The 53286-nt window shown below is 36.9% G+C and carries 37 protein-coding genes; 25 read left to right on the top strand and 12 right to left on the bottom strand.

The genetic code is table 11. From position 1 onward, the window contains the following. Positions 1-800: 800 nt before the first annotated feature. The 7 genes from BC781_RS24910 (at position 801) to BC781_RS24880 (ending at position 9097) form a co-directional block, all read left to right on the top strand. Complete coding sequence (locus BC781_RS24910) at positions 801-2987, top strand: lamin tail domain-containing protein (RefSeq protein WP_158281584.1); 2187 nt, start codon at positions 801-803, stop codon at positions 2985-2987. A gap of 155 nt (positions 2988-3142) precedes the next feature. After that, a complete protein-coding gene (locus BC781_RS24905; RefSeq protein WP_109623187.1) occupies positions 3143-3388 on the top strand; it encodes a type B 50S ribosomal protein L31 in 246 nt (81 codons plus the stop codon). A 223-nt stretch (positions 3389-3611) separates the two neighbouring features. Further along, a complete protein-coding gene (locus BC781_RS24900) occupies positions 3612-4805 on the top strand; it encodes a putative sugar nucleotidyl transferase (RefSeq protein ID WP_109623185.1) in 1194 nt (397 codons plus the stop codon). Between the two features lie 185 nt (positions 4806-4990). Next, positions 4991-5575 carry a hypothetical protein gene (locus BC781_RS24895; RefSeq protein ID WP_109623183.1) on the top strand — a complete coding sequence of 195 codons (585 nt, stop codon included), beginning with the start codon at positions 4991-4993 and terminating at the stop codon, positions 5573-5575. 247 nt (positions 5576-5822) lie between these two features. Beyond that, positions 5823-7325: a DUF4836 family protein gene (locus BC781_RS24890; RefSeq protein WP_158281583.1), complete on the top strand. Its 1503-nt coding sequence runs from the start codon at positions 5823-5825 to the stop codon at positions 7323-7325. A 78-nt stretch (positions 7326-7403) separates the two neighbouring features. Further along, a complete protein-coding gene (locus tag BC781_RS24885; RefSeq protein WP_109623179.1) occupies positions 7404-8054 on the top strand; it encodes an ATP-binding cassette domain-containing protein in 651 nt (216 codons plus the stop codon). Between the two features lie 263 nt (positions 8055-8317). Continuing rightward, on the top strand, positions 8318-9097 hold the full coding sequence (locus BC781_RS24880) for a phosphosulfolactate synthase (RefSeq protein WP_109623177.1): 780 nt from the start codon (positions 8318-8320) through the stop codon (positions 9095-9097). A 131-nt stretch (positions 9098-9228) separates the two neighbouring features. Here BC781_RS24880 and kdsA read toward each other — a convergent pair whose 3' ends face one another. After that, complete coding sequence (gene kdsA, locus BC781_RS24875) at positions 9229-10017, bottom strand: 3-deoxy-8-phosphooctulonate synthase (protein WP_109623175.1); 789 nt, start codon at positions 10015-10017, stop codon at positions 9229-9231. 37 nt (positions 10018-10054) lie between these two features. Then, positions 10055-11851 carry an ABC transporter ATP-binding protein gene (locus BC781_RS24870; protein ID WP_109623174.1) on the bottom strand — a complete coding sequence of 599 codons (1797 nt, stop codon included), beginning with the start codon at positions 11849-11851 and terminating at the stop codon, positions 10055-10057. Positions 11852-12130: 279 nt separating this feature from the next. Between BC781_RS24870 and BC781_RS24865 the strand changes: the two genes are divergently transcribed. From BC781_RS24865 to BC781_RS24835, 7 genes are all read left to right on the top strand, one after another. Beyond that, entirely contained in the window at positions 12131-13681 is a 1551-nt protein-coding gene (locus tag BC781_RS24865; RefSeq protein WP_109623173.1) for a sensor histidine kinase, read from the top strand. A 70-nt stretch (positions 13682-13751) separates the two neighbouring features. Continuing rightward, positions 13752-14201 carry a response regulator gene (locus BC781_RS24860; RefSeq protein ID WP_109623193.1) on the top strand — a complete coding sequence of 150 codons (450 nt, stop codon included), beginning with the start codon at positions 13752-13754 and terminating at the stop codon, positions 14199-14201. Between the two features lie 207 nt (positions 14202-14408). After that, complete coding sequence (locus BC781_RS24855) at positions 14409-16067, top strand: sensor histidine kinase (RefSeq protein WP_109623191.1); 1659 nt, start codon at positions 14409-14411, stop codon at positions 16065-16067. Positions 16068-16069: 2 nt separating this feature from the next. Beyond that, positions 16070-17119, top strand: coding sequence for a response regulator (locus tag BC781_RS24850; RefSeq protein WP_109623172.1), 1050 nt, complete (start codon positions 16070-16072; stop codon positions 17117-17119). Between the two features lie 317 nt (positions 17120-17436). After that, positions 17437-19611, top strand: coding sequence for a DNA helicase RecQ (recQ, locus tag BC781_RS24845; protein WP_109623171.1), 2175 nt, complete (start codon positions 17437-17439; stop codon positions 19609-19611). Positions 19612-19778: 167 nt separating this feature from the next. After that, positions 19779-21053: a phosphoribosylamine--glycine ligase gene (purD, locus tag BC781_RS24840; protein WP_109623169.1), complete on the top strand. Its 1275-nt coding sequence runs from the start codon at positions 19779-19781 to the stop codon at positions 21051-21053. 99 nt (positions 21054-21152) lie between these two features. Then, positions 21153-22292, top strand: a complete 1140-nt coding sequence (locus BC781_RS24835) for a 5-(carboxyamino)imidazole ribonucleotide synthase (protein ID WP_109623167.1) — start codon at positions 21153-21155, stop codon at positions 22290-22292. A gap of 67 nt (positions 22293-22359) precedes the next feature. Here the strand turns inward: BC781_RS24835 and BC781_RS24830 are convergent, their stop codons facing one another. Together BC781_RS24830 and BC781_RS24825 are read right to left on the bottom strand one after the other, a co-directional pair. Then, positions 22360-22959 (bottom strand): hypothetical protein, encoded by a 600-nt coding sequence (locus BC781_RS24830; RefSeq protein WP_109623165.1) that lies wholly within the window; start codon positions 22957-22959, stop codon positions 22360-22362. A gap of 140 nt (positions 22960-23099) precedes the next feature. Further along, a complete protein-coding gene (locus BC781_RS24825) occupies positions 23100-23483 on the bottom strand; it encodes a group III truncated hemoglobin (RefSeq protein ID WP_109623163.1) in 384 nt (127 codons plus the stop codon). Between the two features lie 135 nt (positions 23484-23618). Between BC781_RS24825 and BC781_RS24820 the strand changes: the two genes are divergently transcribed. The 4 genes from BC781_RS24820 to BC781_RS24805 all read left to right on the top strand — a co-directional run bounded on the left by BC781_RS24820 (position 23619) and on the right by BC781_RS24805 (position 26968). Beyond that, a complete protein-coding gene (locus BC781_RS24820) occupies positions 23619-24578 on the top strand; it encodes a hypothetical protein (protein WP_109623161.1) in 960 nt (319 codons plus the stop codon). 5 nt (positions 24579-24583) lie between these two features. Beyond that, a complete protein-coding gene (locus BC781_RS24815; protein WP_109623159.1) occupies positions 24584-25762 on the top strand; it encodes an SPFH domain-containing protein in 1179 nt (392 codons plus the stop codon). A gap of 251 nt (positions 25763-26013) precedes the next feature. Next, positions 26014-26391: a hypothetical protein gene (locus BC781_RS24810; RefSeq protein WP_109623157.1), complete on the top strand. Its 378-nt coding sequence runs from the start codon at positions 26014-26016 to the stop codon at positions 26389-26391. A gap of 4 nt (positions 26392-26395) precedes the next feature. Next, positions 26396-26968: a hypothetical protein gene (locus BC781_RS24805; protein ID WP_109623155.1), complete on the top strand. Its 573-nt coding sequence runs from the start codon at positions 26396-26398 to the stop codon at positions 26966-26968. Between the two features lie 12 nt (positions 26969-26980). On the opposite strand, the gene BC781_RS24800 is transcribed toward BC781_RS24805, so the two are convergent. From BC781_RS24800 to BC781_RS24790, 3 genes are all read right to left on the bottom strand, one after another. Next, the gene (locus BC781_RS24800; protein ID WP_109623153.1) at positions 26981-27772 is read right to left on the bottom strand and encodes a TerC family protein; all 792 of its coding nucleotides are present in this window, start codon (positions 27770-27772) and stop codon (positions 26981-26983) included. A gap of 183 nt (positions 27773-27955) precedes the next feature. Then, positions 27956-28945 (bottom strand): hypothetical protein, encoded by a 990-nt coding sequence (locus BC781_RS24795; protein WP_109623150.1) that lies wholly within the window; start codon positions 28943-28945, stop codon positions 27956-27958. A gap of 132 nt (positions 28946-29077) precedes the next feature. Beyond that, positions 29078-29578: a DUF4251 domain-containing protein gene (locus BC781_RS24790; RefSeq protein WP_158281582.1), complete on the bottom strand. Its 501-nt coding sequence runs from the start codon at positions 29576-29578 to the stop codon at positions 29078-29080. 188 nt (positions 29579-29766) lie between these two features. Here BC781_RS24790 and BC781_RS24785 point away from each other — a divergent pair, with 188 nt between their 5' ends. From BC781_RS24785 to BC781_RS24765, 5 genes are all read left to right on the top strand, one after another. Next, positions 29767-30333 carry an NfeD family protein gene (locus BC781_RS24785; RefSeq protein WP_109623146.1) on the top strand — a complete coding sequence of 189 codons (567 nt, stop codon included), beginning with the start codon at positions 29767-29769 and terminating at the stop codon, positions 30331-30333. A gap of 31 nt (positions 30334-30364) precedes the next feature. Further along, positions 30365-31981, top strand: coding sequence for a flotillin family protein (locus tag BC781_RS24780; RefSeq protein WP_109623144.1), 1617 nt, complete (start codon positions 30365-30367; stop codon positions 31979-31981). A 294-nt stretch (positions 31982-32275) separates the two neighbouring features. Next, entirely contained in the window at positions 32276-38518 is a 6243-nt protein-coding gene (locus BC781_RS25695) for a chitobiase/beta-hexosaminidase C-terminal domain-containing protein (protein WP_158281581.1), read from the top strand. Positions 38519-38742: 224 nt separating this feature from the next. Then, a complete protein-coding gene (locus BC781_RS24770) occupies positions 38743-40632 on the top strand; it encodes a helix-turn-helix domain-containing protein (RefSeq protein ID WP_109623141.1) in 1890 nt (629 codons plus the stop codon). A gap of 196 nt (positions 40633-40828) precedes the next feature. Then, a complete protein-coding gene (locus tag BC781_RS24765) occupies positions 40829-42496 on the top strand; it encodes a CHRD domain-containing protein (protein ID WP_109623139.1) in 1668 nt (555 codons plus the stop codon). An 84-nt stretch (positions 42497-42580) separates the two neighbouring features. On the opposite strand, the gene BC781_RS24760 is transcribed toward BC781_RS24765, so the two are convergent. The 3 genes from BC781_RS24760 to BC781_RS24750 form a co-directional block, all read right to left on the bottom strand. Beyond that, positions 42581-44152 (bottom strand): hypothetical protein, encoded by a 1572-nt coding sequence (locus BC781_RS24760; protein ID WP_146201780.1) that lies wholly within the window; start codon positions 44150-44152, stop codon positions 42581-42583. A gap of 13 nt (positions 44153-44165) precedes the next feature. Further along, on the bottom strand, positions 44166-44837 hold the full coding sequence (locus BC781_RS24755; RefSeq protein ID WP_109623135.1) for a hypothetical protein: 672 nt from the start codon (positions 44835-44837) through the stop codon (positions 44166-44168). Between the two features lie 252 nt (positions 44838-45089). Beyond that, positions 45090-46556, bottom strand: coding sequence for an aminotransferase-like domain-containing protein (locus BC781_RS24750; RefSeq protein ID WP_109623133.1), 1467 nt, complete (start codon positions 46554-46556; stop codon positions 45090-45092). Between the two features lie 106 nt (positions 46557-46662). Between BC781_RS24750 and BC781_RS24745 the strand changes: the two genes are divergently transcribed. After that, the gene (locus tag BC781_RS24745; protein WP_109623131.1) at positions 46663-47313 is read left to right on the top strand and encodes a pyridoxamine 5'-phosphate oxidase family protein; all 651 of its coding nucleotides are present in this window, start codon (positions 46663-46665) and stop codon (positions 47311-47313) included. A gap of 267 nt (positions 47314-47580) precedes the next feature. Continuing rightward, positions 47581-50163: a CHRD domain-containing protein gene (locus tag BC781_RS24740; RefSeq protein ID WP_109623129.1), complete on the top strand. Its 2583-nt coding sequence runs from the start codon at positions 47581-47583 to the stop codon at positions 50161-50163. Positions 50164-50255: 92 nt separating this feature from the next. Here the strand turns inward: BC781_RS24740 and BC781_RS24735 are convergent, their stop codons facing one another. Both BC781_RS24735 and BC781_RS24730 read right to left on the bottom strand, forming a co-directional pair. Further along, positions 50256-52106, bottom strand: a complete 1851-nt coding sequence (locus tag BC781_RS24735; RefSeq protein WP_109623127.1) for an AMP-dependent synthetase/ligase — start codon at positions 52104-52106, stop codon at positions 50256-50258. Between the two features lie 310 nt (positions 52107-52416). Next, a complete protein-coding gene (locus BC781_RS24730; protein WP_109623125.1) occupies positions 52417-53004 on the bottom strand; it encodes a porin family protein in 588 nt (195 codons plus the stop codon). Between the last annotated feature and the right edge of the window lie 282 nt (positions 53005-53286).

Below are 53286 nucleotides of genomic sequence, written 5' to 3'. Positions count from 1 at the left end.
ACTTACCTGATTACTACATAACTATTCTTTCAAAGAACTTTTGAGACTTTCTATCAGAATTTTAAAGCATTTAAAACTCTCAATCTCAATGTAAAAACTGACTTCTTCAGCCTCTATTTATTTCGTTTTCTGAGTCGTTTTCCTCAGAAGACGGATGCAAAGGTAAGAACTTTTTCTTTTCAACTCCAAAACTTTTTTCAAGTTTTTTTTTTGGAGTGTTTTGAGAAGCATTTCTTCAAAACCTTTACGCATGACATTGTTTTACGTCTTTTCAGTGAACGTTTTCACTGAAGACGGCTGCAAAGATAAGAGATTTAATTTGATCTTTCCAAATCTAATTTTGTTAAGCGATTTAAATAAAGTGAACTGACTTCATTTTCAGTATTTAAAGACTTAAGCTTTCTCTTATTTCTTTAGCAAACTTGTGTTTGAACCTTGTTTTCCAAGCGTGCTTCTCGTTTGAAGCGGGTGCAAAAGTGAGGGTTTTATTTGGACTGTGCAAATATTTATTGAAATAATTCAATAAATTAGTTGTAAGTAACTGATGATCTGTATTCTTATTTTCAGCACATTTAAAACATTACGACAAACTCTTCACTAAAACACTCTTCTGATAGTACTTTATTAAAGATTCATATCACTTTACAAACAGAACCTCTATATATAAGGAGGTAATATTAGATATTCAGTATTATACAGTATATATATTTCTATCTAAACAGAAGATAGTTATCCACATGAAGTTTTTAATCTATTATATACACCTCTGCTTTTTATACTCATATCTCTTAAAACCATTCTTGACATCAATCAATGTTGATAATTATTGGTATCAAAAACCTTCTTCACAAAAGTTATCCACAATGCAACCCTATAATTTTTCAAAAATCACACAACAAAAAGACCTACTCCTATTCCCAGGTCTTATAAATGTTATCAACATATATACGAATACACTTATCCACAAAATCATTCAAAATTATCAACATGATTATATTAATGTTGAAGAAATTCAAAATAGTTATCAACATGTGTACAAGAGTAAAGCTATTCAAAAAGATAATTTCTTATTGTCAACACCTTATATACTGTTGATAACTTTAAAAAATAGTATTGAATTAAGTTCTGATAAAAGAATCAACAATACGATTTCATATTTATACACATTTTATCAACAACTTATCAACAGTTATTTTGAAACTGTTGGTAAAGAAAAAACTATAGACTTTCACAACGAGCTTATCAACAATGTTGATAAGTTCGTTATGAATAACTCTAAGAGTTTATCTACACAAATCCATGTTGATAACTTATCTAGTTTTACTCATAAAACAGAAGAGTTATCAACATTAAAAGGAAAATCAACTCACTTTTTAAAAAATGAATACCCAAAATTGTTGATAACTGAGTTGATGATCGATCCGAAACCTAGTATTGGATTGGCAGAATGTGAATACATTGAGATATATAACTCGACAAATAAAAAAGTAAATCTTGAAGGGTACTCTTTAATAGTGAGAGACACAGAAATTGACTTACCTTATTATATAGTAGAGCCTCATCAATATATTTTGTTAGTTCCCCAAAATAAATCTGAGTTATACTCAGAGCCGCATCATATTAGGATTGAGAAATGGAAAAACCTTCTAAATACTAGTGGGGAAATTGTACTTGAAGAAAATAACAGTAATAAAGTACAGTACATTCATTATACACAAGAACATTATCGAGATACTCAGAAAAAGAATGGCGGTTGGAGTCTAGAGATGATAGACCCAAATGCTGTTTGTAAGGAAATGGATAATTGGAAAGCATCAAAAGCGATAAAAGGTGGTACTCCAGCTCAAAAAAATTCTGTGAACGATAGTATAATCGATACTGAAGCTCCTCTACTCATAGATTTCTTTCTAGAAGAGAATAACTCCATTGTTTTAGAATTCAATGAAAAAATAGATAGAAGCTTATCTCACCCTATTTTTAATAGTTATCCAAAAATATCAGGTTACCAATTCGTCTATAATAATTCAACTGATAATAAAATTGAGGTTAAAATATCAGACACTTTACAGTTTGGTGTTGAGTATAATTTTCAAATCGATGGGATTAGGGATTGCTTTGGGAATAGTCAGCTACAAAAGTTTGAAATAATCTTTGAGGAAGAGATAAATGAACTATCATTATTTATATCCGAGATTCTTTTTAACCCCAAAAGCAATCAAAGCGAATTTTTGGAAGTCTATAATACATCTGACAAACCCATTAATTTAAAAAATTGGATGTTTCGGAATCAGAATGAACAGATAAAAGTGATTACATACGAGAATTTAATCATCGCTCCTAATTCATTTTTACTTTTCGCTACTGATATTTTATCTCTTAAAAATGAATACCCTACTATATCAAATAAAAACTGGTTAGAAGTAAGTATACCAAGTCTTTCAAATAACGGAGGCTTTATCCAACTTCTCACACCACATGGACACATCCACGATCAAATGAGTTTTGACGAAAGTATGCACTCTATACTTATTACGGATACAAAAGGAGTTTCTTTAGAAAAAATAAATATTACAGCGTCTAGCAAAGATGCTAATAATTGGAGTTCGGCTTCCTCAAATGTCAATTATGCAACACCTGGTTATCAAAATTCCCAAAATGCAAAAGCTAATGAACTCGAATGTCTACAAATCACACCTTCTGTTTTCTCTCCGAATGGTAATGGCTACAAAGACCACTTATATATAAGTATAAACTGCGAAAAGAATCAATCCATCACTCTGCAAATTTTCAATGCACAAGGACAATTGATTAAAACCTTAGGCAATAACTTATGGACCCCCTCTAATTTAGAATTAAGTTGGGACGGTCATAATGAGAATGGAAATCTGGTAAAAATGGGACGTTATCTACTTCTTGTTACCTTATTAAATGAAAACGGTCAGATCAATACTTTACAGCATAATATCGTAGTTAGTCAAGGGCTCTAAAAGCTTCATCTTAAGATAGAATTCAGTTTCAATACGTTAATAAATCTCTAATCTGCTAATTTTGATTTATTTATGCCTCTAAAGTGTTTGATTAATAAAGAAGAATAGTTATTTTTGCACTCCGATTTGAATTCACGAAAAAATTTAATTTAGCGATGAAACAAGGAATCCATCCAGAATATAGAGAAGTAGTTTTTTACGACTTAACTTCTGAAGAAAAATTTTTGACTCGTTCAACTGTAGATACTAAAGGTGAAACTATCGAGTTTGAAGGTGCGACTTACCCAGTATTCAAAGTCGAGATCTCTTCAGCTTCTCACCCATTCTACACTGGTAAGAACTTGCACGTATCAAGAGCTGGTCGTGTTGAAAGATTCAACAAAAAATACGGAAGAAAATAATAAGTTTTGTTACTTATTATGCCCTAAAAAACCACATTTCGAAAGAATTGTGGTTTTTTTTATTTCCCATTTAGAATACGTTACTTCGTACAGTAAACTAAATTTTATGGCAGATAAACTACCATCTGTCTTAAGAAATATAACTTCTTTAGTTTCCCCTATTTGTTAACTTCTGAAGCGTCCATACAATTATAAGTCACACTATTATTTTTTACTTACGATAATGAATATCTTAATCTGGGATAATCCCGAACACAGAGAGGACTTGATGCCTTTCACTTTCATTAGACCAATAGGCGAAATTCGTATTGGTATATTAAAAGTTTCTGACAAATGGAGAAAAGCATTTCCAGAAAACACTATTTCATATTTAGCCCACGACTATCTACAAGTTAAGTACAAACCCGAATTTGGTACAGATAATTTATACATCAATGGAATTGTTTGTCCTAATCCAGAATTAAATGAAGCGATTAGCCAACTTCAACATGAGCAAACTCTCGTTTTTGAAGATGTAATTATTGCTACTCGAAGCTCAAAGGTCTATAAGACACCAGAAGAAGTAGAAATTAAAGAGAAAGTTGAGTTTTCCCCTAAAGAAGCACCTACACTTCTCCGTCACAAATGGGATATCTTTTTACAAAATGGAAAAGAGATTGAGGCAGACTTCCCAATTGTAACTGCAGGTAGACAAACTCAACATATCCGTGACCCACATACAGTTATTTATGGACAAGGAAATATCTTCATTGAAGAAGGCGCTCAAATCAAAGCCTCAATTATCAATGCAGAAGACGGACCAGTATATATAGGTAAGAATGCTCTTATTAGAGAAGGTTGTATTTTGCATGGACCAATAGCCATTTGTGAAGGTGTACAAATTAATATGGGGGCAAAAATTAGAGAAGATTGTACTTTTGGTCCTTATTGCAAAATTGGAGGTGAAATTGGAAACTCGGTCTTCTTCGGTTATAGTAACAAGGTACATGAAGGCTATGTAGGAAATACTGTAGTAGGTAAATGGTGCAACTTCGGAGCTGACTCAAATACCTCAAACCTGAAGAATAACTATGGCAATGTGAAAGTATGGAACTATAAATCTGATAGCCTAGAGTTAAGTGATCAGTTATTCTGTGGTACGATGATGGGTGATTATGCTCGTTGTGGAATCAATACCATGCTCAATACAGGAACTGTGGTAGGTGTTTGTGCCAATATTTTTGGTGCTGGCTTCCCTCCAAAGCACGTCCCTCCTTTTGCTTGGGGTGGCTTCGAGAACTCTGAAGTAGCAGAATTAGACAAAATGTATCAGGTAGCAGAACGTGTAAAAAGCAGACGTAATTCTAGTTTTACAGATGCTGATAAAGAGATATTTACTCATGTTTTTGAGTTAAGTAAAAAATACCATCAAGCATAATCAACTAAAATTTTCCTAAAACCTTTTGTATTGCAAAAGGTTTTAGGATTATACATATGCATCTTTGAAGCATAGCTCACTAAGAAACGAACTATCAGACATAAATTTTAAAAGCTCAATAGAGTTATGTAATTTTTTAGGTGTGTCTGTTCCAAACTATATAACTAACAATAATAGGATTAACAATGATTGCCATTGATATTGTAATGCTTTTACCAGAAGAATTGGCTGACAAAGCCATTCAAGTGAACCAATCCCTCCCAAATATCAAAGGACAATACCGACTAAACAAAAAAAGCTGTTTTCCACATATTACGATCGGGATGGGGGTTATTGAGGAAGAAAATCTTACGGCTCTAAAAAGTGAACTTTCACTGCTAAATTTCCCAAAGGAATATACTTTCCAATTGGCAAATAGCTATCAGTTAGGAAATGCTATCGGTTGGAATATCGAAAAATCTAATTGGATGGATACACTGCACATTCAAGTAATGGATATTCTTCAAAAATTTACTGTAAAACCTGAAGTCAAAATATACTCGGACTGCCTTTACCCAACACCTTATATTCACTTCAAATACGAAACGATAAACTATTTGAAAAACTTCGCTCGATTGTATGCATTCGATAATTTTCAACCTCACATTACAATCGGACTAGGGAACACCCCACCAAAAACTCATACCAAAAAAGCCTTTATCAGTGACGGTCTTGCATTATTTCATCTAGGAAACTTAAATACTTGTGTCAAAATGATTGCAAAACTCTAAGCTTCTGCACATATTTATAGCTTTTTCAGGGAATCAGTGAAAGGATTCAAAAATAGAACGTACTTCTTTTCGTTATTTCTTTAATACGATTGAATATGATAAGGTTAGCTGTTCTATTTCTTTTCGAACTCTTTTCCATACAACGCGGCTAAGTAAACCAGTAAATATGACTCCGAGGATGATATATAGGCTTTTTAGTATTTTTTGCATTACACTGATCACTTTTTCCTGTAGTCCTGACCAAGGATTGCTAAAGGTTATTCCTAAAGATGCACTTTTTGTAGTATCAATGAATACCCCTTCTCTAATTCAGAAAAGTGAAATATATGACAGCGATCAGTATCAAATAGCAAACTTTTTTGTTCAAGAGTTTGGACAACACCCTCTCGGAAATACCCTAGAATCTCCCCAAGATATAGGCATCAATGTTTTTGAAAATTTGTATGCTTACGGAATCAAGAATACAATTACAGGTACTCCTTTTCTTTGCTTTACCGCAGAACTTGACAAAACAGCTTTCTTGGAAGAAAAAGTCGCTACCTTTTTACAACATAGTTACTCAGAAAAAGTAAATGATTGGGATGTTATCTATAATGGTCAGTGGGGAATTGCTTGGAACGATGCTCAAGTACTAGTTGTCAGAAGTGAACACCCAACTATTTCTATTGACATAAAACATACGCTAGAACAACTAACTTCGCTTGAAGACACTGAAAGTCATTACAACTCAGAAGACTTTATTACAAAACTAAATGAAAAAGCTGACCTAGGCATTTGGCTCAATATCAATCAAGCAAAAAGTCTTCCGCTACTTTCAGAATACTCATACCTTATTCCAAAGTTGAGACAAGATGATAATAATATTCACTTTAACGTCAACTTCGAAAAAGATCAGATCAACACCGACATCGCTATTCTTCTATCTGAAGAGGATAAGGAAGCGGTATTAGGAAGCTACTTCAAAAAGACTAGTAATACAAAAGCTCTACAAAATGTACCTGAAGATGCTTTATTTGTAGTAAATACTGCTGTAGAACCTAAACCATATTACAATCACCTTAAAGAATCTGTTTCTCAAGTTGATTCTGTAAAAGCTGCTCAGATTGATTTCTTCGAACGTTTTTGGTTAGGTTATAAAGCAAAAGTTTCAACCGATGAATTTTTGGAAGCTTTGGGTGGTGAATTGACTATTGCAGTAACGGGAGAACAAAAGTTGATAGGCAGACACAACAAGATTTCTTATCAACCAAAGTTCCTAGCAGAAACGTCGATGAATGACTTGAAGCTATTCAACAATTTCCTGAAAAAGATTCCTTATTTGAGAAGATCAAAATCTGGAAATTACTACGAATGGAATTTCTTGAGCTGGAACTTCTACCTCGGTATGCATAAAGGAATTGCATCTTTCTCTAACGATAGAGAAGCAATGAATACAGTGGATAATGAAGGATTGGAAAAAAGTATCTTAGATGGTGCTTATGGTTCATACTTTAGCAGTTCTCCTTTCACGATTTATCTTGACCTGAACGTGAATAATTACCCTGCTTCATTAAAAGATAACCTTACTAAAAACTTCAGTAATTACATTCCAAACTATGAAGCACACACAAGTGTGTTTGATAAGATGATTATGTATAAAGATGGAGAAGATCAAAAAGTAAAAGTTAGTCTACATTCTGAAGGAGAAAATAGCCTTCACTTCCTTCTGAAACATTTAGATAAAGTTTACAGTGAACAACTTATCCTGTAATTGAAAATATAATTTCATTAATAAAAGCAAGTGTAGTTCATTTACGCTTGCTTTTATTTTTTCTAATCGGCTGAAAATATGAAGCTAGCTTTTAAAATTAAAAACCTTATTCCATCCCCTTTAGCTGAGCAAAACCTTTCGAATTCTGAAATTTGGGATACTGAAGAACTACAAATAGATAGCTCTAAACGTTACTTGGTCAGTGCACATTCTGGAAAAGGAAAAACAACTTTTCTTTCTATTCTCAACGGTACTCGCACAGATTACTCTGGCGAAGCCATTCTCAATGAAAAGCTTCTATCTGATTTTACACCAAAAGATTGGGCACAACTTAGAAGGGAACATATTTCTTTTGTTTCACAAACATTGTCCCTATTTCCAAACCTAACTGCCCTTGAAAATATTCAACTCAAAAATCAATTGACGCATTTCTTAGAGGAATCTCAGATTGTAGAAATGGCGAAACAATTAGAAGTGGAACACTTACTTTATAAAAACACAGAGACACTTTCACTCGGACAAAAACAACGCATAGCCATCATCAGAAGTTTGTGCCAACCTTTCCAACTTTTACTCTTAGATGAACCCTTCAGTAATTTGGACAATGTGAATATTGAAAAAGCCAGTCAACTAATTTCAACTCATTGTGAAATGCAGAATGCGGGCTTCATTCTTGCTTCACTTGGTGAAGAGTATTTTTTCAAATATGACGAAAAATTGAATTTGTAAATATTTTTCATCGTTTCTACTTGAGATACAATCTTTTCCAAAAAAAAGTAAAATATCTTTAAGTTTACTTTTGAAATTTTACCTTTGCGTGGCACAATTGACTCATAATGTTAACAAATCAAGCTGAAGTGTTACTTTTTTTAGATCTATCCTTTGTGATTGTTCTATTCAAGTACCACTTTGTATATTTGTTGGTCATTTGTCTGACAAAACCTCATACAAACTTAGACACTAGTAAGTGCAGATAACCAAATTTTGGTAAAATGAACTATCACTTAAATAATCTTCCTGAAAGAGCGGTAAAACCTAGAGAAAAAGGGTTTACGATGTGTATGGATAAAGGCTTATCGTTAAGAGAAGTTGAAGACCTTATTGAAACATCGGGCGAATATATCGATATCGTTAAATTAGGATGGGCAACTTCTTTCGTGTACCCTAAACTAGAGGAAAAACTTCGTATTTATAAAGAAGCAGGTATTCCTGTTTACTTTGGCGGTACACTATTCGAAGCATTTGTTATTCGTAACCAGTTTGACGATTACAGAAAAGTTCTTGACCGTTTTGGCTTAGAGCATGCAGAAGTTTCTGACGGTTCTATTGAAATGAACCACGATGTAAAATGTGAATATATCGCTAAACTTTCTGAACAAGTTACAGTACTCTCAGAAGTTGGATCAAAAGACGCTGAGAAAATCATCCCTCCTTATAAGTGGATTGAACTTATGAGAAAAGAGTTGGATGCTGGAGCTTGGAAAGTAATTGGTGAAGCTAGAGAAGGCGGTAATGTTGGCTTATTCAGATCTTCGGGAGAAGTTCGTTCAGGTCTTGTAGAAGAGATCTTAACTGAAATTCCTTCTGAGAAAATTATCTGGGAAGCACCACAAAAAGCTCAACAAGTTTGGTTTATCAAATTGATCGGACCAAACGTAAACTTAGGAAATATTGCTCCTAATGAGATGATTCCATTGGAAACTATCCGTTTGGGATTGAGAGGCGATACTTTCCACCACTTCTTGAACAAAGAAAGAGAAAGCATCTTCTAGAAATAGACGATATCGATATGAAAAAGCTGTCTTATACGCCACAAGACAGCTTTTTTTTATACAAAAAAAACACCCTGCCCAAAAAGACAAGGTGTTCGGATTATATCTTTAATTGAAGTACAATTGAATGATTAAACGAAATGCTTCTGTAATCTATTCAATACACCTTCAAATTCATCCAATTTAATCATGTTTGGTCCATCAGACTTTGCCACTGCTGGGTTTTCGTGAGTTTCGAAGAAGAATCCTCTTACCCCTACTGCAGCTGCTGCATTGGCAAAGAACGGTGCATATTCGCTATTACCACCACTTTTACCTCCTGCTCCACCTGGTTTCTGACATGAGTGAGTTACATCCATCACTACAGGGTAACCATGCTCTTGCATATCAATTACATTTCTGAAATCAACAACCAAATCATTGTTACCATAAGAGTTTCCTCTTTCTGTAAGCATTACTTGTTTGTTTCCAGTTGTCTCAACCTTCTTTGCAGGGTGAATCATGTCTTTACCCGAAAGAAACTGTGCTTTCTTGATATTTACGATTTTCCCTGTTTCTCCAGCTCTAAGCAATAAGTCTGTTTGACGACACAAGAATGCTGGAATCTGAAGAATATCTACTACTTCTCCTACAGGAGCAGCCTGATTAGGCTCATGAATATCCGTAGTAAGTGGTAGATCAAAAGTTGTTTTTACTTTCTCCAAGATACGAAGACCTTCTTCTAGTCCTGGGCCTCGGAAAGAGTCTACAGAAGTACGGTTTGCTTTGTCGAAAGAAGCCTTGAAGATATACGTAATACCCAAACGCTCCATCAGCTCTTTCAAATACTCTGCTTGACGCATGATGAGGTCTTCACCCTCAATTACACAAGGACCAGAAATGATAAATGGTGCTTGTTGAAGTTTTTCGTATAATGTCATTGTATCTCCTGTTTGCTAGATTGCTCTAGAATGTGTTTTATTTTTCTACTTGTAGGCTGAGTAAATGTTGATACATTCCGTCTTGTTCAGCCAATTGAGAGTGTGTACCGCTTTCTGAAACCTGACCTTCGTCAAGTACATAAATGCGATCCACTTTTCTAATCGTTGATAAACGATGTGCAATTATAATGGTTGTCCTTCCTTGCATTAAATGCTCCAAAGCATCTTGTACCATCTTTTCAGAAGCCGAATCTAGTGAACTTGTCGCTTCATCCAAAATTAAAATCTTAGGATCTCTCAATATTGCTCTAGCAATAGCTACTCGCTGGCGCTGACCACCTGACAACTGTACCCCTCTTTCTCCCACTAAAGTATTCAAGCCTTCAGGGAATTTCTCGATGAAGTCTAGTGCATTTGCTTTCTTGGCTGCCATTCTGATTTCCTCTTCAGTAGCGTTTGGATTACCGTAAGCAATATTCTCACGAATAGTACCACCAAACAAGATTACCTCTTGAGGAACCATACCAATCTGAGAACGGTAAGTGTGTAAGTCAAACTGACCGATTGACTTTCCATCAATTTTAATATCTCCGTTCGATACATCATAGAACCTAAGCAAGGTCTGAATGATTGTAGATTTTCCTGCCCCACTATGACCAACCAAAGCAACTTTTTCACCTGCTTTGATATTCAAGTCAATTCCTTTCAACACCTCAATATCAGGTCGTGTAGGATAAGCAAACTTTACATTTTCATAAGAGACTTCTCCTTGTAAAGATTCATTTTTGATACCCTCTTTTCTTGGCTCTTCCGTTTGGTTTAAGATTTCCTCAATACGATCTGTAGCACCTACAGCTTTCTGAAGGTTACTATAGATTTCTCCTAAACCTCCAATTGATCCCCCAATGAAAACAGCATAAATCGCAAAAGATACCAAGCCATCTACACCAATTTCACCTTGAGCAACCAAATTACTCGCAAACCAAAGCATCACGACAATACTTCCCATCAATACAAAAATGATGAAGGAAATAAAAACACCTCTGTAAGTAGCTGTACGTAGAGAGATCGCTACAACATCGTCAAGTCTTTTCTTATATCTTGTCAACTCCAAGAATTCATTAGCAAAAGCTTTTACGGTAGAAATAGCTTGTAAAGTTTCTTCTACCACTACATTTGTTTTTGCTACTGTATCTTGAGTTTCTTTTGATAGCTTACGGATAAATTTTCCGAAGAAAACAGCTGAAAGGATTACGATTGGTAAAGTCCCGATCATGAAGAATGTTAGCTTCATGTTTATCACCAATAGGAATGCTATTCCTACCACCAATGTTAAAGTCTGACGAATCAACTCAGCCAATGTCGTTGAAAATGCTTCCTGAATAGAAGACACATCTGCTGTAATACGACTGAACAGTTCTCCCGACCTTCTTTTATCATAAAAAGTAATTGGTAAGAACATGAATTTCTCATAAAGCGTCGCGCGCATATCTGCAATAGCCCTTTCATTGGCTTGTGCGAAAAGATATACTCTAAAAAACGAGAAGATACTCTGCGCACCTAATATTGCAAACAAGATGATTGCAATTCCCCAAAGACTTGTCTCCGACTCATTTTGTTGAATCTTTACTGCCTCTCCTATCAGTTCTCCAATAAAATATGGAAATGCCATCAAGATTGTACTTGAGAAGAATAGACAAATAAGTCCTGGGATGAAGTAATGTTTGTAAGGTAAGATGAAACGGAAGATTCCCCACAAAGCGCGAAAGCCTTCTTTGCCTATTGCAGGTTCCTTTTCTCCTTTCTTTTTCGATAAGTTTCTAAAAAATGCCATATTTTTTTCTCACTGTTAAGCCTAGCCCACTATCAAGAATGAACCAACTCAGATGCGCTTTGTTTGTGACAACTGTTTTCTAATTTCGAGGACTTACCTCATAAGAATCACAAAAGTAAAAAAGATCGATAAGAATTCCCCATTCTTATATAATATCACTCGATCAAAACAATGATTGACAGCATTTATTTCTGTTAATAATGGATAATTTTTAGTTTTATTAGTTTTAAGGTAGAGCGTTATGAGCTACTTTTGTTATAGCGTTGAAGTGGTAATCTTATGGACAAGAATTCTGAGTATAATAAATCTTTCGAAATTTTTGAAAAAAATGGTAATGCCTTGATCAGAGCGATCTTTGAGTCTTCAGCAGAAGGTATCTTGATCGTGAACAAGGATGGGCAAATTATCATGGCCAATTCTCAAAGTGAAAAGATGTTTGGTTATACTCCTGGAGAACTACCTGGTAGATCTGTAGATGATCTTGTTCCATCCGTATTGAGAAAGCATCATTCTGGTCATCGTAAACGCTTTCATCAAACCCCTACTCAACGTCCGATGGGTTCTGGTAGAGATTTCCCTGCCCAAAGGAAAGATGGCTCGTTCTTTTCCGTAGAAATCAGTCTAAATCACGCCAATCTTGAAGGTGAAATGTTTGTGATGGCTTTCATCACGGATATCACCGAAAGAAAGAAGTTTGAGTATCAGGTACTAAAGAATAAAGAATTGCTTTGGTACTTCGTAAAACATACTCCAGCGGCGGTAGCCATGCTTGATCATAAGCTCCGCTACCTAGTCGTTAGTTCTAGGTGGGTGGAAGATTATGAATTGTCTTCAGACATTATTGGCCATTATCACAGTGAATACTTCCCCGACTTTGAAGAAAAGTGGGAACCGCATTTTAAGAAATGTTTGGAGGGAGAAATTGTGACTGGTGATGAAGATGAAATCCGTTATGCAGGAGACAAACGTACTTGGATTCGATGGGAAGCACACCCGTGGAGAGAAGACAACGGACACATAGGCGGACTGATCATGTTTTCAGAAAATATCACTGAACGAAAACGTTCGCAAGACGCATTACGTAAAAGTGAAACAAAGCTGAAACAATATACGCGTGAGTTAGAACGAAGCAACAGAGAGTTGCAAGATTTTGCTTATATTAGTTCACACGATTTACAAGAGCCTCTAAGAAAAATTAGAGCATTTGGAGATCGTATTAGTCAGAAAGAAAAAGAGAACCTTTCACCAAGAGGACAAGACTACTTGGACAGAATGCAAAACTCGGCTGAGCGTATGCAAAAGCTCATCAATGACTTGTTGGCATTCTCAAGAGTTTCCTCAAGGGCAAAACCTTTCAAGAGATTAAACTTGAGTACTATCTTGAATGATGTACTTAGTGACCTTGAAATTCTGATTGAGAAAACGAACGCTATCATTGAAGTTTCTGACCTTCCGTATTGGGAAGGAGATGACACACAACTTCGTCAACTGTTCCAAAACTTGATAAGTAACGCCATCAAGTTCAGAAAAGCAGACCTTGACCCTAAGATTATCATCTCTCATCAGCTAATCAGAGAAGGGGGTATGGAAAGGCTTGAGATTTCCGTAGAAGACAACGGAATTGGCTTTGACGAAAAACACAACGAGAAAATCTTCCAGATTTTTCAAAGGCTGGAAGGTCGAAAATATGAAGGCTCAGGTATCGGATTGGCCATTTGTAAACGCATTGCGCAACGACATGGCGGCGATATTAAAGCTTGTAGTGAATTAGGTAAAGGATCAAGATTTGTTATTACGCTAGAACAAATCAGTTCAGATAATAAAGACTAGATTAGTTTTCATTTTTTTTCCTGAAAATCATATAGTCAAGTTATCTTTTTAAATGGAAGACATGGAGTTAATGACATCTAATAATCAATCGATGGTAATTTTGTACGCAGATGATGATCCAGAGGATCGCATGCTGATACAAGAAGCTTTTGAGGAAATTGGTACTGATAAAATTGACTTGCACTTTGTTGAGGATGGTGAAGATCTTATGCACTATTTAAACCACGAAGGTCAGTTCTCCGACACAGAACAATTTCCTGTGCCAGATCTAATCTTATTGGATTTGAATATGCCTAAGAAAGATGGTCGTGAAGCCTTAAAAGAAATTAAGGATTCTGACGCTCTTCGTCACATCCCTGTAGTCGTGCTTACTACATCCAATGCAGAAGAAGATATTCAATCTTCATATAGCTTAGGTGTTAGTTCATTTATCACAAAACCTGTCAGTTTTGGTGCACTAGTAGAAACCGTTAAAACACTCGGAAAATACTGGTTCGAAATCGTACAACTACCTCAATAATCTCCAAAAAATCATAACAAAACGTGACTTTTCACCAAGATCATCTTGTTATGATGATATTCATCAACTTTATCGAGCTGAAAGTTCAGTAACTAGGGATTCGTTTTGAATAACAGAATTCAAGGTCATTTTTGAATCCTGTCTTCTCAATAAACGGACACTAACTTACTACATCATAACATCTTAGCTCATAATTTCATGTCTTTCATGCTTCAAGACGAAAACATAGAAGAAATCCGAATATTGCTCATCGATGATGATGAAGATGACTACATCATAACGAGCGATCTCATAGATGAGATAGGATCCAATCATAAATATCACCTTGACTGGATTTCATCTTATGAAGAAGGGATTGAAACTATTTATAAAGAAATCCACGATGTCTATATCGTAGACTATCGATTGGGTATTCATAGCGGTTTGGATCTTATCCATGATATCCGCCAGAACATGCTACGCCCATTCATTCTGCTTACAGGTCAAGGAGACCGTTCGCTAGATGAAAAGGCCATGCAAATGGGTGCTGTAGATTACCTTGTAAAAGGAACAATAGATGCAGACACACTAGAACGTTCTATCCGCCACAGTATACAACACGTAAACAACCTTCGTAAAATTCAACGTCTCAACGAAGCCTTAGAAAGCCGAGTTGAAGAAAGAACGCAACAGCTCAATACCGCAGTAGCCAACCTACAAATGGCCAACCAAGATTTACAACGAGAAATCAAGGAGCGAAAAAGAGCAGAACAAGCCGTTCGAAAAAGTCAGAAAATCTATAAGAAAATTGCTCAGAACTTCCCTGGTGGTCTTATAGCTGTACTCAACCGTCAGTATCATTACGATTTTATTGATGGAAAAGGACTAGAAGAATTGAACGTTGAAAAGGAAAGTGTACTGAACAAAAAGTTCTTAGCAAATGCTATTCGTAATAACTATTCGGGTGCAGAACTCAATATTTATTATGAAATACTAAATCGCGTTTTTGTAAAACAAGAAGAAGCGATTTTTGACCTAGAGCTTAATGGTCATATGTATGCTGCCAATGTGGTACCTTTACCTTCTAGCGATGATCAAGAACCAGAACAGGTTCTTATGGTTGCTAAGAATATCACAGAACAGCGTAGAGCCGAAAACGAAATTCGTAAAGCGCTCAAAAAAGAGAAAGAACTCAATGAGCTAAAAACACGATTCGTGTCTATGGCTTCTCATGAGTTTAGAACTCCTTTGAGTACGATTATGTCTTCTGTTTCCCTCATCTCTCGTTACACAACCGAAGAGCAAGACGAGAAAAGACAGAAACACATCCAACGTATCAAAACAAGTGTAAACAACCTTACACAAATCTTGAACGACTTCTTATCGATCAGTAAGCTTGAAGAAGAAGGAGGAAACCGTGCAAACTTCAAATACATCAATTTGATGGAGCTTGTACATGAGGTTAAGGAAGAAATGAGTGCTGTCAAAAAATCGGGGCAACGTATCCTTTATACCCATGAAGGAGATGAAACCTCAATTTATTCTGACAAACAGCACCTCAAGAATATATTAATCAATTTAGTTTCAAATGCCATCAAGTACTCTTCTACCGACAAAGAGATTAAGATAGAAACAAAGTGTACAGATGAGCATACATACATTAAAGTTACCGACCAAGGAATAGGTATTCCTGAAGCTGACCAACAGTACCTTTTCAAGCGCTTTTTCAGAGCTGAAAATGCCATGAATATTCAAGGAACAGGACTGGGACTAAATATTGTCAAAAAATATCTAGATATTCTCAAAGGGCATATTACTTTTGATAGTAAGCAAGACGTCGGAACAACTTTCACGATCACATTGCCAAAAAAATACAAATCTGAATAAATATGAAAAAAATCTTACTGATCGAGGATAATCCCGAGATGAGAGAAAACACCGCTGAGATCTTAGAATTATCCGGATATGATGTGTTGACAGCGGAAAACGGTAAGATAGGAGTAGAACTCGCTAAAAACCAGAAGCCAGACCTTATCATCTGTGATGTAATGATGCCTGAGCTTGATGGATACGGTGTGCTATTCGTATTAAGTAAAGATCCAGAAACTGCTAGTATTCCATTTATTTTCCTTACGGCTAAAGCTGAAAAGAGTGATTTCAGAAAAGGTATGAGTCATGGTGCTGACGATTATCTTACGAAGCCATTTGACGATGTTGAATTACTTGATGCTATCGAGAGCCGATTGAAGAAAAGTGATATCCTTCGTCAGAAATTCGAGAAATCGGAAGAAGGTCTAGAAAGCTTCTTAGATGAAGCTCAAGGTGTAGAAGACCTAGATAAACTTTCTACCAACCGTAAGAAAAGAGGATATAAGAAGAAAAGCGTTCTTTTCTATGAAGGTGATTTCCCAAATGCCTTGTTACACATCAACAAGGGTAAGGTGAAGACCTACAAGACGAATGAGGACGGAAAAGAATATATTACTGGACTTCACGGACCAGGAGAATTCTTAGGATATATCGCTTTATTGAAAGACGTTCCTTACACAGAAACTGCCATGGTTCTAGAGGAGTGTGAAGTTAGCCTTATCCCTAAAGAAGACTTCTTTGCTTTGGTACATAGCAACAGAGATGTTTCTAACAAATTCATCAAAATGCTATCTAATGAGATCATCTCAAATGAAGAAAAATTACTTCGTTTGGCATACGGTTCTGTAAGACAGCGTGTGGCAGAAGTATTACTTCAACTTGAAGAAAGATATACAGCTCAAGGTTCTAAAATGGTCATTACTCGTGATGATTTAGCAAAATTGGTAGGTACTGCCAAAGAGACGCTAATCCGTACACTTTCTGACTTCAAAGAGGAACAATTGATCGAAATCAAGGAAAAAAATATTTCCATCATAAATAGGGCAAAAATGGAGCGCATCTGTAGATAATACTGCGTAAACACATTTTTGAAAATCTTTATACTACGTATTAAAATCCGAGCTTAACCAGGCTCGGATTTTTTTATTGTTAATGCTCAATGATTTTCCATTATTGTTTAAAAATATCAAGAAGCTTTTGTAAATTCATAAGTAAATACAAAGGAGAGAATACAGAGTTCGTATCCAAAATGTGCATCAACAAAAAGGAAAAGCAGGTGTAAGAATTATCTTGTAAGAACTCAACTTATATCAAGATTGTTAATTTCAAGTATTCTCGAATAAACAAACAGACAGTAACGGAAAATTATTCATCTACCTCAACAACAATGATCGCAGAATTTGACGATAAGCTAAAGGATAAACTAAAGGAGGTTTTCGGGTACGATCAATTCAGAGGCAATCAAGACAGTATTATTAAGAATATTCTTCAGGGGAAAAATACGTTTGTCATCATGCCTACTGGTGCTGGTAAATCATTATGTTACCAATTGCCCGCATTGATGCAAGATGGAGTAGCCATTGTAATTTCGCCACTCATCGCCCTAATGAAGAATCAGGTTGATCAACTCAATGCATTAGGTGTAAATGCACATTTCCTTAATTCAACACTAACTAAGACAGAACTAAATAAGGTACGCAAACAGACACTAGAAGGGAAAGTAAAACTTTTATACGTAGCTCCAGAGTCTCTCACCAAAGAAGACAATGTGAAGTTACTTCAGAATACGAATATATCGCTTGTAGCTATTGATGAGGCACACTGTATTTCGGAATGGGGACATGATTTCCGACCAGAATATCGCCGCATAAAAAGCATTATAGAACAATTGGGAGACTTGCCGATTATTGCACTTACGGCAACAGCTACCCCAAAAGTTCGCTCAGACATTCAGCGCAACCTCCGCATGGAAGATGCTGATGTTTTTCTATCATCTTTTTACAGAGACAACCTTTATTACGACGTAAGACCAAAAGTCAACCCAAACAAACAACTCGTTAAATTTGTCAACCAATACAAAGGTAAATCGGGGATTGTTTATTGTTTGAGTCGTAAAAAGGTAGAAGAAGTAGCCGAGTTTCTATCGGTCAATGGCGTAAAAGCCGTTCCTTATCATGCAGGTATGGATGCCAATCTTCGTATGAAAAACCAAGATGCTTTCTTGAACGAAGATGTAGACGTAGTAGTCGCTACCATTGCATTTGGTATGGGTATCGACAAGCCAGATGTTCGCTTTGTTGTACACTACGATGCACCAAAATCGCTTGAAGGGTATTACCAAGAAACAGGTCGAGCAGGAAGAGATGGTTTGGAAGGACATTGTTTGATGTTCTTTAGCCCAAAAGATGTTCAGAAGCTAGAAAAATTCAATAAAGATAAGCCTGTTACTGAACGGGATAATGCCAAAATTCTTTTACAGGAAATCACGGCCTATGCCAACTCATCAGTTTGTCGTCCTCGTCAACTACTCCATTACTTCGGAGAAGATATGGGGAAAAACTGTGAGAACTGCGATAACTGTAAAAAGGCAAAAGAAGAGTTTGAGGGCAAAGAGTTTATCAATCTAGCCATCAAAGCTGCCTTACAAACCGATCAACGTTTCAATATGCAGCACTTAGTAAATGTGCTCAGAGGCGAAGATGATCAGTATGTAAATAGCTACAATCATAATACCATTGAGGTTTTTGCGAAAGGCAAAGAAGAAAATGAGATCTTTTGGGAAATGATTATCCGAAAAGCCATGATCTTCGGTTACCTTATCAAAGACACGGAAAATATCACGATCATCAAAGTCACTGAAAAAGGAAAAGACTTTGTAGATAATCCTGTGTCTATTACCCTCACAAAAGATTATGATTACTCAGAGGCTTCTATCGATGAAGACGAAGAGCAAGTAAATAACAGCCATGGTTTTGATGAAACTCTTTACGATATGCTCAAAAAGCTACGTAAAGAAGTCGCAAAACAAAAAGGCCTACCTCCATATGTCATATTCCAAGATCCATCTCTTGAAGAAATGGCAACAACTTATCCTTCTACCAACGACGAACTAGCACAAGTCAATGGTGTAGGTATGGGTAAAGTCAGAAAATTTGGAAAGCCATTCATTGATCTGATCAACAAATATGTGGAAGAAAATGACATTGTAACAGCCACAGATGTTGTTGTCAAATCTGCTGTCGATAAATCTAAAATCAAGATTTACATCATTCAGCAAATTGATCGAAAAATGGATTTGGATGACATTGCTGATGGAAAAAGTATCTCCTTTGACGAGCTCCTCGATGAAATCGAGCACATCTGTTATTCGGGTACCAAACTAAATCTAGATTATTACATCGACTCCATTATGGAAGAAGATAAGATCGATGAAATCTACGACTACTTTATGGAAACCGATACCGATAGTTTAGATGTTGCACTCGATGAGCTAGACGAAGAAATTTCCGAGGAGGAAATAAGACTCATTCGGGTCAAATTTCTATCAGAACTCGCTCTTTAAAATGATAAAAGGAAGTAATTGGATTCGAACAAACCCAGTTACTTCCTTTTTTTATGCAATTTTTCAAAGCTAGCATACAATCTGATCTAGGTTTAGTTTTCTAGCCTTACTTTTTTTCTTAGTTTCGCATCAAGATATCAACATCAACTTTCCATCACTTTATTCCAATGAAAGTATTAGTTATAGGTTCCGGAGGAAGAGAGCACACATTTACTTGGAAATTAGCTCAAAGTGAGCTAGTCACTAAATTATATGTTGCGCCAGGAAATGCAGGTACTGCACAAATTGCTGAAAACCTCAAAATTGGGGTAAGCGACTTCGAAGAAATCAAAAAAGCGGTAATCGATAGAGCCATTGATATGGTAGTTGTCGGACCAGAGCAACCACTTGTAGATGGTATTGCTGACTTCTTTGCTGAAGATGCCGATTTACAACATGTAAAGGTGATCGGACCGAAGAAAGAAGGTGCGATCCTAGAAGGTAGCAAGGATTATTCGAAGCAATTTATGCTAAGACATGGCATTCCTACAGGAGCTTCTGAAACTTTTACACACGATACTTTAGAAGAAGGATTCGCTTATCTTGAAAAAGAAACTGCTCCTTACGTTTTGAAAGCGGACGGACTTGCAGCTGGAAAAGGAGTAATCATCACTAGTGACCTACAAGAAGCAAAAGATACACTAAAAGAAATGCTTCAAGGAAAATTCGGTGATGCTAGTAGTAGCGTTGTGATCGAGCAACACTTGAGCGGTATCGAACTTTCAGTTTTCGTTCTTACTGACGGAAACGGCTATATTACTTTCCCTTCTGCAAAAGATTACAAGCGTATCGGAGAAGGTGATACAGGTTTGAATACTGGTGGAATGGGTTGTGTTTCTCCTGTTCCTTTTGCCGATGACGAGTTCATGCAAAAAGTAGAAGAGCGTGTTATTGCTCCTACAGTAGAAGGACTGAAAAAAGATAATATCGACTTCACAGGTTTCTTGTTCATCGGTTTGATGAATGTAAATGGAGATCCTTACGTAATTGAATATAACGTTCGTATGGGTGACCCAGAAACTGAAGTTGTATTGCCATTGTTGAAATCTGACTTGGCAGAAATTTTCCAATTGGCAGCAGAAAAGAGACTTTCTGAAGCTAAGGTAGAAATTGATACACGTACAGCAACTACAGTTATGCTTGTTTCGGGTGGCTATCCTGAGGCCTATGAGAAAGGAAAAATCATTACGGGTCTAGACAAAGTAAAAAATGTCATTCCTTTCCATGCAGGAACCACACACAATGAAGCTGGCGATGTAGTTACGAACGGAGGTCGTGTAATTGCACTTACAGCATACGGCGACTCTATGGAAGAAGCTTTAGCAAAATCTTACGAGGCTGTTGAAGTTGTGGAATTCCAGAAAAAGAATTTCCGTTCTGATATCGGATTTGATCTTAAATAACCAATTCATCTATATAGACCGATTCCTCCCGAGGCGTCGGTCTTTTTCAATTACGACTTTAAAACTCACTGCACTTTTGCAGAACCGACTTGTATAGACATGCAACATCCAGATAAACTTCCAAAAGTAGGTGTTTTAGGAGGTGGACAATTAGGCCGAATGATGATTCAGTCTAGTATGAACCTCAATGTTTACATCAAATCGCTAGATCCTGATCCGAATGCCCCTTGTGCTTCATTGGCCAACGAATTCCATAACGGATCATTGACTGACTACGACACTGTTTTGGCTTTTGGTCAAGATGTAGATGTAGTTACGGTAGAAATCGAGAACGTAAACGTGGATGCCCTTGCTGAATTGGAAAAACAAGGCAAAAAAGTATTCCCTCAGCCACACATTCTTAAAATCATTCAAGACAAAAGACTTCAGAAAGAATTCTACCGTGAAAATGGTATTCCTACTTCTGAATATTTCTTGATCGACAGAAAAGAAGATCTTCCTAAACACAAAGATTTTCTCCCTGCCGTAATGAAAATAGGAAAAGGCGGTTATGACGGAAGAGGTGTTGAAATCATCCGTTCTGAAGCTGATTTCGAGAAAGGTTTTGAAGCTCCGTCTTTGTTAGAAGACCTTGTCAACATTGAAAAGGAAATCTCAATCATCATTGCGAGAAATGAAAAAGGAGCGACAACTGTATTCCCTCCTGTGGAATTAGTTTACACTCCTCAAAATATGGTGGACTACTTATTAGGCCCTGCCAATATCAGCAATGAGATTCTTGAGAAAGCAAATACGATTGCAACTGACCTTATCAACAAAATGGGAATGGTTGGTCTCTTGGCGGTCGAAATGTTTGTAACACCTGAAGGTGATGTATTGGTAAACGAAGTAGCACCACGTACACACAACAGCGGTCACCAAACAATTGAAGCTAACCTAACTTCTCAATTCGAGCAACACCTTAGAGCCATCTTGAATTTGCCATTAGGAAGCACCAAAATGCGTTCTGCTTCGGCAATGGTAAACCTTTTGGGTGAAGAAGGACACACAGGAGAAGCTGTCTACGAAGGACTCCATGAAGTACTATCCAAAGAAGGTGTATTTATTCACCTTTATGGAAAGCTCATGACAAAACCTCACCGTAAAATGGGGCACGTTACTATCGTAGATGAAGACATGGATAAATTGAAAGAGAAAATTGAAATCGTAAAGAAGACTTTAAAGGTAAAAGCACTTTAAGTCTCTTGAAGATTTCTAGAGATAAAAAGACCAATGATTTGAACAGTCATTGGTCTTTCTTTTTTATCTAAAACTTCACACCAAACTGTAAACCTAACATCGTTACAGCATCTCCATCGTATCCATTTGATGAAAAAACAAGTCCGCCAAATAAACTCTCTGTAAACAGGTAGTTGTAAGCTACCTTGAAATAATACGGTTCAATTCCACTGTTTACTTTTCCTCCCAAACTCACAAGGTCTTCTCCGTTATATCTAGAGCTAAGCATTGTATACCTACTGTAAGAAACTCCTCCACCTAGTAGAATTTCATGTTTTTTTGATTTCCAATTACTCAACCAATCCAAAGGCTTGAGCAAGAGTAAAAGGCTCAAAGAACTGACATTTTTAGTAATTTCTTGCCCTTCTTCTTCTTTCTCGGGGACTGAATAAAAAAGGTCACTTTCTGACCAGTTTGCATACAAAAAATCTTGAGAAATACGACTTGATGACATAAAGGTTGGAGCTAATTCTAATCCTTTTACAATTGGAATACCGATGTCGAAAGAGAAATAATACCCTTTCTCACCAATTAGAGAACCTGCATTCGTTCTCAAACTCCAATCACTTTGAGCATTGGATTGTAGAAAAAGAAAGGAGCAAATAATTGAAAATAAAAAGTGCTTCATTTTAGAATTTGGATTGTTTAAAGTAGAAAAAGGATAATGTATTATATTTAACTAAAAAACAATCCAAGTCCAATTGTAGACAAATGTTTAACTATTTTAAAATCATTTAACTAACTAATAACCTTACAATTAAAATAACTTTAAGTTCTAGCATTTATCATTTTAGAAAGTAAAACAAACGCAATATTTCCTGCCCTATATTTAGCTTGTTCAGCCAACTTTCCTTCATAGCTTTCATCTACTGTCTGATTCCAGAGTTGTAACCAACGATCAAAATGTTGTTGGTCTATTACATTTCCCATCTCCCGATCTACATCAACATGCATCTTCGGAGGATTACCTTTGTACTTACTCACAAATAATAAATTCGTCTCCCAAAAGTCAGTGAGCAATTGAATATGTGATTCCCAATCAGAAATCATGGTATTGAAAATATGACCGATTAATTCATCTTCTTTTACCTTATCATAAAAACGCCTAACAAGAATTTCTATCGTTGTTCTATCCTTTAACTCTTCTTTCATATTTCCCTTTCATTAAGTACCGTAAACTATTCATACTTCCCTTATTTTCTTACTGTACCCACATTTAAATTCGATGTTAACCAAAAAATAACTACATTAAAGACCAAAATTTTTGATCATATAACACGATAAAGTATGCGTTATAATAATTTTTTAATTTCATTAATCATCTCCCTATTATTCTTTTCATGCAGTAAAAGTGCAGAAGAACTTTCATTAGAATTAACAAACAAAAAAGCTGTTGTTGATCAACTTTCGAGCAAATATCCAAAGTTTAAGACATTCTTAAATGAAGAATACGCCGAAGCCTCGAAAGCAATTGAAAAAGCTAAAGCTGAATCTGACGAAAAAAAGAAAAAGAAAATTCTTGAGAAAGGAGCTCAGACCTTAAGCAATGGGATCATGGGTGCTATACAGGGACTTGAAGATGCTGTAAAGAATGCTAAAAGCAACCAAGCATCGATCAAAGTTGAAGCACCAGCGCTAAAGGTTTTAAAATTAGACCAAACAGTCGTAGAGCCACAATCTTTCACAAAGTCTTATGAAAAATCTTCACTTGCCATTCTTGACCTAAAGAGAGAGAAGACAATCTTAGACCAATGGAGTTCAAAAATTGGGAAGCTAAAAATAAGTATCAAAAACTTAAAATTTGCTAGAAATAGTGTAAATAATGTAGAAAGAGACGCAGGACAGAAATTGTCTTCTGAAGAATATACAACTCAGATACAACAGTCTATCCAATCTGCCAGAAGTGTTGAGCAATCTTTAGGCGATCCTCTTTCAAAACAATATACAACGATTGATGAAGCGGTTTATCAGATAGATAAAACGACAAAAGAAATTGAAGCTACGCTTTCTTTTGCAAAAACTTCAGTTGCCTCAAAAATAGCTGAGAAAGAAGCGAAAGAGAAGGCATTAAAAGAGGCTGAAAAAGTTACTGATGCTACCGCTAAAGTCCCATCGTCTTCTACAAAAACAGAATCTGCCAAATCAGAGCAGTCTGAGGTAAAGAAAGTGAAATGTCGTAAATGTAAAACGATGAATGTAGCCACTCTTACCAACTGTACTAAATGTAAAGCACCTCTTAAAATATAATCACTATGGGATTTTTTGATAGAAATATCTTCATTGACATCATTGAATGGCTACCTGAAAATGATGATCTCATTGTCTACAAATATGACCGCCACGACAATGAAATTAAAAATGGCGCACAACTTATCGTAAGAGAATCGCAAGTTGCTGTAATTATTGAGCAAGGACAGTTTGCAGATGTCTTTTACCCAGGAACCCACACCCTGTCTACAGAAAACATTCCACTCCTTTCAGACCTAAGAGGATGGAAGCATGGTTTTGATAGCCCATTTGTAACAGAAGTTTACTACATCAATACCAAGTTCATCACAGACCTTGGTTGGGGTACTCCAAATGAGATTATGCTAAGAGATGCCGATTTCGGTATCGTAAGAATTAGTGCTTATGGAAGCTACCATGTAAAAGTAAATGATCCTGTAACTTTCTTGAAAGAAGTAAGTGGTGTAGAAGATGCTTTCACTACCGAAATGTTAGATGAAAAGCTAATGCCATTCGTACTTTCAAACTTTACAGATACTCTAGGAGAAGCAAAAGTTCCTGCGCTTGATCTTGCGATGAAGTACAAAGAGATTGGTGATGAATGTGAAGTGCTTTTACAAACAAAGTTCGATCAATTTGGTATCGAGATTGCGAATTTTATCGTTGAAAATATTTCTCTGCCAGAATCTGTACAAGAGGCTATCGATCAAAGAGCTAGTATGGGAGCGATTGGGAATATGAATACCTATCAGCAATATCAGATGGGCAATGCCATGGGCAATGTAGGCGAAGGGAATTCTGAAGGAGGTTCTGTAAATAGTACCATAAACGATGCTATGCAAATGGGCATGAATATGGGAATGGCCTCCAATATGATTAACCAAATGATGGGTATGCAGCGAAATGCTCAAGCACCCCAAAATCAGCAAGCGCCTCCACCGGTACCATCTGGACCAGGTGCTCCTCCTCCTGTTCCTGGGGCAGCTCCATCTCAATTGTCTTTCCACATATCAAGTAACGGATCTCAGTATGGACCTTATACTTTAGATCAACTTAAACAGTATGTGGCAGAAGGACGAGTAAATAAAGATACAATGGTATGGAGAGAAGGTATGCCTGCTTGGGCTCCAATGGGCACACATACTGAAACAGCTAGCCTGTTTGGAGGAATGGCTACACCACCTCCCCCACCACCGCCAATGTAGCATTGAAGAATAAATAAAAAGAACCCCGAGAAAAGCTTTACAAAAAGTTACTCTCGGGGTTTTCTATTACGAAAGAGAATTATTAATCAATTAGCCTATCCATTAAATATATTAACACTCTGATTTTAAGGGATGTTAAACAGATCGTCTCCTCTCCGATTCCATCTCAAACAATGTTAAATGAGTTTGTACTAAAACCTTTTATGATCAGATTGAAATAAACGATTCTATTACTTAAAGTTTATTTCTACATGAAAAATCACTTTTTAACCATCTTCACTCTGTTCATTCTTTCATCATGTCAAGACAAGAATCTGGATATTCCACAAAGCGCCCAAGATGATGATCTGAAAATAGCTCAGACCAAAAATGAGCCATCCTCCTCACCATTTTTACTGTATATACTCGATGGAAATGAGTATTACCTAAAAGAAAAAGATGATCGAAACGCTACGGTTAAACTCACCTTAAGATCAGAATATATAAAGTCGAGGAAAATTGATCCAAAAGATACCACTGCAATTCAGCCTTATCTTAAATATAGCTCTAATGCCAAAAATGGAATCCGAATCCTTGAAGCTACAGGAGCTGAATTTGATTCCTCTTTATTCATAAGAATTGACCAATAGCACTATGAAAAAATTAATCATTACCTCTTCGATCTTACTTCTGACGACCTTTCATATTTTCGCTCAGAGATTTGAATCTTCTCATTCATTTCATCAATTCTTAATGAAAGAGGCACAAACAGTTGTCATGAAAGAATTGATGAAAGAGAACTCAGACCAGATTTTGAAATTCAGTTCAAAAAATATACTTCAAACAACTAATATTAACTTTACAGATACTTCTGCTCATACGCATGGCAACGGTATTTCTGTCGATGTTTTCTCAACCAATACAAGAGGTACATTCACTGTCATCAGCTTCTATCATAGTTTTTATCCAGATGAAATCAAATATATTCACCTAAACGCCGATGAATTTGACCGCTTATCCCAAATAATGGTAAAACTCTCAAGAGTACCAATGGGGAAAGGAGAACATCTTGTCAAAAGGTTTAATGACTCATTGAGTATTTCAGTTTCTCAACGAGAATTTGATAAAGTTTATGAGCTTTGGTTTGAAGGAAATATTCCATCTTCTACATTCTCAGAAAGAAAATGGAATACCGCAATGAAACGCCAGCGTTCATTTGTCAATTAAACTATGAATTTTCTATTTGGGAGTAGATTTTTTCTTTTTTCTGAAAGAATGCAAGGCTTGATTAAAAGGTCCTTTTCTATTCAATATCAGGTTTAGCATTCGTTTTCTGATTTTCATATTGACAAACTCTACTCCAAGTGAAAAGACAACTGCAAAGTAGATATATCCTTTAGGGATATGATAATTCAAGGCTTCTAAAACAAGCGTGAAACCGATCAGAATAAGAAAGGCTAAGGCTAAAATTTGTAGGTTAGGATGTGCATTGATAAAGTCTGCGATTTTTCCCGAGAAACAAATCAGTAAACTCATAGAGATGACTGCTGCCGTAATCATAATCCACACGTGTTGGGTTAGTCCTATGGCTGTGAGAATACTGTCAAATGAGAAGATGTTATCGAAAAGAACAATGTGTAGTACAATCGCCCAAAAACTGCTGCTTTTTTCTGACACACAGTTTTCTTCCTCCTTTTCTCCTCTGATCTTGTTATGAATTTCTGCTGTACTTTTATAAATCAGAAAAAGACCTCCGATCAGAAGAATCAGATCGTGTACAGTTATTTGGAGGTTAAAAACGGTAAATAGTGGCTTTGTGATACCAATGAGGTGAACAAGCCCGAGCAGTAAAGCAATTCTTGAAATCAGAGCCAAGACTAAGCCTGTATTTCTTACTTTCGCCCGATTCTGTTGCGGGAGTTTCCCTGTGATCATAGAAATGAACACAATGTTGTCAATTCCTAGAATGACCTCCAAAAAAGTGAGTGTAATTAAAGCTACCCAAATTTCGGAATTCAGATATACGTCCATTTAGATTATAAAAATTAGAACTAACTATATTGAATAATTGAATTATCGTATGCTAGCTATTTTACCCCCTTATACGACCTTTAAGTTAGAAGGGTGCAAAAAATTCTAATTTTTTCTTTATAAAATATAAGCACCCGAACTATTACAGTCCGAGTGCTTACATAATGTCTTTGATTAAGAGAATTACTGTACTTCTACCATTAATCCTCTTAAGCCCATATCTACTACAGGTTCTTCAAACTGACCTGTAGCATCAATATCCCATTCTCCATTTTCAATAACTTCTTCCCATTCGAAGCTATCATTTACCGAGAAGGAAAGCGTAACTAATTTATCTTCATCCGTTTCTTCTGTAATCACTAAAGGCTCTGTGAGTTTACCCGTTACAATACAAGAACCTTGTGGTACTGTCACACCAAACTGCTCCAAAAGATTTACTACTGTAGTAGCTCCTGCTGGTGCTTGTCCTTGAACTACAGGAACAGGATTGGCACTTTCATATGCGGCTTGAATATATGGATCCCCGAAATCTAAATCACTTTCAAACATCCAAAAACCTTGTTCCTTTTCGGTATTTACATCTACACTATAATTCTTTACCTGATGCGAACCGATGTAAGTATTAAAACCGATAAAGCTAGATAAAGTACCACTTTGATTATATAAACCATCGGGTAAGAATTCACTCAAATCAGAAAGATTCAACAAATTGAATTTGACATCTGCATTCTGATACGTAACCGATACACGTAGGTATTTGTAAGTTCCTACAGGCAAATCTTTCAATGGTACTTCTAAGAACACTTCCCCCTCATCACTTTGGATGGCTTCATCAAATACAATGGCTTCATCAAATTGAGTGGAAACTTGAGAAGTTTGCGATTTTCCTTTATAAACTACAGCGCCTTCTCCTACCATAGTTGTTTCTGTAGGCACAAATTCAATATAATGAACACTCATGCTATTGAAGTCTGGACAAATAGCTGCATGACCTTCTGGAACTTCAACTTCTTGCCCAAAACCATCAAGACGAACTTGGGTAGAATCGAACTTAAACTGAAACTTCAATAAAGCACTCGTATCTCTTCCATCTTCTGATATCGTGTCTTCTTCACAAGACCAAAGGCTGAAAATAGGTAAAATAAAAAGTAAGATTCGGCTATAATATTTCATCTGAGAATTTTTTGTACAATGTTATAGCTCTCTTCTTTCACTAAAAAAATGCCAAAAAAAAATCTACTAAACACTTTCGTAAAAGCACATAGCAGATTTGTTTATCATTTCATGATTGAACAATTGCTTTAATTATTCATTTTCTTGATCAGCTTCATAAACTCTTCCCGTATAACTGATCGATGATTTTTTCTGACTATTGATTGAAAGAGTTGCAAAGCCCCCTCTCGAAATATTTAGCGTACAATCGTAAGTATCTTTCGGAGATCGAACCGTAAATTTAAATATGACTCTATGCTTCTTGTCATTCTTCTTAAATTCTACGTTTTGCATTAACTCTTTAAACTTAATGCCACCTTCCGTATCTCCATAACTACCTGTAAAAGCCCTTCCAAAGAATGGTAAAAAAGCTTCTGCCTCTTCTTCTGTAATTTTTAATGTATAGTTATCCCCAACCACATCTATTTGCCTGCCGCCTTGAGGTGAAACTCTTTGAGCTTCAAAAATAAAATTCTGACGACCGATCATTTCAATGAGTTGCTCATATTCTACCTCATGCTTATTCTGGCCTAAAGACGCCAATGAAAGCATCATCGAAAAAAGTAGACCTAGGGTAAATACTATATTTTTCATCGTACTCATACCTTTTATTTAATAGACGTTAACGAGTTACTGTTTCATCAAAAACCTGTTCCAAAAAAGACTTATTTTAACTAATATAGGACTGTATATCAATTTTTTAATCTTTTACGTATACTTAAAAGACACATGTTTTTATAAAACAGTTGAAAACCCAAACACAACACTCTTAAACGCGATATATGGATTTTTTAAAAGAACTATTTGGAACATCATCAAGTTTCGAAGCCATTTATTGGGCTATAGCAGTCAGTGCTACAGGACTGATGGGCTTAAAATCTATCCTTTCATTTATTGGACTTGACCTAGACGCTGACTTTGAACTAGGTCTAGACGGTGATGAAATTTCAGTATCAGCCATTCTTACTGTACTGATGACCATCGGATGGTCGGGTGTTCTCGGGTACAAACTCACCTCTTATAATGATCTCGTTATTCTGATCACTGCAAGTGTGGCTGGTGTCGCCTCATTGGGTGCGAGTATTTTTATAGGAGGACGACTCAAAAAAGAGCTTGAACATAGCGGAAATATAGATTTGAAAAATGCGATAGGAAAAACAGCTAAAGTTTATCTGACTATCCCTGCCGGAAAAGCAGAAAAAGGACAAATCGAGATTGAACTTCAAGGAAGATTAAAAATCATGGACGCCATCAGTGAGAATCTCATTCCTTCGGGTGCATCTGTTATTGTCTACGACGTCAATGAACATTCTTTAGTGGTAGAACCTATCCCATCTGTAGAATCCTAGAAAATCAAAACCTTAACTTAATTAGAACAACATGGAACTTTTTGGTATTGTCGGTAGCTCGGTCTTCGGATCGCTATTCCTATTTATCCTCTTCCTTATTAGTAGGTACAAACGTTGTCCTTCTAATAAAGTGTTAGTCATTTATGGTAAAGTAGGGAAAGGAAGAAGTGCAAAATGTATACACGGGGGCGGATCATTGGTTTGGCCTGTAATTCAGAGTTGGCAATTCTTGCATCTTACTCCAATCAACATCGAAATTGATTTGAGTGGTGCACTTTCAAAACAAAATATTCGTATCAATACACCAAGTACATTTACCGTAGGTATCTCTACCAACGAGCACATTATGCTCAATGCAGCAGAACGTTTGTTAGGTTTGGAAGAACACCAAATCAAAGAACAAGCGCTAGATATCATTTTGGGTCAATTGCGTTTGGTGATTGCTACTTTGGACATTGAGGAAATCAACCAAGATCGTGAACAATTCTTGGCATTGGTGAATAAGCACGTAGCTTCAGAATTGAATAAAGTCGGACTAGAGCTCATCAACGTGAACATTAAAGATATCACCGACGACTCTGGTTATATTGAGGCTATTGGTAAAAAAGCTGCTGCTGAGGCTGTGAACAAAGCAAGAGTTGAAGTTGCTGTTCAAGAAACAAGCGGTGCTACAGGTGAAGCAAAAGCGCAACGTGAGCGCGAAATCCGAGTAGCGGAAGAACAAGCAGGTTCTGAAAAAGGTAAAAAAGAAGCTGAAACAGAAAAACGTGTCAAACTAGCCGAGCTTGAAACCGTCGCATCTATTGGTGAAGCAAATTCTCAAAAAGAAAAAGACGTACAACTAGCTATCCAAGCTGCTGAGGCGGAAGAAGGTAAAAAAGAAGCCGATGCACACAAAAGGGTAAAAGTAGCTGGTTTGGAAGCCGAAGCCATTGAAGGAGAGAATATCTCGAAAGCAAAGGTAGCGGACTACAATGCTGAATTGGCAGAAAAAACAGCTGCAGCAGATCGTAAATCGGAAGTGGCTAGAGCCAATGCAAAAGAAGAAATCTTGAAAGCTGAAAAAGAAGTAGAGAAAGCTCGTTTGCAAAAAGAAGAAGTTGTTCTCAAAGAAATCGAGAAGCAAAAAATCGAGATCGAAGCAGATGCCAAAGCAGCAGAAATCCGCAGAATTGCACAAGGGGAAGCAGATGCTCAATTGATGAAATTCCAAGCAGAAGCAGAAGGTCTTCGCAAAGTACTGGAAGCAAAAGCAGAAGGTTATCAAGAAATCATTAAGGCTTGTGGCGGAGATACCAAAGCAGCTGCCACGCTCCTACTTCTTGAAAAACTAGAAGAGCTTGTCGGGAAACAAACTGAAGCAATGGCTAATCTCAAAATTGATAAGATCACCGTTTGGGAATCGGGTGGTTCTGAAGGTGGTAGCAGTACTTCCAATTTTATCAAAAACTTTATCGGAGCACTTCCTCCAATGCACGAATTAGCGAAACAAGCGGGTATTGATCTGCCACAATTCTTAGGTGATATGTCTACGGAAGAATTTATTGAAAATAATCAAATCGAAAACTCAGATGTAGAGATTCAAGTCCCAACCGGAGATGAAAAAGTCAGTCGATTAAACGGAGCAGAAATTACGGAAGAAGATTAATTCCAAGCATTTATATAATTGAAAAAGACCAGCTGAAAAGTTGGTCTTTTTTATGGACTTATTTTAAAATTCACTACTTCTTTCTTTTCACATTTAGTCTAATACTTGAATTTCTTCCTTAAAAACCGATCACTTCAAAACACTAAATATCAACAAATTAAACGTATCCTTTTATAAAACGACACTATTAAAAACGTAAAGTAAACGCTTTATAATTTTAGTGGTACGAATTCATTTTCAGAAAGCTGTAATGTTAGGAGAAATTTGATTCAACTATCATTAAACAACATGAAAATGAAAAACAACTTGCTAGCCCTCGGCTGGATGTTGCTTTTGTTATGCTTTGGTGTAACAGGTAAAGTCCAAGCACAAGGAGCTGATGGTACAGAAGTGTACCTTCAAGGCTTTCATTGGGAATCTGCAGATGCAGTTTCTAAAGATTGGTGGAACAATCTGAACAGTAAAATCAACGCAATCAAAGCTGCAGACATTGATGCAGTTTGGTTACCCCCATCATCTGACGCTGGCGATAGAGCTGGCTACTTACCTCGTAAATGGTACGACCTCAATTCCAACTACGGTACAGAACAAGAACTAAGAAATCTGATCTCGAACCTCAACCAAGAAAATATTAAAGTATTGGCTGATATCGTGATCAATCACCGTGTTGGTTGTACTTCTTGGGCAGATTTCTGTGAACCTGCTTTAGACTGTAACTCGATTACTTCTGACGATGAAGTAAATCAACAATTCCCAGGACAAGGCTGTGGAGATTTTGACACAGGTACTCCTTACGAAGCTGCTCGTGACCTTAACCACAATGATGCAGCAACTCGTCAAGCGATTAAAGACTGGATGAATTGGTTAATCAGCGATGTTGGGTACGCAGGTTGGAGATATGACTTCGTACATGGTTTTGCTGCTGGTTATTTTGCAGAATACAACAATGCAACTTCTCCATTCATTTCTATTGGTGAAAACTGGAATGACAATACACAAACCATCGTAGATTGGATGGACGGTGCTCAAGCAACTTCTACAGCATTTGACTTCCCATTAAAATTTACATTACATTCTGCTGTTGGTGGAAATTATGGCGCATTGAACAATGGCGGTAAAATGCCAGGTGTAGCAGGTGTTTGGCCTCAAAACTCGGTAACGTTCCTAGAAAATCACGATACAGAACCTGTACGTCAAGCTGATCATGGCGGAACTCAATTCCCGAATGATCCAACTTCAAATACTCAGATTCTTCAAGGATATGCCTACATTCTTACACACCCAGGAAACCCAATGGTTTTCTACTCACACCTTTTCGATTACGGAATCTACGACGAGATTGCTGAAATGATTGCTTTGCGTAAAGCAAACGGAATTTTCAACAATAGCTCTTTATCAATCCAACAGTCTGACGGTAGCGGATATGCTGCAATCATCGACAATAAACTAGCTGTAAAGATCGGAGGAACAGGATGGTCTCCTTCAGGCAGTGGTTGGGTATTGCAAGCAAGTGGTGTAAACTACGCTATTTGGGACAAAGGAACAGGCGTAAACAATGCTCCCGTTCTTACTATTGCTCCAAATGTTTTAGAATCTGCTGACCCAATCTCAGTTTCGCTTTCAGTTAGTGACGATACCGATTCTAATCTTCCAATCTATTACACCTTAGATGGAACAGAACCTTCAACTTCCTCTACTCAATACACTGGAGCATTTACATTAAGTACTACCACTACCGTAAAAGCGCTTTCTGTAGATAGCCAAGGAAAAGAAGGTACGATTGAAAAGACATATTACATCGGAGAATCTGCTCCAGTAATGACTGTCTATGTGAAAAAGCCAGCAAATTGGTCTGCGGTATATGCGCACCATTGGGAAGCGACTCCAGCAAGTTCTGTGGATGATACCACTTGGCCAGGTGTACAACTTCAAGCTGTAGCAGGAACGAGTACTTGGTATTATTTAGAATTGCCAGGAGCAAATGCTTCAAACTTTGTATTCCACGATAATAATGGAAATCAAGACGACGATATCGTAATCACAGGAACCGCTTGGTACGATGGTGGAACTGTAACACCGAACTGTACTTCTGATTGTCCTGTAGAAGAAACGATAGAATTGAATGCGTCTCAAGCTTCTACCACTTTTGAAAGTTCAATAGCAGTAAGTCTGACTGCCACAAGCGGTGCTACAATTTATTACACAACTGATAATTCTGAACCTACTGAATCTTCAAGTGTATATAGCAGTACGCTAACGTTCTCTGAAACTACGACACTAAAAGCGAAAGCTTTCAAAGACGGAAATAACTCAGATACTTTCACTGCGACATATACCAAACAAGAAACGAATCCTACAGCAGATGCTCCGATCTTCTCTTTAGCTGGTCAAGCGTTTGACAATTCGATCACTGTAAGTCTATCGAATACTTCAGGATGTCAAGTGTATTACACAACTGATGGAAGTACGCCTTCAGCAAGTAGTATAGCATACACAGGAGCGATCACGCTTACTGAAACGACTACTATTAAAGCTATAACCATTTGTGATACGGATAATCAGTCTTCAGTAGTAACTAATATCTACACCAAAAATGACGATGACATCATCATTACTCCTCCTACAAATGACATATTTACTTGGGATAACGCTTCTGTTTATTTCATGATGACTGACCGTTTCAATGATGGTGACCCAAGTAACAACCGTAGCTACGGAAGAGGAACTGATGGAAATGGAAATGATTACACAGATGATTCTTCTGCGGGGGAATTCCACGGTGGAGACTTGAAAGGTATCACTGCAAAACTTCGTGAAGGTTATTTTGAGTCTATCGGTATCAATGCAATTTGGATTACAGCGCCTATTGAGCAAATGCACGGATGGGTAGGTGGTAGTTCTGACGGTTCATTCAGACACTACGGATACCACGGATATTATGCCTTAGACTGGTCAGAAATTGATAAAAACATGGGGACTGAAGCTGACCTTATGGAGTTTGTAGACGAAGCTCACTCTAGAGGCATTCGTATCGTGATGGATGTAGTCATGAACCACACAGGTTACGCTACTATGCACGATATGGAAGAATATAACTACGGTTCAGTTGATCCTTCATGGAGATCATGGAGTCCTTCGGGAAGTGAATCTTGGCATTCTTACCATGAGAACTTTGTAGACTATACTAGTGGCGGAACTTGGCTAAGCAACTATTGGGGAACAGATTGGATGCGTCACCCAGATATTGAAGGTTACGATGGTTGTTCTTCTGGTGGAGGAATTGAAAACTGTGTAGGTTTCCTTCCAGACTTGAAAACTGAAGATGTTTCAACCGTAGGTATCCCTCCAATTCTTATCAACAAATGGACTGCAGAAGGAACACTTTCTCAGAAAACAGCAGAACTAGATAATTTCTTCAATACAACGGGTCTTCCAAGAGTAGTTTCTAACTACATGATTTTCTGGCTGACAGATTGGGTAAGAAAATTTGGTATTGATGGTTTCCGTATCGATACAGCAAAACACGTTGAGATGGAACGTTGGGCAAGACTGAAACAATATGCCATTTCAGCCTTGAAAGATTGGAAAGCTGAAAACCCAGAAAAAGCACTAGATGATCTAGAATTCTGGATGACTGCTGAAGTTTGGGGACATGGTAAAAACAAATCTGAATATCATACCGATGGAGATTTCAACTCTGTTATCAACTTCGGTTTGAAAAATGATGCAAGGGTTTCTTCGCGTCAAGCAAATGATTTGGAATCACTATTCTCTGAATATGCTACGATCAATGACGATCCAACTTGGAACTCACTAAGCTATCTTTCTTCGCATGATGTTCCGCCTTTATTCAATAGAGGTTCATTGCAAGCTGCTGCTCCTGGCTTCTTGCTATTGCCAGGCGGTATTCAGATTTTCTACGGAGATGAGTCGGGAAGACCAGAAGGAAATTGGGCTGATGAGGAGCAAAATACACGTTCTGATATGAACTGGGGAGCTTTCAACCAAGCACAACATGAAGTTTGGAAAAAGCTAGGTACCTTCCGTAGAGATCACCCTGCCGTAGGTGCTGGTTCTCACCAAAAAATCAGTGATTCTCCTTATACTTTTGTCAGAGATTATGAAAACCAAGAAAAAGGATTTGCTGACCGTGTAATTGTAGCTATCGGAGCACAAGGAACGGTATCATTCGATGTATCAAATTATTATTCTGAAGGAGATACCATTGTAGATCATTATACAAATGCAGAACAAGTAGTCACAAATGGTAGTGTATCTTTCACTGCAGACAGCGAAGGAATCGTTTTACTTTACAATAAAAATTACGTTTTCGTTGCTCGTCCTGTTGTAAGCATTTCACCAGATACTCAGTATGATGAGAATTCGATCACAGTTTCTATTTCTGCTACAGATAAAAACGATCCGGATCCTGCAATCTACTACACGACTGATGACAACTTAAGTCAAGCTGATTATAAAAATTGGACAGTTTATTCTTCATCTTTCGAATTGACAAGCTCTGCAACAGTAAGAGTTGTGGCAGAAAATGCGAATGGAGAAACAACTTATGCCTCTAAAAAATACAGCGTTGGTCAGATTGATCCGATGGATATTTACTTCTACAAACCAAGCGATTGGGGTAGTGCTTATATCCATTACTTCGATGCGACTCCTGTAGGTGTAACAGATGACACTGTTTGGCCTGGTGTTCAGATGACTGATGCAGGAAATGGCTGGTATCATGCTTCAATAACTGCTCTTTCTGTAGGAATCGTCTTCAATGACAATGGTGGCGCACAATCTGATGACTACTCAAGAACGCAATCGGGTTGGTTCCGAGATGGAAGCTGGACAGACTCTTGTCCTGGTGATTGTCCTGGCCCTCAAGTACCAACAGTGACGATTTCCCCTGCAAGTGCCAATTACCCTAGTGGTTCTGGAAATGTTGCACTCTCTGCTACTCAGTCAGGTGTAATCTATTATACACTAGATGGATCGACGCCATCAGATCAAAGTCTTCCATATACTGGAGTGATTCCTGTAAGTGGTACTGCTGGTGAAACTGTTACAATCAAAGCAATAGCTTACAACAGCGAAGGAGCATCAGAAATCGAAACAGGTACTTATACTTTCGAAGCACTTCAAACATTCACAATCTATGCAAAAGGTTACAGTCATGTATATTATTGGGATGTACAAAATGAAAATGGTACGATCACAGAAGCAAATCCTGTGGCTTGGCCAGGTGTAAGCATGGTAGATGCTTCAGAAATTGGAACAGGCTGGATGAAATATGAAGTAACAGGCGGTGTTTGTTCAAACGTAATTTTCACGAATTCGGGAAGTGGACAAACAGCAGACCTTACCACTTGCGGAAACGAAGGAAAAGGATATGATAATGGTACTTGGGTTCCTCTAGATTTAGGTCCAGATATAACATCTCCTTCAGTAAGCATCAGCCCGAATGGTGGAACATTCGATGGGGAAGTAAGCGTAAGTATTTCTTCTTCTGATGACAGAGACACTAGTCCAACTATTTACTATACATTGGATGGTACTGATCCAACAACTTCTTCAACTTCAGTTCAAAATACTACAAGCTTTACCGTTTCAACGATTGGAGTGACTGTAGTAAAAGCGTATGCTGTAGACGATGCAGGAAATACATCTGCAATTGTGAGCGAAAGCTTTACTGTAAATGAAGTAACTGGTGGATTCACGGTCTACACGCAAGGTTATAACAATGCACTGATTCACTACTGGAATGCTCAACCTGTAGGAAGTATTACAGCTACTTCTTGGCCAGGTGTTTCTATGACATTGGAAGCTGACGGTTGGTATGCATTTACTTTCCCTAGCAATGTGACTTCAACGAATCTATTGTTCCACGACAATGCTGGAAACAAATCTCCAGACTTGACAAGAGACAAAGACGGCTGGTACAGAAATGGGCAGTGGTACGATACAAAACCTGAAGATCCGACAGGGTTAAAAATTCACTTCAAAAGCTCATGGGGAAGTGCAACGAGAATCCATTATTGGGGAACTTCAAACGGAGCATCATCTAATTGGCCAGGAGAATTAATGACAGCCGAAGGAAACGATTGGTATGTATACACCATTGAAGGAGCTACTTCAGCTAACTTACTTTTCCACAATAACGGAGGTTCACAAACAGGTGATCTTTCAAGAAGTGGCGAAGGTTGGTACAAAGGTGGACAATGGTACAGCTCTAATCCAGAGTCTGCATCTAGACTGACAAGTATTTCAGAGTCTAATAATATCATTTCTGCATCTATCTACCCTACGCAAGCAAGTTCAAATGCTACCTTGAAAATGACTTTAGATGAAAGAAGTCCTGTTAATATTCAAGTGTACAATATGTACGGACAGCTTGTAAAGAGTATCAAATACAAACCAATTGGACTTGGCGAACAGAAGCTGAATGTTGATGTTCAAGGTCTATTAGACGGTTGGTATTTTGTAGAAGTAGCGATGGGCTCAAAACGTGAAGTACTTCGTTTATTGAAACAATAAATATTTTTATACCACTTATAGTTTGTAATATTCTAAAGACCTTATGCTTATGCATAAGGTCTTTTTTTGTGCTTACCCGAAACACTAAATGTGTAAAAAGTACAATAAAAATATGGACTTATTCATAATTGGTTTTAAATTAAGGCTAGACTTTACAATACTGGTACTACACTCACGCGATATCGCAAGCTCAGAATACCTTTTTACGACTATCATACTTGAAAATGAAAAACTTAGCTCTAAAAAACCAATTCAAATGGATAGGCATTTTTTGCATTCTTTTTTGTGAGATTTTATCTCATAATCTAGCCTATGCCCAATATGAAACCATTCGTTTTCAGCTCACAAGTATCCCCGAGTCCACACCTGACAGCAGTCAAATTTACCTTGTTAGCTCTCTAAATAATTGGCTGACACAAGACGAAAAATACCAACTTCAGAAGGATGAAAACGGTCAATATTATATAGAAATCCCCAAAACTGATCAGCCTTTCCAATACAAGTTTACTAGAGGTGATTGGAAAAATGTTGAAGGAAATACCATCGGAGATATTCGTCCAAACAGATTTTACGAACCCTATTATACAAGCCCCATAGATATTGAAATTCAATCTTGGCAAGACCAAGTCCGAGAAATTGGAAAACACGTCCTTATTGTCATTACCGATATTCCTGAAGAAACCCCCTTCGATGCTTCACTTTTTTTAGCTGCCGATTTTAACAATTGGAGTACACACAACCCCGAATATAAATTCAATAGAGACGATGACGGACATTACTATCTCAAACTGCCTTTTGGTGTTGAGAAATTTGATTTCAAAATTACTAGAGGTTCATGGGATTCGGTAGAAGGTAGAGAAAATGGACGCGCAATCAGTAATCGAAAGTTTGATGTGACCAAAGATGATTGGAGACATGAAATTAAGATCAGTTCATGGGAAGACCTCTCAGGAAAAACTATGACTCCATATATGCTGTTGTTATTGCTTAGTTCCTTCCAAGGCTTAATGCTTATCATCTCTATTTTTGGTATTCAGAATAATAACCGATCTGCCAATAAATACCTTGCACTCCTAATCCTAAGTATTTCTTTAGTACTCATTGCTCGAGTTGCAATGTTTTACAGAGATATCTTTCAAGTTTTTCCAAAGCTATATTTAGTACCCGAATTTATTCTTTTCCTATACGGTCCTCTTTTCTACACTTACATTTACAAACTTAGTTTTAAAGAAAAAACGTGGCAAAAGACAGGCTTACATTTCATTCCATTCTGTATTCAACTGATCTGCTACATACCACTTTGGTCTATGAGTAATTCAGACCTTATTCTTTATGTGATGAATAAAGATTTAGACATACTTTTCACTTTTTCGGGAGGTATAGGGCTTATTTTTAATTTCTACTATTGGTATGCAAGCAAAAAAATACTCGCCAAACAATCTGAAAAGAGCTACGATTATCTTTCTGAGGAACATAAACTAAACTACCTCTCAGGTATCATGAATGTTTATGTTGTTTGCTTAATTATTTGGACAGTTTTATATTTTTCAGTTGGGATCGCCTACTTGTTATCCTACGAAGCACTACACATCAAAGAATTTTTAATAGATACGCTATGGCTTACTATTGCATTTGTGTCTTTTGTCATGGGGTATTATGCAATGAATCAAGCTGAGATTTTATACATTCCAGAAGTTCATCTGAACCTTTCCAATAAGTCTCTATCAAGTTCTGTAGAAAGTAAAAAAGGAGATGCTATTCTTTCTGAAATCGACTTACAACTCAAGAAATTATTAGAAATTCAGATGACGGATAAAACCTTGTACAAAAACCCTCGTTTGAATCTCACTGACCTTGCCAAAGACATGAACTGTAGTACAAATGACCTCTCAAGAGTGATCAATGATGGCTTTCAGAAAAACTTTCATGACTTTATTAATCAATACCGAATTGATGCATTCATTGAAGAAGTTTCAAAAGACACAAAACAAGAGTTTACCTTCTTAGCACATGCTTATAATGTTGGATTTAACTCTAAGACGGCTTTCAATCGAGCATTCAAAAAACTAGTTGGAGCTACCCCGAGTCAGTACTTTCAACAAAAAGCTGGATAAGACTCTTTAGACCTTAAATGGACAATTCAAATGGATGCTAAAATTATAGTAAGAATTTAATAAAGGGCAGCAACTATTTCTTTCTTAAGGATGTATCGTGGTAGAAGTAATCTAATTTCTTAAGGCTAAAACCTATCTGAGAAGACAGACTACTAAAGCTAAAACAAAGATCGAAATCAACCCTAATTAACTTACTATGAAAAGATGGATACTAAGACTTTCAGTCTTACTGTCATTCTTGTACATTGCTTCTGCCTGTGATGATGATGATAGAACCGATGTTGGAGATGGAGGAGGTTCTACACCTCCAGGTATTGTCCAAGAATGGAACATTGCCGTATCTCCTCGCTTTTTAATTCCTGGAATTACTAACCGTACCGCTATCGGGCAAGCTCGCCTCACCTTATTTGATGATAATACATTAGAATACACACTCGCTAATGCTGCTGTAGATAACGGCGACCGTCTTACTACTGCACAAATTAATATTGGCGATCCAACTATGAATGGTGATTCTATCGTGGTCATTGTCAATGATAACAGTATGCAATTCAATGCCCAAAACGATTATATGGGTAGTATTCAACTCACAGAAGTACAAGCTGATGCTGTTTTAGGAGAAGCTTACCTTCTTATTGCATCTGAAAATAACCCTAACGGACTTCTTAGAGGACAATTGAATGAAACAATTATCTTTGCTTCTGACATTGAACTCACAACAGATCAAGTAGTTCCTCCTGTTACTGGCAGAACCGAAACAGGTACTGCATCCCTTCGTATCACAAACGAAAATAACCTTTATTACCTAGTGAATGTACCAGATTTAGATAGATCTGATATGATCACTAAAGTTGATATTCACGAAGGAATGGCGGGTGCGAATGGTACTGTACTCGTTGATTTGGTTGGTAACTTCGAAAACGGAACTTTAGAAGGAAGTGTTGAAGTCAATGACCAAGATGCTATTGAAACCATTGAACTTGGAGAAAGCTATGTATTAGTAAGCTCTCAAAATGAATCTGATGGTCTATTAAGAGGACAAATCGATGAAAGTAGAATTCTTATTCCTGAAATTGAAAGAGAATGGGAAGTTGCACTTTCTCCTCGTTTACAAGTTCCTAGCTTAGCAGATAGACCTGAGTCTGGTACTGCTTCTCTTATCCTTTTAAGTGACAATCAACTTGTATATACACTTGTAGTAAATGACCTTACCGAAGGTGATGAACTTACAGTAGCACATATTCATGCAGGAAACCCGGTAGAAAATGGGGATGTATTTATCACTTTAGCTGATGGTGAAGACCTTGTTTTTGGTGATTCTAATTCGATCAACCAAATTGTTCAGCTGACTCAAGAACAAGCTGATGCTCTCAGAAATGATGATGCCTTGTATGTAAATATTCATTCTACTCAACAAGAATCTGGATTGCTTCGTGGACAAGTAGATGAAGTAATTGATCTTGCTGCAGATCTAGATTTATCTCCAGCTAATCAAGTTCCACCTATTGAAGGACGTGATGAAACTGGTACAGCAATTGTTCGACTGACAGAAGATAATGAATTGTATTTCGATATGTCAGTGAATGACTTAGCTGAAAGTGATAGCTTAACGATGGCACACATTCATGCTGGTGCAGCAGGAGCAACAGGCGATGTGATTTTCGATTTCTTAAGCGGTGACAATGCTTTTGATGAAAATAATAGTCTGACAGGAGTTGAAGAACTATCTGATGAAGTTGCTACCCAACTCAAAGAAGATGATACTTACATCAATATTCACAGTGTAGAACAAGCTGATGGTCTTCTAAGAGATCAAATCGATGAAAATCGAGCAGTTCGAAATGATGAAAATATTTTTGAGTAAAAAATAAGTAACTTAAAATATAAAAGGCACAAACGGGGGTAAAAACCTGTTTGTGCCTCTCTTTCTGACTAAGAAATATGACTGCTAAATTGGGAGTTCATTGCAAACTTCGTCGTCAATTACATAGTCATCATAAATGATTTCTTTTGAATCCAATGTAATATTCATCTCATTAATACTACCATTGATAATTACACCAAAAGTATACGTTTCGCCAACAGTAACACCATACAGATCAATTTTTCCGTTTTCTACATAGCCCATCAATTTCCACTCATTATCATTTGATGGATCTTGCATGAACAATGGCCCAGAAGGAACAATTAGTGTTGAACCACAGTAACCTTTTACATCGATTACCACATCTGGTTCATGAGCTTCTTTCATCTGTTCTGTAAGATCTATAGTAACAGGAGTGCAAGCTACAGGAACAAAGCTTTCGAATAATACATCCGTATTTTTATTTTGACCACTATACACAGTTATTTTCCATGTTGTGCTTCCATATCCGAAAGAGCTCAAACCTTTAGCACCTATCGCTGCAATATCATCAACTATATACTCGCCTGTTAGTGTATCTTGTATTGAAATCCATACTTTTTTATGTGCATCATCACCTGTATTGACCATTTTTACATAACCATACTTACAAGAACTCTTTGCATAAGCCAAAGTATACCATGATAAGTGATTTGTTTTAAATACTACAGCAAGCTTACCATCCACACTTTCAACTGTTCCTGTTGCATGGCGTTCCCATCCTTCACCTTCTTCTGATGTCCATACAGGAATTTCATCGCCCACTTTAAAAGGCATTCCTGTATTTGGGCTCACTACACTTTCATCAATAGAAATTGTAACATCAATATCTTTAGTAAACTCTTTTACTTCAGTTCCGCCTACAAACATATCAATAGAAGTAAAGCCTGCTGAATATAGAACAGCTTCTTCTTCACTTCCATCTTCATTTTTTATATCTACAGCCTTAAGGTTTCCAGGGAACATTGCTAAAGCTTCAGGGTCAGTAGTATCAAAGTTTACCACTTGTGCTTGAACTGTACCACCTTGAATAGATTGTCCATCTTTGTCTCTGAAAGTTGTTCCTGAAGGTATGCTTACTGTTGTAGCAGCATCACTTGAAGTATCGTCGCTTTCTGCCTTTACAGAAATCTCCTCAGTTGTAATACTATTACTCAAAGAATAATCTCCTATTTCTACGCTGACTCCCTCAGCCGTCTTAGCGGGGTCAATATTCACAATGTTCACTTTGACGCTCTTCATTGTTTGTCCTGAAGTAACCTGAACAGGAACAATAGTTGTCAAATAGTTCTCCCCACTAATCTTTACTTTGAAGTTAATTTCTTCCATGTCAACATTAGGGTCTACAAAAAGCGTCAAGAAGCCTGCCTCCATTGAGAAATCCTTCTCTCCTAACTGATTGTAGATATAATCATTTGGATCAAGTACTTCAACCTCTAGCGTATTAGAACCTAGCAAGTTTTCTTGACCAGAAGCATCTACTGCTTGAATGACAATTGTTTGACTAAAAAGGTTAGAACTTAATGCCAAATTAATATCCTCGACTGGATTCGTACATGCTATTAAGGTAAACAACCCCAATAACATATGAGTAAATGTATATAATATCTTTTTCATTTTGTTTCAGTTTTTAGTTAAGTCTTACAGCTAATCTGAATTTGATGACAGGAAACCACTCATACCCCGAAAGGTTTTCTCTGAGCTGCTCTTCTTGACTATTCATTGCTTCGACCAAGTTTGTACCTGTCAATCTTGCATCTGGACTACCTACATAATAAGCCCCCATATCCAAACCAAAACCGATTCTTCTTTTGGGTACTGGACGACCAAAACCGATTCCCATATATGGTGCTGTTACCTTCCAAGTTGACCTAACTGTCAACTGACCTGGGTCTACATTGATTTCTCCTAACGCAACGTCTTCTTCGTAGATTCCTACAATAGTTACATCATTTTTAAAATACCCAAAACCACCTACTAACTTGAAAGAACTTCCGGCAAATGGTAAAAAGGCAATTTTAGCATCAAAGGCTTGAAGGTCAACAGAAGCATCTATCGTAAAAGGCTCTCCCTCAATATCCGCTTCATGTTGAATATTCATTAGTTGAAATAAATTTCCTTCCACTGATAGCTGAAGGTGCTTGGTCAAATTTGTAGAGATGTCAAAACCTGCACCTGTAGTTCCTCCACTAAATCCTATGGCAAATTTTGAAAAGGCCCCTTCTTGAATTTTCTCTTCAACTTGTGAAACTTCTATCCCTGTATCTTCTTGTGCTGTCGCAAAAAAAGGAAGTATACACATTAGAAGTAATAGTAAGTTTTTTGGTTTTAAATTCATTTGTCTCCTTACGATTATAAATAATAGTTTAACGTTGAGTAATTCAATTTGTAGTTGAAAAAAATTGATTATGAGACCTTATATTTAATAAGTCCCTATCATAATTTAAGTATTAGCGCAAGTTAACCTCTTTTTATTAATGAATACAAACACTATAAATGAAATGCATCATATCTGTTAAACAATACCCCAAAATGGGTACTAAAAACCATTTGACTATACCTCAAAGTGATTACTCATAATCCCTATGATTTCATTCATTTCTTCCTCTTTTTGAGAGGCAAAACCAAAACGAATACCCTGTGAGTTCAACAGATTAAAAGTATTGTATTGCTTAAAATCAGGAATTAGTAGTGCATGTTTTTTAAGCAGAATATCAGACACTTTGGCTAAGTCTATTTCCTGATCAAATTCGCCCCAAATAGCCATTCCCCCTTTGGGTATTTCAAATTCTACCACAGAAGAAAGTTTATCATTCAAAAGTTCAGACATGGTATCTCTTCTATTTTGATAAACTTTCAATACTTTACGCAAATGCTGATGAATGACTCCATCTCTGAGTAAATGAGCGATACTTCTTTCCAAAACAAAATCCCCTTGTCGGTCTGACAATATTCGTTCTTGTTCTATCAATTTTACCAAATCAGAAGGTGCTGATATAAAACCAACTCTAAAATTGGGTGCCAACATTTTTGTAAAACTCCCTATGTAAATAACATGTCCTTGTTGATCTATACTTGCCAATGGTAAATACGGGCTTCTGCTGTAATGGAAATCATAATCATAGTCGTCTTCCAAAATGAATAGGCCATATTGTTCTGCTATTGACAACAACTGTATTCTTCTTTCCGCACTTAAGGTCACTGTTGTCGGATGATGATGATGAGGTGTTAGGTAAATTCCTCTTATTTTTTCCTTTTGACAAATATCGGCTAACTTCTCTACTACCACACCATCTTGATCTACAGGAATACGCACCAAGTCTGCCCCAGCTCGAAGAAAAGTAGCATCTGCGCCTATGTAATTACTTTCCCCCACAGCTATTTTATCTCCTGTTCTAATCAACATTTCACTTAACATCCGAAGTGCCATTTGACTTCCCCTTACAATTGCCAACTGTTCATAAGAAGTATGTAAGCCTCTGCTATCATTCAGAAATTTCACTAATTCTTCTCTCAGTAAATCATCGCCAAGTGCTGAACCATAACTCAATAATTTCTGATGAGAAGCACTTCCCAAAATCTGTTTATAGTTTTGACCTAACTCTTTCAAAGGGGCTAATCTGACATCGGGTAAACCTTCATCCAATTTTCTCAAATAAGGTTGCGGCTGATGCTGACGAAAATATATCTGCTCTGGAATCTGAAATCCTGTCGTTTTACTTTTTTCTCTTTCACTTTCCCCTAGTGCTACGGCTCTATTCATTGGAAGACTTGAAGAAATAAAAATCCCTTTTCTAGCCTTCGATTCTACCCAATCTTGACTTTCCAACTCATCCAATGCCAACATTAAAGTCATCCTGTTTACCTTCAAAGATTTTGCTAATTCTCTTGTAGAAGGAAGTTTTGTACCTGCCTGCAAAACGCCGTCTTTTATCAATTGAATAAATTGTCTGTAAATCTGTCTGTAGACAACCTCTGAACTTTCTCTATCAATCTGAATCAAATTACTGAAGGGTAACATCTGGTATACTTACTAATTGATTTTTGGTATAGTTTAATAATCCAATCAATTAACACCTTTGTAAAAAGAAATACAAATCACACAAACTCTTAAAACTGATAGCAAAATGAAAAATCTCGAACAAATTCATCGAGTAAAAAGAGGCGGACATCTCTCAGATCATTCATGGGAAAAAGTAAGTGAAATTCTTGATGCTCATTTTGTCGGCTACCTTTCTAGCGAAAGAGAAGGAATCCCTGTCGTTCTTCCTACAGCTTACGGAAGAATCGGAAAGAAAATCTATATCCATGGAGCCATCAAAAATGGTATGATAAATGGAATTTTGGAAAAAGGCATTGCCTCTATGACGGTCTCAATTTTGGATGGATTGGTTTTAGCACGTTCAGCTTACCATCACTCGCTCAATTACAGATCTGTTGTGGTTACAGGAAAAGTTGAGGTTATCTCCGATCCCGAAGAAAAAGTCATCGCATTAAAAGCTATTTCAGATCAAATGCTTAAAGGGAGATGGGAAGAAGTCAGAGAACCATCCGAAAATGAACTGAAAGCAACATTTATTTTAGCTTTTGAGGCAGAATATTTTGTCTCAAAAAGTCGAGCTGGAATGCCTTCAGATGAAAAAGAAGACTATGAACTTCCAATTTGGGCTGGTGTTCTTCCAATTTCAGAAAGTTATCAACACGCGATTACCGATGAAGGTGTAGAAAGCCCAATCCCTAAATCGGTACAACATATGGAATTGAAAAACTGCAGATAAACCCAATTTGAATATTCTTTTTTAGACTAAACTTACATCACACTTTATCCATAAAATATTCTGATTCTAAGGCTATTTTGAAATATTCTTGATGAATAAATTCGAAAATTGTACTATTTCAGCAACTATTTGACATAAATAATTGTAGAGAGAATTGTAAGTAACAGCTGCTACTTCTTTCATTTTTGCTGTGGCTCACTCTGGCTTAAGAAAAACAAACTTTGCTACAGCGATATCATTCACTACTAGTAACCTTAAAAAACAACTATGAAAAAATGGATCTTTAGGATCACACTTCTCATTGTGTGTTGTGGGATAGGTGTGTCCTGTGAAAAAGACGAAGACGATGCTGTTGTTGCCAACCAATCCGAAGCTTCTGATGTACTTCAAGAATGGACAATTTCTCTCAGTCCTCAAATGCTCATCCCAGGTATTTCAGATCGGGATGAAACTGCATCAGCTAAACTGACATTACTCACAGACTTCCGACTAGCTTACGAAATTTCCGTGACAGGACTAGCTGATACCGATAGTCTGACTTCTGCACAAATCAATGCAGGAAACCCTGTTGAAAATGGAGAAGAGTTTATTGCCTTAGTAGACGGTGATAGTTTACTTTTCGATAAAGATGCGAATATCATTGACACTCTTCAGCTTACCGAAGCAGAAGCGAATAATCTCCAAAACGAAGCTTACTACATCTCTATTTCATCTGAAGAAGAGCCCGATGGATTACTACGTGGACAAGTAGATGAAAAAATTGCTTCAGCCGCAGATGTAGAACTTTTACCAGCCAATCAGGTTCCAGCCATTGAAGATCTTACTGAAACAGGAGAAGCTTACCTTCGTTTGACAGTAGAAAATAAACTCTATACAAAGATTGAAGTATCAGACCTTTCAAGCCCCGATACTTTAATGACAGCTACAATAAATGAAGGTGCAGAAGGCGAAGTTGGAGATACTTTAGTCGACCTCACTGCCGAATCGGCATTTGATAGTAGTCAGTCTCTTATCAGTGTAATTGACTTGGAAGAAGATGTTGCCAATAGCATTAAAAATGTGGCTGCATATATCAACGTTACTTCATCAACTTATCCTGATGGACTAATGAGAGGACAAATTGATGGTAATATTTCTTCTATTCCACAAGAAGCCATCTTTGAGCTTGATGTTCTTCTTTCTGCCCAAATGCAAGTTCCTGCCCTTACAGATAGAGAAGAAACAGGCTCTGCCGAACTCACACTCTTCAATGATTATACCTTAGCTTACAAGCTATCCGTAGACGACCTCAGTGGTTCAGATCAACTTACGGTTGCACATATTCATAGTGGTAGTCCTGTCCAAAATGGAGAGGTCGTTATCACGCTCGTTGCAAATGATAGTATTTCAATGTTTGATGAAGAAGGTATTTTTGAAGATACCATTCAACTCACTAAAGAGGAAGCCAAGTCACTCATGAATGATGCCTTATACATTAATGTACACAGTATGGAGGCTGAATCGGGACTTGTCAGAGGGCAAATTGACGAAGAAATCGTACTTGCTGCCGATATTCCGATGAGTTACGAACAAGTAATTGATAGTGTCGGGAGCAGAACAGAAACAGGAGATGCTGTTTTCAGAATTGCTAAAAGTAATGCGATTTATACAAAACTTACTGTAGATAATTTGGCATCTGGAGATACGCTCACCATTGCAGGAATTTATGCAGGTATGTCTGATGAAACTGGTGATTTACTAGTTGATCTGACAATGGATAGTACATTCAATGAAGAAGGAGTTCTTTGCAGTAAAGTCCAAGTAGATGATACTGAGATCTTAGAAACCATCAAGCATGGGTCTAGTTATATCCAAGTAAGCAGTTCTCAATTACCTGATGGTCTCGTACGTGGACAAATCAATGAAAACTCTGAGATCATTCCTCAAATTATCATGTCTTGGGATGTAGAAATTTCACCTTCTTTCCAAGTTCCTGCAGTAGCTGATCGTATGGAAAGTGGTACTGCAACACTTTACCTTCAGTATGGAAATACACTGAAATACGAAATTCAAGTCAATGATCTCTCTTCATCAGATATATTGACCAATGCACATATTCATTTTGGTAATCCGATTGAAAATGGTGGAATATTTATCACATTGGTAGATGGAGATTCTATGACCTTCGATGAAAATGGTTTCTTTGAGAATACGTTAGAACTCACTAAAGAGCAAGCCGACTCACTCATGGATGGTTCATATTATATCAATGTACATTCTTCAGAAGCTGAATCGGGTTTATTAAGAGGACAACTAGATGTTGAAATCACCTACGCAGAAGATATTGCACTGACTACAGAAGAGGTGATTCCTTCGGTAAGTGGACGAAGTGAAACAGGTACAGCTATTCTCAGACTCACAGACGATCATACACTATACTATGATCTCAGCGTACTTGATCTTCAAACGGATGACACACTTAGTTCGGCGGGTATTTATGAAGGAATTACAGGAGAAACAGGTGATCTTGTTTTAGACCTTTCACCCGATAGTACATTTACTTCCGACAGTACAGGACTTAGTGTGAGTGGTGCATTAGAACTTGAACCCGAAACTTCAATCATCATTACAGAAGCATCTTCTTACATAGCTGTATTTAGCTCTCTACTTCCCGATGGTTTATTAAGAGGACAAATTATGGATGTAGGTGAAAATGGAGATGACGATTCCGATGATAACGGAGACACTGACGGTGATGATACTGCCGATGGTGATGAAGACGATGATAGTGAGGATGACTCTAGCGATGGAGAAGATAGTGCCGACAACGATACAGGAGGTGATAGTAGTTCCTACGAAGAAGGCAGATAAACAAACTAGTTTATAAAGAAAGAAAAGCACGCTCTTTAGGTCTTTACTAAAGAGTCGTGCTTTTTCCATTTTATGATTTCACGAAGAAAATACTAAGCTTGTTGCTCTTGCTCTTCTGTTACACCATAAATACCATCAATGACATCTTTGTACTTCTTACGAATTACACGACGCTTCATTTTCATTGTAGGTGTAAGTTCTGCTTCAGAACCATCTGCTTTTTCAGCTTCCCATTGTTCAGAGATCAATACAAATTTTTTCACTTGTTCAATCTTACTGAATTGAGGGTTCAAGCCATCTACAATTCTTTGGTATTTATCGATTACCTTCGGATGTTTTATTGCTTCTTCCAATGAGTTGAATGGAACATGCTTATGATTACACCAAGCATGTAGTGCTTCTTCATTCGGAACAATCAAGGCTGAAACGAATTTTTTACCTTCACCAACAACCATCATTTGCTCTACATTGAAGTCTTCTTTAAACTTACTCTCAATAGGTGCAGGAGCTACATATTTACCTCCAGAAGTTTTCAAAAGCTCTTTCTTACGGTCTGTAATTTTCAAGAACTTCTGACCATTAGGTCCATCTACTAACTTCCCGATATCTCCTGTACGGAACCAACGTTTGCCATCTTTTTCAAAAATAACTTCATTGGTCGCATCTTCTCTATTGTAATAGCCCATCATAATGTTTGGACCTGTAGCAATAACTTCACCTTCACCAGCTCCATAATTCTGAGGATCTTCATCAATAGCGACTTCAACACCTCTAATAGCAGGTCCAATTGATCCAAGTCTAGCTCCTTGTTCATTAAATAGACCTATAGTAAGTCCTGGAGAAGTTTCTGTCAATCCATATCCCTCTCTCACCATAATTCCTGCAGCATTAAATACTTGAGCAATTTTAGCTGGCAGAGGAGCTGCTCCAGACAAAATTCCAAGAACTTCACCACCCAATGCCTCTCTCCATTTACTGAAGATTAACTTGTCGGCTATATTTCTTTTGATCTTGGCAAGACCTGTATATTCTTTTCCAATCTCATAATCTTCTGTCAAACGCAATGCCCAGAAGAATAAACCTCTTTTAATTCCACCTAACTCTAATCCTTTGTTATAAATCTTTTCATAGACTTTTTCCAAAAGACGTGGTACAGTTGTAAAGAAGTGCGGACGTACTGCACGAATATCACCATCTTCTCCACCAAGGTTATCTGTACTTGTATAAGTAATATTCAGACCTAAAACGATACTGAAATAAGTACAAGTACGCTCAAAAATGTGGCAAAGAGGTAAGAAACTCAAAATTCTTTTTCCTTCTGCTAAAGGTGGAATTTCTTTTACCGACAAAGCATTTGATGCGATGTTTTTATGCGAAAGCATTACCCCTTTAGGAAGACCTGTAGTTCCCGAAGTATAGATCAAAGTAGCTAAGTCTTCTTCCTTAACTGCAGCCATTCTTTGCTCTACCTCTTCTTGACCTTCATCTGAAAAAATCTCTTTCCAGAATTTACGTCCTTCTTGCTCATCAAACGTATAGATTTCTTTCAATGATGGCACTTGGTCTTTTACCGCAGCTACTTTGTCATATAAATCATCTCTACCGACAAAACAATACGATACTTCGGCATCATTCAAAATATAATTATAGTCAGATGAGCTAATGGTTGGGTACATCGGAACATTGATCGCTCCAATTTGTGATATTCCCATATCCATAAAAACCCATTCAGGTCTATTTTGGTAAATTACAAGCCCTACTTTATCTCCTGCTTTTACCCCCATCTTGATCAGCCCTCGACTGACTTTGTTGGCAATTTCAATAGCTTCATCTGTTGAAAAATGAACCCATTCACCTTTATACTTGTGCCCAAAGGCTTTTTCTTGTGGACAATTTTCTTTCTGGTAATGAAGAAAATCAAATAAACGAGTTGGTTGTTGCATGACGAGTTGTTCTCTGATAATCTGTATACTAACTGACTTATTTATCTATGTATGTTTTTATAATATAAGGAATAGCATTGAACTTTTTAAGCATTGTTATATTAAATTTGTAAAATAGACACTTTATATTTTTACATGGTCGTGAAATAAGTAGTCTTTTTACTGTTGGTCGTTGTACTTAGTATAAGTAATGCTTATTAAAATGCTATTCTTATCTTATCGAAAATGTGTCACGAAGATATAAAAAAGAAATTTCCTACCATAACAGCTCATTACAGTAGGAAATATTCATATTCTAATACTAGAATAATTAAAATAACTCTGACAATTTATAAGTAAGCATAAACTGTGTTACTCTATTTTTTTGATTAGGATCTATATCTGAAGATTTAATTCCAGTCACCCCTAACGAATACCTCACTTCAAATCCTAAACCATTGTCAAGTTCATAACCTGCTCCAAAGTTAAAAGCAAAATCTACTGTATTAAATTTATCGTTAGCTTTAGTAACAGTATCTCCAACTTTTTGTTTTCCGACTAACATAAAACCTAACTGTGGACCAAACTGCAAATTCAATCCATCAGCTACATAATACTTAGCCATTACTGGAAAATGTAGATAATTAAGTTTGTCTTTGAAAACGATACCCTCAGTCTTATAACGCTCACCTTGGCTTGCATACATCATTTCTGCTTGTACAAATAAATTGTTAGTTAAAGGGTAAGCAGCATAAGCTCCGAGGTTCACTCCTAACTTTGAATTTCCTACAGAGTTCGATTCTCTTGATAAGTTGAGACCTCCTTTAAAGCCGAAATCAAAATCTGAAACTTGACTCTGAGCAAAAGAAGTGGATAAAGATAAAATACTGATTGTGATGAAAATAAATAAGGCTCTCATGAATTCATATCTTGGGGTTAATATTCGTCCAAAATAAAAAGATGCTTTTCTTTATGCTTCAAATATTCCTCAATATTTAAGAATAGCCTAAAACAAGTAACTGATTAACTGAGAGTAATAGAAAAAATTACCATAGATAAAACAAAAAAGCTCAGCTAACATCATGTGTTAACTGAGCTTTTGTTTGTAGCTATTGCTAAAGCATTTGCTACCTTAATAAGGTTGGCAATGACCTACTCTCCCACCTGTTACGGCAGTACCATCGGCGCGGTAGGGCTTAAC

Source organism: Sediminitomix flava (assembly GCF_003149185.1).
Classification (GTDB): domain Bacteria; phylum Bacteroidota; class Bacteroidia; order Cytophagales; family Flammeovirgaceae; genus Sediminitomix; species Sediminitomix flava.
The sequence above is the reverse complement of the archived record's forward strand: the minus strand, read 5'-3'. Positions and strand labels throughout refer to the sequence as shown.

Excerpts from the sequence above, each read along its gene's own strand:
- BC781_RS24905 (WP_109623187.1), top strand. The coding sequence starts at position 3,143 with ATGAAACAAGGAATCCATCCAGAATATAGAGAAGTAGTTTTTTACGAC.
- BC781_RS24755 (WP_109623135.1), bottom strand. The coding sequence starts at position 44,837 with ATGTGTATACTTCCTTTTTTTGCGACAGCACAAGAAGATACAGGGATA.
- BC781_RS24765 (WP_109623139.1), top strand. The coding sequence starts at position 40,829 with ATGAAAAGATGGATACTAAGACTTTCAGTCTTACTGTCATTCTTGTAC.
- BC781_RS24815 (WP_109623159.1), top strand. The coding sequence starts at position 24,584 with ATGGGATTTTTTGATAGAAATATCTTCATTGACATCATTGAATGGCTA.
- BC781_RS24870 (WP_109623174.1), bottom strand. The coding sequence starts at position 11,851 with ATGGCATTTTTTAGAAACTTATCGAAAAAGAAAGGAGAAAAGGAACCT.
- BC781_RS24735 (WP_109623127.1), bottom strand. The coding sequence starts at position 52,106 with ATGCAACAACCAACTCGTTTATTTGATTTTCTTCATTACCAGAAAGAA.
- BC781_RS24885 (WP_109623179.1), top strand. The coding sequence starts at position 7,404 with ATGAAGCTAGCTTTTAAAATTAAAAACCTTATTCCATCCCCTTTAGCT.
- BC781_RS24745 (WP_109623131.1), top strand. The coding sequence starts at position 46,663 with ATGAAAAATCTCGAACAAATTCATCGAGTAAAAAGAGGCGGACATCTC.
- BC781_RS24750 (WP_109623133.1), bottom strand. The coding sequence starts at position 46,556 with ATGTTACCCTTCAGTAATTTGATTCAGATTGATAGAGAAAGTTCAGAG.
- BC781_RS24795 (WP_109623150.1), bottom strand. The coding sequence starts at position 28,945 with ATGAAATATTATAGCCGAATCTTACTTTTTATTTTACCTATTTTCAGC.
- BC781_RS24820 (WP_109623161.1), top strand. The coding sequence starts at position 23,619 with ATGCGTTATAATAATTTTTTAATTTCATTAATCATCTCCCTATTATTC.
- BC781_RS24730 (WP_109623125.1), bottom strand. The coding sequence starts at position 53,004 with ATGAGAGCCTTATTTATTTTCATCACAATCAGTATTTTATCTTTATCC.
- BC781_RS24805 (WP_109623155.1), top strand. The coding sequence starts at position 26,396 with ATGAAAAAATTAATCATTACCTCTTCGATCTTACTTCTGACGACCTTT.
- BC781_RS24825 (WP_109623163.1), bottom strand. The coding sequence starts at position 23,483 with ATGAAAGAAGAGTTAAAGGATAGAACAACGATAGAAATTCTTGTTAGG.
- kdsA (WP_109623175.1), bottom strand. The coding sequence starts at position 10,017 with ATGACATTATACGAAAAACTTCAACAAGCACCATTTATCATTTCTGGT.
- BC781_RS24835 (WP_109623167.1), top strand. The coding sequence starts at position 21,153 with ATGCAACATCCAGATAAACTTCCAAAAGTAGGTGTTTTAGGAGGTGGA.
- purD (WP_109623169.1), top strand. The coding sequence starts at position 19,779 with ATGAAAGTATTAGTTATAGGTTCCGGAGGAAGAGAGCACACATTTACT.
- BC781_RS24760 (WP_146201780.1), bottom strand. The coding sequence starts at position 44,152 with ATGAAAAAGATATTATATACATTTACTCATATGTTATTGGGGTTGTTT.
- BC781_RS24800 (WP_109623153.1), bottom strand. The coding sequence starts at position 27,772 with ATGGACGTATATCTGAATTCCGAAATTTGGGTAGCTTTAATTACACTC.
- BC781_RS24740 (WP_109623129.1), top strand. The coding sequence starts at position 47,581 with ATGAAAAAATGGATCTTTAGGATCACACTTCTCATTGTGTGTTGTGGG.
- BC781_RS24860 (WP_109623193.1), top strand. The coding sequence starts at position 13,752 with ATGACATCTAATAATCAATCGATGGTAATTTTGTACGCAGATGATGAT.
- BC781_RS24790 (WP_158281582.1), bottom strand. The coding sequence starts at position 29,578 with ATGAAAAATATAGTATTTACCCTAGGTCTACTTTTTTCGATGATGCTT.
- BC781_RS24810 (WP_109623157.1), top strand. The coding sequence starts at position 26,014 with ATGAAAAATCACTTTTTAACCATCTTCACTCTGTTCATTCTTTCATCA.
- BC781_RS24770 (WP_109623141.1), top strand. The coding sequence starts at position 38,743 with ATGAAAAACTTAGCTCTAAAAAACCAATTCAAATGGATAGGCATTTTT.
- BC781_RS24880 (WP_109623177.1), top strand. The coding sequence starts at position 8,318 with ATGAACTATCACTTAAATAATCTTCCTGAAAGAGCGGTAAAACCTAGA.
- BC781_RS24900 (WP_109623185.1), top strand. The coding sequence starts at position 3,612 with ATGAATATCTTAATCTGGGATAATCCCGAACACAGAGAGGACTTGATG.
- BC781_RS24830 (WP_109623165.1), bottom strand. The coding sequence starts at position 22,959 with ATGAAGCACTTTTTATTTTCAATTATTTGCTCCTTTCTTTTTCTACAA.
- recQ (WP_109623171.1), top strand. The coding sequence starts at position 17,437 with ATGATCGCAGAATTTGACGATAAGCTAAAGGATAAACTAAAGGAGGTT.
- BC781_RS24855 (WP_109623191.1), top strand. The coding sequence starts at position 14,409 with ATGCTTCAAGACGAAAACATAGAAGAAATCCGAATATTGCTCATCGAT.
- BC781_RS24895 (WP_109623183.1), top strand. The coding sequence starts at position 4,991 with ATGATTGCCATTGATATTGTAATGCTTTTACCAGAAGAATTGGCTGAC.
- BC781_RS24850 (WP_109623172.1), top strand. The coding sequence starts at position 16,070 with ATGAAAAAAATCTTACTGATCGAGGATAATCCCGAGATGAGAGAAAAC.
- BC781_RS25695 (WP_158281581.1), top strand. The coding sequence starts at position 32,276 with ATGAAAAACAACTTGCTAGCCCTCGGCTGGATGTTGCTTTTGTTATGC.
- BC781_RS24865 (WP_109623173.1), top strand. The coding sequence starts at position 12,131 with ATGGACAAGAATTCTGAGTATAATAAATCTTTCGAAATTTTTGAAAAA.
- BC781_RS24785 (WP_109623146.1), top strand. The coding sequence starts at position 29,767 with ATGGATTTTTTAAAAGAACTATTTGGAACATCATCAAGTTTCGAAGCC.
- BC781_RS24780 (WP_109623144.1), top strand. The coding sequence starts at position 30,365 with ATGGAACTTTTTGGTATTGTCGGTAGCTCGGTCTTCGGATCGCTATTC.